Annotated in this window: 54 protein-coding genes (1 of these 54 running past the window's edge); 18 read left to right on the forward strand and 36 right to left on the reverse strand. The window is 73.2% G+C overall.

Going from position 1 to position 56,072, the window contains the following annotated elements; all coding sequences use genetic code 11:
- Nucleotides 1-430 (forward strand): amidohydrolase family protein (locus PUR61_RS36960; RefSeq protein WP_329883946.1); only part of this gene is annotated, 430 nt, incomplete at its 5' end.
- A gap of 104 nt (nt 431-534) precedes the next feature.
- Here the strand turns inward: PUR61_RS36960 and PUR61_RS36965 are convergent.
- Nucleotides 535-1,545, reverse strand: coding sequence for a carbohydrate-binding protein (locus tag PUR61_RS36965; protein ID WP_329883947.1), 1,011 nt, complete (start codon nt 1,543-1,545; stop codon nt 535-537).
- Nucleotides 1,546-1,781: 236 nt separating this feature from the next.
- Nucleotides 1,782-3,611, reverse strand: coding sequence for a GGDEF domain-containing protein (locus PUR61_RS36970; protein WP_329883948.1), 1,830 nt, complete (start codon nt 3,609-3,611; stop codon nt 1,782-1,784).
- 426 nt (nt 3,612-4,037) lie between these two features.
- Between PUR61_RS36970 and PUR61_RS36975 the strand changes: the two genes are divergently transcribed.
- Nucleotides 4,038-4,574, forward strand: coding sequence for a flavin reductase family protein (locus tag PUR61_RS36975; RefSeq protein WP_443035303.1), 537 nt, complete (start codon nt 4,038-4,040; stop codon nt 4,572-4,574).
- Nucleotides 4,575-4,694: 120 nt separating this feature from the next.
- Here the strand turns inward: PUR61_RS36975 and arfB are convergent, their stop codons facing one another.
- Nucleotides 4,695-5,126, reverse strand: coding sequence for an alternative ribosome rescue aminoacyl-tRNA hydrolase ArfB (gene arfB / locus PUR61_RS36980; RefSeq protein ID WP_329883951.1), 432 nt, complete (start codon nt 5,124-5,126; stop codon nt 4,695-4,697).
- Between the two features lie 68 nt (nt 5,127-5,194).
- On the opposite strand from arfB, the gene PUR61_RS36985 reads away from it, so the two are divergent.
- The gene (locus PUR61_RS36985; protein WP_380364216.1) at nt 5,195-5,692 is read left to right on the forward strand and encodes a hypothetical protein; all 498 of its coding nucleotides are present in this window, start codon (nt 5,195-5,197) and stop codon (nt 5,690-5,692) included.
- Between the two features lie 112 nt (nt 5,693-5,804).
- On the forward strand, nt 5,805-6,380 hold the full coding sequence (locus PUR61_RS36990) for a TerD family protein (RefSeq protein ID WP_329883953.1): 576 nt from the start codon (nt 5,805-5,807) through the stop codon (nt 6,378-6,380).
- Between the two features lie 144 nt (nt 6,381-6,524).
- On the opposite strand, the gene PUR61_RS36995 is transcribed toward PUR61_RS36990, so the two are convergent.
- From PUR61_RS36995 to PUR61_RS37025, 7 genes are all read right to left on the reverse strand, one after another.
- On the reverse strand, nt 6,525-7,817 hold the full coding sequence (locus tag PUR61_RS36995; protein WP_329883954.1) for a hypothetical protein: 1,293 nt from the start codon (nt 7,815-7,817) through the stop codon (nt 6,525-6,527).
- 122 nt (nt 7,818-7,939) lie between these two features.
- Nucleotides 7,940-8,434 carry a DUF3180 domain-containing protein gene (locus tag PUR61_RS37000; protein ID WP_329883956.1) on the reverse strand — a complete coding sequence of 165 codons (495 nt, stop codon included), beginning with the start codon at nt 8,432-8,434 and terminating at the stop codon, nt 7,940-7,942.
- Nucleotides 8,435-8,654: 220 nt separating this feature from the next.
- Nucleotides 8,655-9,254 (reverse strand): 2-amino-4-hydroxy-6-hydroxymethyldihydropteridine diphosphokinase, encoded by a 600-nt coding sequence (gene folK / locus PUR61_RS37005; RefSeq protein WP_329883958.1) that lies wholly within the window; start codon nt 9,252-9,254, stop codon nt 8,655-8,657.
- A gap of 136 nt (nt 9,255-9,390) precedes the next feature.
- On the reverse strand, nt 9,391-9,750 hold the full coding sequence (gene folB, locus PUR61_RS37010; protein ID WP_329884021.1) for a dihydroneopterin aldolase: 360 nt from the start codon (nt 9,748-9,750) through the stop codon (nt 9,391-9,393).
- Nucleotides 9,751-9,997: 247 nt separating this feature from the next.
- Nucleotides 9,998-10,498 (reverse strand): nuclear transport factor 2 family protein, encoded by a 501-nt coding sequence (locus PUR61_RS37015; protein ID WP_329883960.1) that lies wholly within the window; start codon nt 10,496-10,498, stop codon nt 9,998-10,000.
- Between the two features lie 23 nt (nt 10,499-10,521).
- Nucleotides 10,522-11,394 (reverse strand): dihydropteroate synthase, encoded by an 873-nt coding sequence (folP, locus tag PUR61_RS37020; RefSeq protein ID WP_329883961.1) that lies wholly within the window; start codon nt 11,392-11,394, stop codon nt 10,522-10,524.
- 135 nt (nt 11,395-11,529) lie between these two features.
- Nucleotides 11,530-13,368 (reverse strand): phosphatidylglycerol lysyltransferase domain-containing protein, encoded by a 1,839-nt coding sequence (locus PUR61_RS37025; RefSeq protein WP_329883962.1) that lies wholly within the window; start codon nt 13,366-13,368, stop codon nt 11,530-11,532.
- Nucleotides 13,369-13,743: 375 nt separating this feature from the next.
- Between PUR61_RS37025 and PUR61_RS37030 the strand changes: the two genes are divergently transcribed.
- Together PUR61_RS37030 and PUR61_RS37035 are read left to right on the forward strand one after the other, a co-directional pair.
- Nucleotides 13,744-14,895, forward strand: coding sequence for an alpha/beta hydrolase (locus PUR61_RS37030; RefSeq protein WP_329883964.1), 1,152 nt, complete (start codon nt 13,744-13,746; stop codon nt 14,893-14,895).
- Between the two features lie 113 nt (nt 14,896-15,008).
- Nucleotides 15,009-15,815, forward strand: coding sequence for a ferritin-like domain-containing protein (locus PUR61_RS37035; protein WP_329883965.1), 807 nt, complete (start codon nt 15,009-15,011; stop codon nt 15,813-15,815).
- Nucleotides 15,816-15,840: 25 nt separating this feature from the next.
- On the opposite strand, the gene folE is transcribed toward PUR61_RS37035, so the two are convergent.
- From folE to dacB, 6 genes are all read right to left on the reverse strand, one after another.
- Entirely contained in the window at nt 15,841-16,446 is a 606-nt protein-coding gene (folE, locus tag PUR61_RS37040; RefSeq protein ID WP_329883966.1) for a GTP cyclohydrolase I FolE, read from the reverse strand.
- A 112-nt stretch (nt 16,447-16,558) separates the two neighbouring features.
- Nucleotides 16,559-18,610 carry an ATP-dependent zinc metalloprotease FtsH gene (ftsH, locus tag PUR61_RS37045; RefSeq protein ID WP_329883968.1) on the reverse strand — a complete coding sequence of 684 codons (2,052 nt, stop codon included), beginning with the start codon at nt 18,608-18,610 and terminating at the stop codon, nt 16,559-16,561.
- A gap of 229 nt (nt 18,611-18,839) precedes the next feature.
- Nucleotides 18,840-19,394: a hypoxanthine phosphoribosyltransferase gene (gene hpt / locus PUR61_RS37050; RefSeq protein WP_030059589.1), complete on the reverse strand. Its 555-nt coding sequence runs from the start codon at nt 19,392-19,394 to the stop codon at nt 18,840-18,842.
- Between the two features lie 71 nt (nt 19,395-19,465).
- Nucleotides 19,466-20,593 (reverse strand): tRNA lysidine(34) synthetase TilS, encoded by a 1,128-nt coding sequence (tilS, locus tag PUR61_RS37055; protein WP_329883970.1) that lies wholly within the window; start codon nt 20,591-20,593, stop codon nt 19,466-19,468.
- A gap of 390 nt (nt 20,594-20,983) precedes the next feature.
- Nucleotides 20,984-22,162 (reverse strand): zinc-dependent metalloprotease, encoded by a 1,179-nt coding sequence (locus PUR61_RS37060; protein WP_329883971.1) that lies wholly within the window; start codon nt 22,160-22,162, stop codon nt 20,984-20,986.
- Nucleotides 22,163-22,211: 49 nt separating this feature from the next.
- On the reverse strand, nt 22,212-23,753 hold the full coding sequence (gene dacB / locus PUR61_RS37065) for a D-alanyl-D-alanine carboxypeptidase/D-alanyl-D-alanine endopeptidase (RefSeq protein ID WP_329883972.1): 1,542 nt from the start codon (nt 23,751-23,753) through the stop codon (nt 22,212-22,214).
- Between the two features lie 76 nt (nt 23,754-23,829).
- Between dacB and PUR61_RS37070 the strand changes: the two genes are divergently transcribed.
- The gene (locus tag PUR61_RS37070; RefSeq protein ID WP_148643392.1) at nt 23,830-24,321 is read left to right on the forward strand and encodes an inorganic diphosphatase; all 492 of its coding nucleotides are present in this window, start codon (nt 23,830-23,832) and stop codon (nt 24,319-24,321) included.
- A gap of 229 nt (nt 24,322-24,550) precedes the next feature.
- Nucleotides 24,551-25,222, forward strand: coding sequence for a biliverdin-producing heme oxygenase (locus PUR61_RS37075; protein WP_329883973.1), 672 nt, complete (start codon nt 24,551-24,553; stop codon nt 25,220-25,222).
- Between the two features lie 96 nt (nt 25,223-25,318).
- On the opposite strand, the gene PUR61_RS37080 is transcribed toward PUR61_RS37075, so the two are convergent.
- Nucleotides 25,319-27,040, reverse strand: a complete 1,722-nt coding sequence (locus tag PUR61_RS37080) for an HtaA domain-containing protein (RefSeq protein WP_329883974.1) — start codon at nt 27,038-27,040, stop codon at nt 25,319-25,321.
- Nucleotides 27,041-27,082: 42 nt separating this feature from the next.
- Complete coding sequence (locus tag PUR61_RS37085) at nt 27,083-28,663, reverse strand: HtaA domain-containing protein (protein WP_329883976.1); 1,581 nt, start codon at nt 28,661-28,663, stop codon at nt 27,083-27,085.
- 158 nt (nt 28,664-28,821) lie between these two features.
- Between PUR61_RS37085 and PUR61_RS37090 the strand changes: the two genes are divergently transcribed.
- From PUR61_RS37090 to PUR61_RS37100, 3 genes are read left to right on the forward strand one after another with little or no spacing between them, the layout of a single operon-like run.
- Nucleotides 28,822-29,853 carry a heme/hemin ABC transporter substrate-binding protein gene (locus tag PUR61_RS37090; protein ID WP_329883977.1) on the forward strand — a complete coding sequence of 344 codons (1,032 nt, stop codon included), beginning with the start codon at nt 28,822-28,824 and terminating at the stop codon, nt 29,851-29,853.
- Nucleotides 29,850-30,920: a FecCD family ABC transporter permease gene (locus PUR61_RS37095; RefSeq protein ID WP_380521060.1), complete on the forward strand. Its 1,071-nt coding sequence runs from the start codon at nt 29,850-29,852 to the stop codon at nt 30,918-30,920. The genes PUR61_RS37090 and PUR61_RS37095 overlap by 4 nt, the downstream gene beginning before the upstream one ends.
- Nucleotides 30,917-31,735, forward strand: coding sequence for a heme ABC transporter ATP-binding protein (locus PUR61_RS37100; protein ID WP_329883978.1), 819 nt, complete (start codon nt 30,917-30,919; stop codon nt 31,733-31,735). The genes PUR61_RS37095 and PUR61_RS37100 overlap by 4 nt, the downstream gene beginning before the upstream one ends.
- A 140-nt stretch (nt 31,736-31,875) precedes the next feature.
- Here the strand turns inward: PUR61_RS37100 and PUR61_RS37105 are convergent, their stop codons facing one another.
- The 3 genes from PUR61_RS37105 to PUR61_RS37115 form a co-directional block, all read right to left on the reverse strand.
- Nucleotides 31,876-32,091, reverse strand: coding sequence for a dodecin (locus tag PUR61_RS37105; RefSeq protein WP_329883979.1), 216 nt, complete (start codon nt 32,089-32,091; stop codon nt 31,876-31,878).
- Between the two features lie 167 nt (nt 32,092-32,258).
- Nucleotides 32,259-33,218 carry an asparaginase gene (locus PUR61_RS37110; RefSeq protein WP_329883980.1) on the reverse strand — a complete coding sequence of 320 codons (960 nt, stop codon included), beginning with the start codon at nt 33,216-33,218 and terminating at the stop codon, nt 32,259-32,261.
- A 74-nt stretch (nt 33,219-33,292) separates the two neighbouring features.
- A complete protein-coding gene (locus PUR61_RS37115; RefSeq protein WP_329883981.1) occupies nt 33,293-33,895 on the reverse strand; it encodes an RsiG family protein in 603 nt (200 codons plus the stop codon).
- Nucleotides 33,896-34,365: 470 nt separating this feature from the next.
- Here PUR61_RS37115 and dtd point away from each other — a divergent pair, with 470 nt between their 5' ends.
- Entirely contained in the window at nt 34,366-34,806 is a 441-nt protein-coding gene (gene dtd, locus PUR61_RS37120; RefSeq protein WP_329883982.1) for a D-aminoacyl-tRNA deacylase, read from the forward strand.
- Nucleotides 34,807-34,874: 68 nt separating this feature from the next.
- Here the strand turns inward: dtd and ygfZ are convergent, their stop codons facing one another.
- The 3 genes from ygfZ to PUR61_RS37135 all read right to left on the reverse strand — a co-directional run bounded on the left by ygfZ (nt 34,875) and on the right by PUR61_RS37135 (nt 37,003).
- Nucleotides 34,875-35,837, reverse strand: a complete 963-nt coding sequence (ygfZ, locus tag PUR61_RS37125; RefSeq protein ID WP_329883983.1) for a CAF17-like 4Fe-4S cluster assembly/insertion protein YgfZ — start codon at nt 35,835-35,837, stop codon at nt 34,875-34,877.
- A gap of 10 nt (nt 35,838-35,847) precedes the next feature.
- Nucleotides 35,848-36,312 carry a Fur family transcriptional regulator gene (locus PUR61_RS37130; RefSeq protein WP_329883984.1) on the reverse strand — a complete coding sequence of 155 codons (465 nt, stop codon included), beginning with the start codon at nt 36,310-36,312 and terminating at the stop codon, nt 35,848-35,850.
- 106 nt (nt 36,313-36,418) lie between these two features.
- The gene (locus tag PUR61_RS37135) at nt 36,419-37,003 is read right to left on the reverse strand and encodes an FABP family protein (RefSeq protein ID WP_329883986.1); all 585 of its coding nucleotides are present in this window, start codon (nt 37,001-37,003) and stop codon (nt 36,419-36,421) included.
- Between the two features lie 273 nt (nt 37,004-37,276).
- On the opposite strand from PUR61_RS37135, the gene PUR61_RS37140 reads away from it, so the two are divergent.
- A complete protein-coding gene (locus tag PUR61_RS37140; RefSeq protein ID WP_329883987.1) occupies nt 37,277-37,657 on the forward strand; it encodes a DsrE family protein in 381 nt (126 codons plus the stop codon).
- A gap of 42 nt (nt 37,658-37,699) precedes the next feature.
- Here the strand turns inward: PUR61_RS37140 and PUR61_RS37145 are convergent, their stop codons facing one another.
- From PUR61_RS37145 to PUR61_RS37170, 7 genes are all read right to left on the reverse strand, one after another.
- Nucleotides 37,700-37,972 (reverse strand): DUF3099 domain-containing protein, encoded by a 273-nt coding sequence (locus PUR61_RS37145; protein WP_329883988.1) that lies wholly within the window; start codon nt 37,970-37,972, stop codon nt 37,700-37,702.
- Nucleotides 37,973-38,040: 68 nt separating this feature from the next.
- Nucleotides 38,041-38,331 carry a DUF1416 domain-containing protein gene (locus PUR61_RS37150; RefSeq protein ID WP_030397542.1) on the reverse strand — a complete coding sequence of 97 codons (291 nt, stop codon included), beginning with the start codon at nt 38,329-38,331 and terminating at the stop codon, nt 38,041-38,043.
- Between the two features lie 40 nt (nt 38,332-38,371).
- Entirely contained in the window at nt 38,372-39,205 is an 834-nt protein-coding gene (locus tag PUR61_RS37155; protein WP_329883989.1) for a sulfurtransferase, read from the reverse strand.
- A 259-nt stretch (nt 39,206-39,464) separates the two neighbouring features.
- Nucleotides 39,465-39,545 carry an Ms5788A family Cys-rich leader peptide gene (locus PUR61_RS45650; protein ID WP_350517234.1) on the reverse strand — a complete coding sequence of 27 codons (81 nt, stop codon included), beginning with the start codon at nt 39,543-39,545 and terminating at the stop codon, nt 39,465-39,467.
- 248 nt (nt 39,546-39,793) lie between these two features.
- Nucleotides 39,794-40,510, reverse strand: coding sequence for an LmeA family phospholipid-binding protein (locus PUR61_RS37160; protein ID WP_329883990.1), 717 nt, complete (start codon nt 40,508-40,510; stop codon nt 39,794-39,796).
- A gap of 184 nt (nt 40,511-40,694) precedes the next feature.
- Nucleotides 40,695-42,230: a hypothetical protein gene (locus tag PUR61_RS37165; RefSeq protein ID WP_329883991.1), complete on the reverse strand. Its 1,536-nt coding sequence runs from the start codon at nt 42,228-42,230 to the stop codon at nt 40,695-40,697.
- A 4-nt stretch (nt 42,231-42,234) separates the two neighbouring features.
- A complete protein-coding gene (locus PUR61_RS37170) occupies nt 42,235-42,537 on the reverse strand; it encodes a MoaD/ThiS family protein (protein ID WP_329883992.1) in 303 nt (100 codons plus the stop codon).
- 728 nt (nt 42,538-43,265) lie between these two features.
- Here PUR61_RS37170 and PUR61_RS37175 point away from each other — a divergent pair.
- The 5 genes from PUR61_RS37175 to PUR61_RS37195 all read left to right on the forward strand — a co-directional run bounded on the left by PUR61_RS37175 (nt 43,266) and on the right by PUR61_RS37195 (nt 48,895).
- A complete protein-coding gene (locus PUR61_RS37175; protein WP_329883994.1) occupies nt 43,266-44,000 on the forward strand; it encodes a response regulator transcription factor in 735 nt (244 codons plus the stop codon).
- A 124-nt stretch (nt 44,001-44,124) separates the two neighbouring features.
- Complete coding sequence (locus PUR61_RS37180) at nt 44,125-45,171, forward strand: LacI family DNA-binding transcriptional regulator (RefSeq protein ID WP_329883996.1); 1,047 nt, start codon at nt 44,125-44,127, stop codon at nt 45,169-45,171.
- A 94-nt stretch (nt 45,172-45,265) separates the two neighbouring features.
- Entirely contained in the window at nt 45,266-46,465 is a 1,200-nt protein-coding gene (locus tag PUR61_RS37185) for a S1C family serine protease (RefSeq protein ID WP_329883998.1), read from the forward strand.
- A gap of 100 nt (nt 46,466-46,565) precedes the next feature.
- Nucleotides 46,566-47,342, forward strand: a complete 777-nt coding sequence (locus PUR61_RS37190) for a response regulator transcription factor (protein WP_329884000.1) — start codon at nt 46,566-46,568, stop codon at nt 47,340-47,342.
- Nucleotides 47,339-48,895, forward strand: a complete 1,557-nt coding sequence (locus PUR61_RS37195; RefSeq protein ID WP_443035304.1) for a sensor histidine kinase — start codon at nt 47,339-47,341, stop codon at nt 48,893-48,895. Before PUR61_RS37190 ends, PUR61_RS37195 begins: the two co-directional genes overlap by 4 nt.
- 116 nt (nt 48,896-49,011) lie before the next feature.
- Here the strand turns inward: PUR61_RS37195 and PUR61_RS37200 are convergent, their stop codons facing one another.
- The 5 genes from PUR61_RS37200 to PUR61_RS37220 form a co-directional block, all read right to left on the reverse strand.
- On the reverse strand, nt 49,012-50,805 hold the full coding sequence (locus tag PUR61_RS37200) for a bifunctional metallophosphatase/5'-nucleotidase (protein WP_329884001.1): 1,794 nt from the start codon (nt 50,803-50,805) through the stop codon (nt 49,012-49,014).
- Between the two features lie 247 nt (nt 50,806-51,052).
- On the reverse strand, nt 51,053-52,402 hold the full coding sequence (locus tag PUR61_RS37205) for an ATP-binding protein (RefSeq protein ID WP_329884002.1): 1,350 nt from the start codon (nt 52,400-52,402) through the stop codon (nt 51,053-51,055).
- An 18-nt stretch (nt 52,403-52,420) separates the two neighbouring features.
- On the reverse strand, nt 52,421-53,995 hold the full coding sequence (locus PUR61_RS37210) for an SCO6880 family protein (RefSeq protein WP_329884003.1): 1,575 nt from the start codon (nt 53,993-53,995) through the stop codon (nt 52,421-52,423).
- Between the two features lie 7 nt (nt 53,996-54,002).
- Nucleotides 54,003-55,307, reverse strand: coding sequence for a hypothetical protein (locus tag PUR61_RS37215; RefSeq protein ID WP_443035305.1), 1,305 nt, complete (start codon nt 55,305-55,307; stop codon nt 54,003-54,005).
- Nucleotides 55,297-56,072, reverse strand: the 3' portion of a protein-coding gene (locus PUR61_RS37220; RefSeq protein ID WP_329884005.1) for a hypothetical protein. Its footprint extends 46 nt past the window's final position; only the last 776 of its 822 coding nucleotides appear in the window; its start codon lies beyond the right edge, outside the window; it ends in the stop codon at nt 55,297-55,299. Before PUR61_RS37220 ends, PUR61_RS37215 begins: the two co-directional genes overlap by 11 nt.

The following is a 56,072-nucleotide window of genomic DNA, read 5'->3' on the forward strand; positions in this document are numbered from 1 at the left end:
GCACCCCTCCGTCCTCGACCTCGCCTACGGCACCGCCGGCTCCTCCCGCGTCGCGCTGATCACCGACGCCATGGGCGCAGCCGGCATGGGCGACGGCCTCTACCCCCTCGGCCCCCTCCAGGTCGAGGTCAAGGACGGCGTGGCCCGGCTGGTCGAGGGCGGCGCGATCGCCGGCTCCACCCTCACCCTGGACGTGGCGTTCAAGCGCTCCGTCGCCGTCAACGGGCTGACCCTCAACCAGGCCGTCGAGTCGCTCTCCACCGTCCCCGCCCGCCTGCTCGGCCTCGCCGACTCGGTCGGCACGCTGGAGCCCGGCAAGAACGCCGACCTCGTGGTGCTCGACTCCGCCACCCACGACCTGGTCGCCGTCATGCGCCGCGGCGAGTGGATCACCGGGGCCGACCGCTTCGCCCCGCTCGGGTCCGCCTGACCCGCCCGGACCCGCCGGTGTCCGCCTGCGCCCGCCGGCAACGGAACGGCCGCCCGCTCCCCTCGGGGAACGGGCGGCCGTTTCGCGTGGACGGGCCGGCCGGATCAGCCGGCGGCCTCCAGCACCACCTGGTCGACCAGGATCGCTCCGCTGCCCGCCGGCACGGTGAGCGTGATCGTGTTCGCCCCCGCCTGGAGCGGCGGGGTTATGTACGTCGTGTACCAGGAGGCCGCCGGCTCCTTCCCCGGCGAGTAGTTCTTGAAGGACAGCCCACCGGGCCAGTCCTTGCCGTTCACCGAAGCCACGGCCTTCACGTCGGTACCCGGGTTGTTGAAGTGCACCGTGAACTTGTACGTCCCGGCCGCCGCCAGCTCGCCGTTCCAGCTGACCGAACCGCCCGGCTGCAGCGTCAGGTAGGCGCCGTCCGCCGACTTGGTGCCCTTGACGGAGTTCCCGGACGGCGCGTTCTGCCCCTGCAGCCCGCTCGCGTCGACGGTGGCGGGGCCGGTCACCGGGGTCGCCGAGGCCGTCGCCGAGGCGGGGGCCGTCGGGCTCGTGCTGCCGGTGCCGCCCGGCGTGGCCGGGGCACCGGTCGAGCTGGTGGCACCCTTCGCGTCCTTGTCCTTGTCCTTGTCGGGGTCCCCGCCCGAGAGGGCTATCCCGGCGCCGATCGCGACGGCCGCGACCACCGCCACGGCGCCGATCACCGCACCCTTGCCCCGGCCGCCGCCCGGCCGCTCCTCCCCCGGCTGCGGCCGGGAGTGCTCGGCGTAACGGGCCTGCTGGGTCGGGGCGCCGCCGCCGTACTCGGGGTGCTGCGCGGGCACTCCGCCGTACTCGCCCTGCGGCGGGTACGGCTGCCCGGGCTGCGGCGCCTGCGGGTAGCCCGGCTGGGCCGGGTAGGGCTGCTGGGGCCGGGCCTGCTGCCCGTACTGGGCGCGGCCGACCTCCATCGGGCGGCTGTACGGCGTGCGCGGCACGCCCTGCTGCGGCTCGGACGGCTGGGCCGCCGCCGCACCGTCGGCAGGACGGTACAGATAGCCGAACGGGTCGTCGTCCTGAGGGGTGCCGCCCTCCGGGCCCTGGGGCACTCCGCTGTTTCCGGCGGTCGTCACGGTGGTCAACTCCCCCATCGCGGTCGCGCCGCCGGGCTGCCGTGCCCCCGGCGCTGGTCGTGGTCGCTTGTACCCGGGAACACTACCTGTCCTCGGCGACGCCCCGAAAAGACCCCTTGACGACCAGCGGGTAGCTTTCGCCCGGAACGACCCGCTCACGCGGCCCGGAACCTCCGGTCACCGCCCCGGCCGGCCTCCCCGCAGGGTTCCACCACCGGGTTCCCCGCCGGGCTTCCTCAGCCGGCCCGCCGGTGCGAGCGCTCGCCCCTGGCCCCGCGCACCGAGCCGCCCCTGGCCCGCTTCTCGTCGTACATCCGCTCGTCCGCGGTGTGCAGCACCTCTTCGATGCTCATCCCGCAGCCCGCCCAGCCGACGCCTAGGCTGACGCCGACCCGCATCGCCCGGCCGTCGATCCGCATCGGCGGGATGATCGCGTTGCGCAGCCGGTGGGCGAGGTCCTTGGCCTCGTCGCGCCCGATACCGTCGGCCAGCACCACGAACTCGTCGCCGCCGAGCCGGGCCACCGTGTCGCCGTCCCGCACGGCCCCGCTGAGCCGGCGGGCGACCTCGACCAGCACGGCGTCGCCGGCGTTGTGACCGAACCGGTCGTTGATCGACTTGAAGCCGTCGAGGTCACAGAAGAGCACCGCGAGCCCCTTCTCCACGACGACCGGGCCGCCCGAGCGGAACGGTCCCGACCAGACCTCGCCGCCGGACCCGTGATCGGCGGGCACGACCGCGTGCACGTGCTCGCCGTAGCCGGCCAGCCCCGGGTTCGCACCGGCGGCCGCCGACGGGTACCCCTCCGGAAGGCCGTAGCCGTGCGAGGGCCCGGACCGCACGTCGGTCCCCTCCAGGCCCTCGTAGGCGGCGTGCGCGCTGTAGGAGTCGGCCACCGCGTACCCGGCGCCCTGGTAGCCGCCGCTCCCGTAGGGGACGTCGGCGGGGCCCGGCTGGTGCCCGGCGGCGCCGACCGTCTGCGGCTGGCCGCAGAGCCGGCGCCCGAGCCGGGCCTTGAGCTCGGCGCTGTTCGGCAGACCGGTGAGCGCGTCGTGGCTGGCCCGGTGGGCGAGCTGGAGCTCGTGCCGCTTCCGGTCCTCGATGTCCTCGACGTGCGTGAGCAGGAAGCTCGGCCCCTCCGCGGCGTCGGCGACGATCGAGTTGCGCAGGCAGACCCACTGGTAGCCGCCGTCCCGCCGGGAGAGGCGCAGTTCAGCCCGGCCGCTCTCGGCGCTGGTGCGCTCCAGCAGCGCCCGGTCGTCCGGGTGGACGAGGTCGGCGAAGCTCTGCTGGCGGAGCACCGCGCGAGGGCGGCCGAGCAGACGACAGAGCGCGTCGTTGACCCTGGTCAGCTGACCGCGCCCGGCCCCGTGCAGCTCGGTGATGGCCATCCCGCTGGGCGCGTACTCGAACGCCTGGCGGAAGCTCTCCTCGCTGGCCCGCAGGGCCTGCTGCTCCTTCTCCAGGCGGGCCAGCGCGCGTTGCATCTCGGCCCGCAGCCGGGCGTTGCCGATCGCGATGGAGGCCTGCAACGAGAACATCTCCAGCGCCTCGCGGGTCCAGGCCCCGGGCCGCTTGCCGCTGCGCGGGCGGTCGACCGAGAGGACGCCGAGCAGGTCGCCGCCGGCGCTGTACATCGGGGCGAGCAGACCGTCGGCCGGGTGCCAGTCGTTGGCGTAGACGGGCATCGGGCCGTCCCCGATCCAGCGCGGGATGTCGCTGGCGACGGCCCAGCCCCGGTCATAGGGGAGGAAGCGCAGGGTGCCCCAGTGGTCGCTGACGCCGAGCAGCCGGTCCCAGGACTCGCGGGAGCCCACCTGGCCGAGGAGGACGGAGGGGCCGCCCATGGCGCTCTCCTCCAGCTCCCAGACGGCCGCCACCACGAGGTCGCCGTCCGGCCGGACCAGGCTGACCGCGGCGGCGTCGAAGCCGAGTCCGTGCACCGCGCCCTCGACCACGGCCTGCAGCGTGCCCGCCAGGCTGCGGGCAGCGTTGAGGTCCGCCACGACCCGGTGCAAGGTGCGGAGGGTCGCGAGACGGACGTACGGCTCCGACTCGGCTTCCATGCGGGGGCTCCCCGGCTGCTTCGGATAGGTCTTGATTGGTTATCGTCCGATTGCCAGAAGAACTGAATCACAGGGAGCACAGCGTTCGGCACGCTCGGTCAGCAATAGGTCGCCACTTGTGACTTAAATCACACGACCTTAATGCGCCCTTCATCAGCCCATCTGTCCCATATCTGGACATAAGCCCTTATCGGAACATTTATCCTGGTCGGCCGGATCGGCCGCGCACTGAAGTCGGCTGCCCGCCGGGCAGGCCCTCCACTTCACTCCTGGGGGTGAGAGCAGCCGCGAACCGTAACCTCGGCCCCACCTCGAAGGCCCGCAGCGAGGGCTGTACCGCGGGACTGCGCCACGGACTGCGCCGCGGACTGCGCCGCTGGTCCTACGACCAGGGCCCGATGCCGTTCCGCCCGGTCGCGGGCTACCGTGCGCTACGTGTACTCGTCCCCGCAGCCCGAGGCTGCCTCCCAAGCAACGCCCGACGAGTTCCGGGCGGCGCTCTCCCAGCTCGCCGCCGGAGTGAGCCTGGTGACCGTCCACGACCCGGAGGACGGCGAGGACGTCGGGATGACCGCCACGTCCTTCCTCTCCGTGTCGCTGGAGCCGCCACTGGTCCTGATCTCCGTCCGCGAGGACTCCCGGATGGACGAGGTACTCTCCCGGGCCGACACCTGGGCGGTCTCGATGCTCACCGAAGGACACAAGGCGCTCGGCTCGCGGTTCGCCATGAAGGGCCGGCTCAGTGACCGGCTGCTGTTCGCCGAGGCCCCGCACCGCCGCGGGGCGTTCAGCGACGCCCCGCTGATCGACGGCGCGCTCGCCACCGTGGAGTGCCGCACCGAGCAGCGGATAGCCGCCGGAGACCACACCCTGCTGCTCGGCCGCGTCCTGGAGGCACTGGTGCCCGACCCGGGCGGCCGTCCGCTGCTCTACTTCCGCGGCGGCTACCGCACCCTGGGCTGACCCCGGCGGGGGCTCCGGTCTCCCCGGCCCCTGCCGCCCGGCGCCCGGCGGGCCGCCGTCCTTCCCGACCGACGGCCACCGGCCTGCCGGGCCCGCGTACGGCCCGCCCTGCCCCGCGGGCTACTCGCCCTGCGGGGACCGCCGCCCCTGCTTCAACTCCGAGCGGTGCCGCTTGTTGGTCAGCCGCCGCTCGACCATGCCCTTGCTGGGCCTGGTCGCCCGGCGGGCCTTCGGCGGCGGCGCCGTCGCCTCACCGAGCAGGGAGGCCAGCCTGGCCGCGGCGACCTCGCGGTTGCGCCACTGCGAGCGGTGCTCGGAGGCGCGGACCACCAGCACCCGCCCGTCCACCAGCCTGCCCGCCAGCCGCTCCAGCGCGCGCTGCTTCCAGACGTCGGGCAGCGCGGCCGAGGCCGCCAGGTCGTAGCGAAGCTCGACCTGGGTGTCGGACGTGTTGACGTGCTGGCCACCGGGGCCGGAGGAACGTGAGAAGCGCCAGACGAGCTCGGCGTCGGGGACGACCACCGATCCCCGGACGCGAATGGGCTCGGGCATGCGCCCATCATCCCGCGCCGGGCCCCCGCCGGTCACCCGGTTATCCGACCCGGCGCGCAGCCCCGACAATGGCCTGTGTGATCGAGCTCGGCTACTCCCTCTCCAACCGCTTCCCCGACCCCCCGCAGACCGACTACCGGACCGCGACCACCCACGCGCTGCGGTACGACCTGTTCTGCGGCGACGTCTACCTCGACGCCGAGGGAGCGGAGCTGTCCACGGCCTGGGGATGGGTCCCGGTGCTGGACTTCGCCTGGGCGCTCTGCGACATCGCCGAGGAGCTGGACCGCGACCCGGCCGGCGGTCGCGCCGCCCGGGTGCAGACCGCCGACCTCGACTTCACCCAGAACACCGAACTGCTGCGTTTCGCCCGCCGGTTCAACTGGGTCGAGGTCACCGCCACCTGGCTGCCCGACGAGCCGCCGGCTGTGATCCGTCACGGCGACCTGAGGCGCGAAGCCCGCGACTTTCTCCAGGACACACTCGCCGACCTCTTCGACATGCACCCCGATCTCGCCGACAATCCGGCCATCTGGTCACTTCAGGGCCGGTTCCGTCGAATCTGACGGGGAATACCCGAACCCGTGCCGGCGACGGAAATCCGTCGACCCGCGTGGAACCATCTCCGCCGGTTCCCGCGTTATCCCGGCAAAAGCAATCGAAGGGACAGCACACACCATGCCAGTGAGCCTCTCCAAGGGTGGCAACGTCTCGCTGACCAAGGAGGCCCCCGGCCTGACCGCGGTCACCGTCGGCCTCGGCTGGGACGTCCGCACCACCACCGGCGCAGAGTTCGACCTCGACGCCAGCGCGATCGTGCTGAACGCGGACGGAAAGGTGCTGTCCAACGGCCACTTCGTCTTCTTCAACAACACGAGCAGCCCGGACAACACCGTCGTCCACACCGGTGACAACCGCACCGGCGAGGGCGCCGGCGACGACGAGGCGATCAACGTCAACCTCGCCACGCTGCCGGCCGAGGCCACCCGGATCACCTTCCCGGTCTCGATCTACGACGCCGTCGCCCGGTCGCAGAACTTCGGCCAGGTCCGCAACGCCTACATCCGTGTGATCAACGCCGCCGGTGGCGCCGAGATCGCCCGCTACGACCTCTCCGAGGACGCCGCCACCGAGACCGCCATGATCTTCGGCGAGCTCTACCGCAACGGTGCCGAGTGGAAGTTCCGCGCCGTCGGCCAGGGGTACGCCTCCGGCCTGGCCGGCATCGCCCAGGACTTCGGCGTCCAGCTCTGACGTCGCCCCACGCGGTCCCCGGAGCGCCCGTCCCGCCACCCGGCGGACGGGCGCTCCGCCCGTTCCCGGGCCGCCCGTGACAACGGCGGCGCGGGAGGACGGTGTCCCGTCCTCCCGCGCCGCCGTTCGTTCCCGGAGCCGGGTTCAGCGCGTGGCGCGCAGCTCCGGGAGCTGGATCAGCTCGGTCTCGTCGTGGGGGGTCAGGTCGACCACCTCCGGCCCGGCCGTCTCCTCGGGGTCCGCCCCGACGCCGACCTGCGGCAGCACCTGGGTCTCCGCCTCGGACCGCTCCCGCCCGGCCGTCGCCCGCGCCTGTTCCTGGGCCTGGGCCTGCTCCTGGGCCGCCCGGGCTTCCTGGGCCTGCTGCCGGGCCTGGGCCTCGATCGCCTCGTCCCCCACCACGTCCGCCAGGTCGGTCCGCTCGCCGAGCTCCGCGACACTGCCGACGGCCTGCGCCGGAGCGGCCGGTCGGGCCGGCGCACCGGAGCCGCGGCCGAAGAAGCTGAACCCCTGGCCGCGCACCGCCGAGGACTGCACCGGTCGGGGGCGCTGCCGCTCGACCGGCACGGCGGGCGGGGCAGCGGGCGCCCCGCCGAGCTGCCCGACGGTCGCCGTCAGCACCGGTCGGACCGGCGCCGCGGGAGCCACCCGCGCCGCCGGAGCCGCGGGCGCCGCCGGGACGGCCGCCGCGGAGGGCCCCGCCTCCCCGGGAGCGGGCACCGCGGGCACCACCGGAGCCGGAACCGTCGGCGTCACCCGTGCGGGGGCCGCGGCGGGCACCGGCACCCCGGGCGCCTTCGCGGGCGTCGTCGCAGGCGTCGTCCGGGGCCGCAAGGTGACCTCCGCACCCGCCACGCGCTCGGCCTCCCGCTGCGCCTCCCGTTCCCGCTGCGCCTGCAGCTGCGCCGCGCGCCGCTCCAGCTGCCGCAGCACGGCCCCGGCACGGACGAACGCGGCCGGACTGGCGGGGTACCTGGGCCGGCTCGCGGCGAGCGCCCGCTGGGCCGCCTCGGCCTCCTTGAGCGCCTGCTCGGCGACCGACACGGCGCGTTCCTTGAGCAGCCGGGCGATCTCCGTCTCGGCCTTCGCGAGCCGGGACTTCTCCGCGGTCAGCCGGCGGCCGAACCGGGTCGCCCGCTCCTCGGCCACCTCGGCGGCGTACTCGGCCTCGGCGAGCTGTTCCTCGAACCGCTCCTCGGCCCGCAGGCGCTGCGCGACGGAGAGTTCGGCAGCCGCCCGGGCGGCCCGGTCGCGCTGCCGCAGCAGCACCGCGATCCCGAGCGTCGCGAGCACCGCCGCGACACCCACCGAACGGACCAGGACGGTGTCCTGACTGACAAGCAGCGCGGCCAGCGCGGCGACGATGAGCACGCCGGCGGCGGTGGGGGGAAAGACCCGGCCGAGGACGGAGGAATGACGGTGGCGTCCGCGAGACATGCCAAGAAACTAGCGTGCGAATTGGGGCCGTGTCAGCCCAGGGTCCGCTTTGGCCCTTGACACCGCGCCGGCTCTACCGGACGCACCCGGGGGATCACCAGGGACCGGCGGGGAACGCCTGGTCAGCGGTGGGTGGCCGCAGGCCCGCGCCCGCCCGGGTCGTCGTGGTTCTCCGGCAGCTTGCAGACGTGCTGCAACCAGAGCGCCGCCGCGATCACCGCCACGCCGGCCAGCACCGCGAAGCCGGCGGTGATCGCCTGGTCCTTCCGGGCCGGCACGTCCAGCTCGCCGAGCAGGTGGATCCCGGCTCCCGCGTAGATGCCGGTGACCACCGCAGAGACCAGCGCGCTCGCCTGGCCCAGCACCACCGCGCGGGCCGCGCCCAGCGGGTCGACCCGCTTCGCCCCGGGCTGCCGGTCGCGGGCCGCCTTCAGCCGCGAACGCAGCGACAGCGCGGTGGCGAGCAGGATCACCGCCACCGCGGCCAGCACCACCGGTGCCGCACCGGGCACGGCGGGCAGCGTGTCCAGGGAGGACCAGAGCTTGGCACCGGCCCAGGACAGCGCCGTGGTCGCGGCGGTGATGCCGACCAACAGGCGGAGGCGAAGCAGCTTCACGCGGACAGGGTCCTTTCCCGGGGCAGCGGTGACGGGAGGCCGCCCCCGGGCACGGGCACGGCGGCGCCAGGCCACCGTACCGGGCTCGGCCCGAAGGACACCCCCCGTACCAGGACGCCCACCTGTTCGGCGCCCACCTGTTCGTACGGCCGGGACCCCCGCCGGAGTTCCCCGGCCGGCGACGGCGACGCCGCAGGACCCGGGGCGGGCGGGGCGGACACTACTCCGGCAGGGTCAGCCCGATGTCCTCGCGCCGCCGGACGCCCTGGGCGTCCGGGCCGCCGAGCGCCGCCAGCAGGTCGGCCACCGGCCCGTGGCCGGGCACCTCGGCCTCCGGCTGGGCATCCAGCCACGGGGCGAGCACGAAGGCCCGCTCGTGCGAGCGCGGGTGCGGCAGCAGCAGCTGCGGGTCCTCGCTGGTGACGCCCTCGTAGGCGAGGATGTCGACGTCCAGGGTGCGCGGGCCCCAGTGGACGGTGCGGACCCGGCCGAAGGCGTCCTCGATCGCGTTGCCGCGCTCCAGCAGGTCCCGCGGGGGCAGCGAGGTGCGGAGCACCACCACCGCGTTGTAGTAGGCGGGCTGGTCCTCGGGGCCGCCGACGGCCGCCGTCTCGTACACGGCGGAGACGGCCTTGATCCGGAGCCCGGGGGTGTCGGCGAGGGCGTCCACGGCCCCCTGGAGGGTGTCCAGGCGGTTGCCGAGGTTGGAGCCGAGGGCGATCACGGCGCAGCGCTGGCCGTGCAGGGTGGTGTCGACCGAGTCCACCCGGCTCTCCAGGTCGAACGCGCTCGGCGCGGCGGTCGGATCGATCGTGCTCATGCGCCCGCCCCGTTCCGCCCGGTCCGGACGGTCACCCGTACGGGCCTTTCGGTGAGTCGCTCGCTTCGGTCGCTCATCGGGACTTCCTCTACAGCTGGAACGGGCTCGGCGGCTGCCGCGGGGCGCGCGGTGGTGGTCACGCGCGGGCCCGGTGGATGGTCACGGTCACGTCGTCGAACGGCACGGTGATCGGGGCGTCCGGCTTGTGCACGGTCACCTCGACCTCCTCGACCGCCTGGTGCTTCAGGCACTGGTCGGCGATCCGCTGGGCCAGGGTCTCGATCAGGTCGACCGGCTCGCCGGCGATGATCGCGGTGACCTCCTCGGCCACGACGCCGTAGTGCGCCGTGCGGGTGAGGTCGTCGCCGGACGCGGCGGGGCGGGTGTCCAGGTACAGCACCAGGTCCACCACGAAGGTCTGGCCGTCGACGCGCTCGCGCTCGAAGACGCCGTGGTGACCCCGGGCGCGCAGGCCCCGCAGGGTGACGCGGTCCAGCAAACGAATCACTGCTCCCAGTCGGACTGGCCCCACCCCGGAAGGATGTGGGCAGGCAGGGCGGAGACGGGCGTCGCGCCCGACACTCCGATTTCGAATCTACCCGCGCGCGCCGACAACACCTGACCGTCCTACCCGGCACGAACCGTCGCCACGCGCGCCGGAATGGCGCTTGACGTGAACGTTCGGTGACCGTCCGGGAATTCCCGGACCACCGCCGGGCGACATTTCCCGCCCGTTCCCGGAATCAGTCCTCTTCGTCCTCGTCGGCGCTGGTCAGAACGGGTGAACCGTGATGGGACCAGACTTTCCACCCGGCCGGGGTGCGGCGGAAGAGATTGGTCGAGACGACCTTTCCGCCGACCAGCGGGCCGAGCTCCCCCTCCTCCTCCGCCTCCCCGCCGGAAAGGATGTTCTCGGTGCACGTGACAAGGGCCACATCGCCGTGCACCTCGGCCTCCTCGTCCGTGAGGATGAACTGGATGTACTCGGTGTTCGCCATGATCAACATGTACGAGCGGGTCACCTGGGCCCGTCCGCGCAGCACCGGCCAGCCCGGGTGGACGCAGACCACGCCGCCCTTGTCGTCGGCCTCGTCGGCCCCGAGCCAGGCCTCCTCGACCGCCTCCAGGTCCCCGTTCTCCAGCGCCTCGTAGAGCGCCCGGTTGGCCTCCAGGGCCGCCTCCCGGTCCGCCTCGGCGGCCTGTCGGCCCGCGGTCTCCCCGCTCAACCTGCCGTCACCTGCCATGACCCTCCCGTCCTCCCTGCCGGTCACCCCTGCCGGGCCGCGCGCTGCCAGGCCGCGACCACCCGGACGGCATCCGCCGTGCCGGACACGTCGTGCACCCGCACCGCCCAGGCCCCCGCCCTGGCCGACAGCACCGACACCGCAGCGGTCGCGTCGTCGCGCTCTCGGGCCGGGCGCAGTTCCCCGGTTTCCGGGTCGGCGAGCAGCGTACCCAGGAACCGCTTGCGCGATGCGGCGACCAGGACGGGCCGGCCGAGCGCGGTGAGCGCGTCGAGCCGGCCGAGCAGCTGCCAGTTGTGCTCGGCGGTCTTGGCGAAGCCGAGGCCCGGGTCGAGGATCAGCTGTTCCTCCTTGGCCCCGGCGGCCAGCAGCGCCTCCATCCGGCCGGTGAGCTCGGCGACCACGTCGGTGACGACGTCGTCGTAGACCGCCAGCCGGTCCATGGCCGCGGACTGCCCGCGCCAGTGCATCACCACGAAGGGTGCGCCGGTCTCGGCCACGACCCGGGCCATCGCCGGGTCGGCCAGCCCGCCGGAGACGTCGTTGATGATCACCGCGCCGGCCGCCACGGCCTGCTCGGCGACGGAGGCGCGCATGGTGTCGACGGAGACCGGCACCCCCGCGTCGGCCAGCTCCCGCACCACCGGCAGGACCCGGTTCAGCTCCTCCTCCTCGGGCACCCGCTGCGAGCCGGGGCGGGTGGACTCTCCGCCGACGTCGACCAGGTCCGCGCCGCGGGCGCGGAGCGCGAGCCCGTGGGCGACGGCCCGGGCCGGGTCGTGCCACAGGCCGCCGTCCGAGAAGGAGTCGGGGGTCACGTTGACCACGCCCATGACGGCACAGCGGTCGAGCCGCGGCAGTCCGGCCGGCAGGGAGAAGGGCACCGAATTGCTCATAACCCCATTATCTGGCCGACGTCATCCGGTCACGCGGCAGCCCACCCCGGACGCCGGTCCGGCACCGGCCGGACAAGCCGCCGGCCCCCGCCGAGGACACGCCTCGACGGGGGCCGGCGGACCGGTCGGCGCGGCTCAGGCGGCCTCGCCGACCTCCGGTCGGGCGTCGGCCGGCATCAGCCCCTGGCGCTGCCGCTTGCGGCCGATCCGGGGCATGCCGAGCGTGATGAAGGCCTCCGCCTGCATCGCGGCGAAGCCGATCCGGGGCAGGTCGCGGGTGTTGGGGAAGACCAGGAAGCGGGGCTCCCACTCCGGCTGGAACTTGGCGTTGAACTTGTACAGCGACTCGATCTGGAACCAGCGCGAGAGGAAGACCAGCAGCCCCCGCCAGGCCCGCAGCACCGGTCCGGCGCCGATCCGCTCACCGCGGGCGAGCGCCGAGCGGAACATCGCGAAGTTCAGCGAGACCCGCCGGACCCCCATCGCCGGCACCGCCTGCAGCGCCGCGACGATCAGCAGCTCGTTCAGGCCGGGGTCGGCGGCCCGGTCACGGCGCATCAGCTCCAGCGAGATGCCGTCCGTCCCCCAGGGGACGAAGTGCAGCACGGCCTTGAGGTCGTCGCCGGTCTCGCCCTCCTCCGGGGCCTTGTGGGCGGTGACCACCACGCAGGCGTCGTCACCCGGGTCCCCGAACCGGCCGAGGGCCATCGAGAAGCCGCGCTCGGTGTCGGTGCCGCGCCAGCGGGCCGCGGCGTCGGCGATCCGGTACTTCTCCTCCGGGGTCAGGTCGGAGACCCGGCGCACCTGGCAGGAGTAGCCGTTGCGCTCGATCCGCTTGACCATCTGGCGCACGTTGCGCATCGCCCGCCCGGAGAGCGAGAAGGTGGCCGTGTCGACGATCGCCTCGTCCCCCAGCTCCAGCGCGTCCAGGCCCGCCTCCCGGGTCCAGACCTCGCCGCCGACCTCGCTGCAGCCCATCACGGCCGGCACCCAGGCGTGCTCGCGGGCCTCGGCCATGAAGACCTTGATCGCGCCGGGCCAGGCCTCGACGTCGCCGACCGGGTCGCCGGAGGCGAGCATCACCCCGGAGACCACTCGGTAGGAGATCGCCGCCTTGCCGCTGGGCGAGAACAGCACGCTCTTGTCGCGGCGCAGCGCGAAGTAGCCGAGCGAGTCCCGCTCGCCGTGGCGCTCCAGCAGCCCACGGACCTTCTCCTCGTCCTCGGCCGTCAGCTCCGGCTTGGGCTTCTCCGGGCGCAGCGCCAGGTACGCGGTGGTGAAGGCGGTGATCAGGCCCATCCCGCCGAGCAGGTAGGCGACCAGGTCGGAGACCCGGTCCGAGGTGTAGTGGACCTGTCCCTCGAAGCCGAACAGTCCGTAGACGACGTGCTCCAGCCGCTCGTACAGGCCGGCGTGGCCGAGCTCGTACCTGGTCCGGGTGGAGACGACCAGCAGGCCGAGCAGCACGCTGACGGCGCCCATCACGACCAGGTTGACCACCGCCCGCCAGCGCGTGCGGGGGTCCGCCTTGGCGTAGAACTCGCGCCGGTGGACCAGCACGACCACGAACAGCACCAGCGAGATGACCGCCGGGCCCAGCTGGTGCCAGCGCAGCAGGTGCAGCGCGGCGCCGATCGGCAGCAGGACGCAGACCGCCCGCCAGGCACGCCGCTTGCGCCGGCGCAGCGCGTGCGCGAGCAGCACCAGCAGCAGGCCGACCATCAGGGTGCCGGCGGCGGCCAGGGTGGTGGTGCCGCCGGGCAGCTGCCCGGCGAAGGTGTGCACCTTGGTGTGCCGGAGCTTGGGGAACACCGCGCTCGCGACGTCCACCAGCCCGATCAGCAGACAGGCGTAGCCGACCGCACCGGGCAGCCAGGCCCGCGGTACGGCGGCCGCTTGGGTACGAAGCGTCTGCAGGCCGCGACGGCGGGGCGGCTGCTCGGGGGTCGGCTCAACGGACACGGGAACGCTCATGGAGGTTCAGCGTAGAGGCTTCGGAGCGGTGTCCTGTCACTCCGGGGGAGGAGCCGTGATGGACCTTCATGCGATTTCCTTCATCAGGCAAGACGCACACCAAGGAACCGGAAACGAAGGGTAAGCCGAAGCCCTGGGGGCACTGCGATTGAGCCGAGGGGTGGGTGCCGGAGCCCCTCGCCGCGTGGCGCGACGGGCCCCCGCGTACGCGGTACGTACGGTGGACGCCGCATTCTAGGGCGTCGGTTGCGCACTGCGACCGGCGGCCTCCCGGGCCCTCCCGACGTCCGGACAGCCTAGCCGCGCTGGCCCCGGCTGACGCACCGCCAGACGATGAACCCTGCACCGACAGTGTCCCACCGGAAGGCCCACGGCATGGAACTGACCAGCGACGCGCTGATGAACTCGCTCCTCGCCCTGGGCTCGGCGGCGCTCGTCGCCACCCTCTGGATCTGGCCCAGGCTGGCGCGCCAGCGCCCGCTGCCGGTGCTCGGCCGGGTCGGACTGATGACGGTCACTCAGGTGTCGGTCCTCGCCGTGATGGCGCTCGCCGTCAACAACTCCTTCGGCTTCTACACCACATGGAACGACCTGCTCAGCTCCGGCGGCACCAAGCTCACCCTGACCAGCAACGAGAACCACAAGGGCGGAGCGGCCCCCGACGCACTGCTCCAGCCGACCAACGAGGGCGGCATGGAGACCGTCGGCGACCTGCCGAAGGGGCCGCCCGAGGAGGTCGGCAGGGTCGAGTCGGTCCGGATCACCGGGAAGGAGACCGGCCTGTCCGACCAGATGTTCGTCTACCTGCCGCCCGAGTACTTCGACCCGAAGTTCGCCCTGGTCCGCTTCCCGGTGCTGCTGGCCATCGCCGGCTACCCCGGCACGACGCTCAATCTGATGAAGGACCTGCCGGTCGTCCAGACCGCCGCCGAGCTCCAGCGCACCGGCAGGATGCAGCCGACCATCGTGGTGCTGTCCCGTCCGACCGTCTCCGCGTCGCGCAACACCGAGTGCGTGGACGTCCCCGGCGGGCCGCTCGCCGAGTCCTGGTTCACCAGGGACGTCCCGGAGGCGCTCCGCTCCGCGTACCGGACCAGCCGCTCGCCCGCCGCCTGGGGCACCTTCGGCTACTCGACCGGCGGCAGCTGCGCGTTCCGGCTGGCGATGCGGTTCCCGAACGTCTTCGGCGCGGCCGGCGGACTGCACGGTGACTTCAAGGTCGTGGAGGACCAGTTCACCGGCGGCAGCCTGTTCGGCGGCGACGCGGCGCTGGCCGAGCAGAGCGACCTCGCGTGGCGGCTGCAGAACCTGCCCGTCCCGGCCCTGTCGATGCTGGTCGTCTCCACCCGCAAGGAGGCCGACTACCCGCGGACCGTCCAGTTCGTCGACCTGGCCCAGCAGGTCGCCGCCGCCAACCCCCAGTTCACGGTGGAGTCGCTCTACCTGGACGACGGCGGTCACAACTTCGAGAGCTGGGTGCGCGAGCTGCCCGCCTCGCTGGAGTGGATGGGCCACCACCTCGGCTAGGGCAGCCGGGTGACTACCGGCCGGTCGGGCGGACCGCCCGGCGCCCCGGGGGAACGTATCGAGACCGCCCGGCCGAACGGCCGGCACCGTCCCGGATCCGGGCAGGAGGCCCCATGCTCAGCACCCGATCACTCTTCGACGAGATCTACCGGAACGACGAGGCCTATCAGCTGTTCTGCAGCATCGCAGCCGGCGGCGAGGACCAGGGCGGCTGGGAGAACGAACGGATCACCGTCCTCACCCTCGACCCGGTGCTCGCCCCGAAGATCGCCCGGCACGGCGCCGACGAGCGCAAGCACGGCCGGATCTTCACCCAGCTGCTGAACAAGCGCGGCCTGCCCAGGATCGACGTCCCCGCCGAGGCCGACTACTGCATGCTGCTGGAGCGCCAGGGCGTCGGCCTCGCCCACGAGCGGCTCACCGGCGACGTCCCGCTGACCGAGCGCGAGATCATCACCTACCTGGCGCACAGCCGGGTCACCGAGCAGCGCGCGGCCGAGCAGATGCGCCAGCTGGTGAAGGCCTACGGGGACAACCCCGACGTCGGCCGGGCGATGCGGATGATCTCGGCCGACGAGGACAACCACCTCGCCTACTGCCACGAGGAGCTGCTCCGGCTGGTCTCCGAGGGCCACGGCCCGTACGTCCGGCACGTCCTGGAGACCTGCGCCCGCGGCGAGATCCGCACCCACCGGGACGTCGGGCTCGCGGTGACGTCCCGGATGGCGCGGATCCTGCGCTGGCCGCTCTGGCAGCGGGCCGTGGTCACCGCGGGCGTCCACGCGCTCTACCTGTACGACCGGTCGTACGGCTGGCGGCGGATGGTGCGGCTGCGGATGCCCGCGCGCCGCAACGCGCTGGGCACGCCCGCTCCGCCGCACGCGGTGTCCGACGCCCAGGAGGCGCAGGAGGCGATCTGACCGGCGGCCCGCGGCGCCGACCCGGTCAGCGCCCGATGATGAGGCTCATCGCCTCGGCCCGGGTGGCCGGGTCGCGCAGCTGGCCGCGCACGCAGGACGTGATGGTCTTGGCCCCGGGCTTGCGGATGCCCCGCATCGACATGCACATGTGCTCGCACTCGACCACGACGATCGCGCCGCGCGGCTCCAGGATCCGCATCAGCGCGTCGGCGACCTGGCTGGTGAGACGCTCCTGGACCTGCGGCCGGCGGGCGTAGACGTCGACCAGCCGGGCCAGCTTGGACAGGCCGGTGATCTTGCCGCTCGTGGACGGGATGTACCCGACGTGCGCGACCCCCCGGAACGGGACCAGGTGGTGCTCGCAGACGGACGTCAGCTCGATGTCCTTGACCAGCACCATCTCGTCGTGGCCGAGGTCGAAGGTGGTGGTGAGGACCTCCTCGGGCTCCTGCCAGAGACCCGCGAATATCTCCTTGTACGCCCGTGCCACCCGCGCGGGCGTCTCCAGCAGCCCCTCGCGGTCCGGGTCCTCCCCCACGGCCAGCAGCAGCTCGCGGATCGCGTTCTCGGCCCGCTTCTGGTCGAAGGTGCCGACGGCGGGCGGACCGTCGAGCGTCACCGGGTCGATCATGCGGGCCTCGCTTCTCGTGGGACTGACTTGGCTGAACAGCACGGATGCCGCGCCTCCAGGGTACAAACCCTGGTGACGCGGCATCCATTCCGGCGGGTGCCTGTGCTGCCGGTCAGCCCTCGGCGGGCGGTTCGGGCTGCAGCGGCGGGACCTTCGCCCCGTCGGCCGGGGCGGCCTCGACGGCGGCGGCGCCGTAGGTGAGCGCCAGCTCCTTCGGGGACTGCACCGGCGGGCGGGTCGACGGGGTCCGACGGGCGGACCCCGTCCAGGCCGGACGAGCCGGGCGCTTCACGATGTGCGTGAAGATCTCGGCGATCTGCTCCTTGTTGAGGGTCTCCTTCTCCAGGAGCTCCAGGACCAGGTTGTCGAGCACGTCGCGGTTCTCGACCAGGATCTCCCAGGCCTCGTTGTGCGCGTTCTCGATGAGCTTCTTGACCTCTTCGTCGACCAGCCCGGCGACCTCTTCCGAGTAGTCGCGCTGGTGACCCATCTCACGGCCCAGGAACGGCTCCGAGTTGTCGCTGCCGAACTTGATGGCACCGAGGCGCTCGGTCATGCCGTACTGGGTGACCATGGCCCGCGCGGTGGCGGTGGCCTTCTCGATGTCGTTCGAGGCACCGGTGGTCGGGTCGTGGAAGACCAGCTCCTCCGCCGCACGCCCGCCCAGCATGTACGCCAGCTGGTCGAGCATCTCGTTGCGGGTGGTGGAGTACTTGTCCTCGTCCGGCAGCACCATGGTGTAGCCGAGGGCCCGGCCGCGGGACAGGATGGTGATCTTGTGCACCGGGTCCGCGTTCGGAGAGGCCGCCGCCACCAGGGCGTGGCCGCCCTCGTGGTACGCGGTGATCTTCTTCTCCTTCTCGGACATGATCCGCGTGCGCTTCTGCGGACCCGCCACGACGCGGTCGATCGCCTCGTCCAGGGTGTTGTTGTCGATCAGCTTCTTGTCCGAGCGGGCGGTCAGCAGCGCCGCCTCGTTCAGGACGTTCGACAGATCGGCACCGGTGAAGCCGGGGGTGCGCTTGGCGACGGCCGAGAGGTCGACGTCGGGCGCGATCGGCTTGCCCTTCTGGTGCACCTTGAGGATGTCCAGACGGCCCTGGAGGTCGGGACGCTCGACCGAGATCTGACGGTCGAAGCGGCCCGGGCGCAGCAGCGCCGGGTCCAGGATGTCCGGGCGGTTGGTGGCCGCGATGAGGATCACGCCGCCCTTGACGTCGAAGCCGTCCATCTCGACCAGCAGCTGGTTGAGGGTCTGCTCGCGCTCGTCGTGACCGCCGCCGAGACCCGCACCGCGGTGCCGGCCGACTGCGTCGATCTCGTCGACGAAGACGATCGCCGGGGCGTTCGCCTTGGCCTGCTCGAAGAGGTCGCGGACGCGGCTGGCGCCGACACCCACGAACATCTCGACGAAGTCCGAACCCGAGATCGAGTAGAACGGCACCCCGGCCTCGCCCGCGACGGCACGCGCCAGCAGGGTCTTGCCGGTTCCGGGCGGGCCGTAGAGCAGCACACCCTTGGGGATCTTGGCGCCGACGGCCTGGAACTTGGCCGGCTCCTGCAGGAACTCCTTGATCTCGTGGAGCTCCTCGACCGCCTCGTCCGCGCCTGCGACGTCGGAGAAGGTGGTCTTCGGGGTGTCCTTGGTCAGCAGCTTGGCCTTGGACTTGCCGAACTGCATGACGCGGGAGCCGCCGCCCTGCATCTGGTTCATCAGGAACAGGAAGACCAGAACGATGATCACAATGGGCAGCATCGACAGCAGCAGGCTGACGAGGGTGCTCTGCTTCTCCGGGCTGACGGTGTAGCCCTCGGAGAGCGTGCTCTGGTCGTTGTCGTTGATCTGGGCCTGCAGCTTGTCGGCGATCGCAACGCCCTGGTCCCCGATGTAGGAGGCCTGGAACTTGCTGCCGGACTGCGGCTTGCCGGTGCCCACTGCGGGCAGCTTGGCACCGTCCTTCAGCTGGATCTTGATTGTGCTCGAGTCACCCGTGGTGATCTGCGCCGACTTGACCTGCTTCGCGTCGATCGCTGCGACGACCTGCCCGGTGTCCACCGTCTTGTAGCCGTTCGAATCCGAAACGACCTGCATCAGCACGATGACGGCGAGGACGGCCAGCACGATCCACATGATCGGCGCACGGAAGTATCGCTTGACGTCCATCCATGCGGGGCGTTGCCGCCCCGTCCCTCCTGCCACTCAACGGCGCCGCGGGGCTGTGGGCCGCCGGCGCATCCGGTCTGTGCTCATGTGAAGAGCGGTTTTATTGGACCGTACCGCAGTACGACCCGCTCATGGCGGGAGCACAGCGACACGACAGTGTTTCTCTGTTCCCCCGACCCAACGGGCAGGAACGGCCAACCGTTCCCGCCCGTCGTCCGAACGGGGTCAATCAGCCGCCGTAGACGTGCGGGGCGAGCGTGCCGATGAACGGCAGGTTGCGCAGCTTCTCGGCGTAGTCGAGGCCGTAGCCGACCACGAACTCGTTGGGGATGTCGAACCCGACGTACTTGACGTCGATCTCGACCTTGGCGGCGTCCGGCTTGCGCAGCAGCGTGCAGACCTCCAGCGAGGCCGGGCCGCGCGAACCCAGGTTGCCGAGCAGCCAGGAGAGGGTCAGTCCGGAATCGATGATGTCCTCGACGATCAGCACGTCACGGCCGGCGATGTCGGTGTCGAGGTCCTTGAGGATACGCACCACGCCGGAGGACTTGGTGCCCATCCCGTAGGAGGAGACCGCCATCCAGTCCATCGTGACCTGCGAGTGCAGGGCCCGGGCGAGGTCGGCCATGACCATCACGGCACCCTTGAGGACGCCGACGATCAGCAGGTCCTTGCCTGCGTAGTCGCGGTCGATGCGCTCGGCCAGCTCCAGGAGCTTCGCGTCGATCTCGTCCTTGCTGATGAGCACCTTCGCGAGGTCAGCGCCCATGTCGTTCTGGTCCACCGGGGATACGTCCTCAAACGTGTCGGGGTCTGGATGGCCGGCGGCCGGCTTCCCCGGGGCACACCAGCCCGTCAGTCGCCCTGTCGCCGAAAGACCAGCGTGCCACACCGCCGGGTGGCTTCGACGCCCCCGGGTAGGTGCAGCGGCCCCTGGCCGCGCCATCCGGTGACCAGCAGGTCGATCGTTTCGAGGTGCCGGGCGAAGAGGTCCCCGGCCGGGCAGCCCGCGCGCAGCGCGGCCCGGCGCAGCACCCGGCGGCGCACGGCGGAGGGCAGTTCGGCCAGCTTCACGGCGTCCAGGGTGCCTTCGCCCGTCCGGAGGTCGCGTTCGGCCAGGGAGGCCCACTGGTCCAGCGCGTCGGCGTCGTCGCGGAACAGCCGGGCGGTACGGGCGAGCGCCTCGACCACGCCGCCGCCCAGGTGCTTCTCCAGCACCGGCAGCACCTCGTGGCGGACCCGCGAGCGGGTGAAGGCCGGATCGCAGTTGTGCGGGTCGTCCCAGACCGGGATGGACTGCGCGGAGCAGGCCTGCCGGGTGGCGGCCCGGTCCAGTTCCAGCAGCGGGCGGCGGTAGCGGCCCTTCTGGGCCGGCATCCCGGCCAGCGAGCGGGAGCCGGAGCCGCGGGCCAGGCCCAGCAGGACCGTCTCGGCCTGGTCGTCGCGGGTGTGGCCGAGCAGGACGGCGACCGCGCGGTGGCGCTCGGCGGCCTCGTCCAGGGCGGCGTACCGGGCGTCGCGGGCGGCGGCCTCGGGGCCGCCCTCGCGGCCGACCTGGACCGGGATCGCCTCGACCGGGTCGAGCCCGAGCTCGCGGAGCCGGTCGGCGACCTGGGCGGCCCGGTCGGCGGATCCCGCCTGGAGGCCGTGGTCGACGGTGACGGCGCCGACCCGCAGACCGATCTTGGGGGCCTCGAAGGCGGCCGCGATGGCCAGGGCCATGGAGTCCGCGCCGCCGCTGACGGCGACCAGGACCAGCGGGGAGCCCGGCGCGGCGGGGGTGCGCGGCAGCCCGGACGGGTGGCGGTGGGCGTTGCCGATCAACGTGGTGCCGACGGCGGCGACGGCCAGCGGCACGCCGCCGGTGCGTTCACGCGGCTCGCGGACCGGGGCGGTGAAGGTGGAGCCGGCCTCGGCGGCGAGGTCGGCGAGGGTACGGCGTACGGCCAGGCGTATCGCTGCGACGGCGGGGTGAGGGCCCACGGCGGACGACTCCTCGGCAGAGGGGGACAGGACGGCTGTGGGCGCGGCGGGGACCGCGCATCCATGCGCACCGCGTTACCGGGCGCTCACAGATGGTGGCAGAAAGGAGGCACCCGCTACGCCACCCGCGCCACCGGTACGACCACCGTCCCACGTTCGGGTGAATGGAGAAACGTATCTTCACCCGCCATCTGCACGACTGGACCACTCGTACGAACGGGTTTGACCGCGCGCGACCACCCTTCGGACCGAACGCCCCGCCGAGACGGTCGTCCGCCCCCGCTCCCGGCCCGTCCCCGGCGACCGAAGGTCCGCGCCGGCCCGCCGAGGACGACGCCCTCCGGCCCGACGACGGGCACGGAGGGCGGACGGACGGCGGGACGGAAGGGGTTACCGCGCAACCCGGGCGACCCAGGCGGCCGGGTCGTGGATCTCCTCCTTGGTCGGCAGGGTGTTCGGCGAGGTCCAGACCCGGTTGAAGCCGTCCATCCCGACCTGGTCGACCACGCCCCGGACGAAGACCGCGCCGTCCTGGTACTGGCGGAGCTTGGCGTCCATGCCGAGCAGCCGGCGCAGCACCAGGTCGAGCCGGTTGGCGCCGCGGTCCCGGCGCTGCTGGAACTTCTCCCGGATCTCCGCCACGCTCGGCACCACGGCCGGGCCGACGCCGTCCATCACCACGTCGGCGTGGCCCTCCAGCAGCGACATCACGGCTGTCAGCCGGGCGAGGATCTCGCGCTGCGCCGGCGACTGGACGATCTCCAGCAGTCCGGCGGACGGGGCGCTCTCGGCACGGCCGCCGAGTCCGGGCAGGCCGCCGCCGAGCGTGCCGGCCGCGTCGCGCAGCCGGTCCAGCAGCGCCCCCGGGTCGACGTCGGTCTCGGACAGGAACGACTGCACCTCGGACTGGATGTGGTCGCGCAGCCAGGGCACCGCGGTGAACTGGGTGCGGTGGGTCTCCTCGTGCAGGCAGACCCAGAGCCGGAAGTCGGCCGGGTCGACGTCCAGCTCGCGCTCGACGTGCACGATGTTCGGCGCCACCAGCAGCAGCCGGCCCGGGCCTGCGGTCTCGGGGCCGAGCCGCGGCTTGTCGAACAGGGCCGCCGGGCTGTCCGGCGTCTCCAGCGAGGACTCGGCCGGGGCGAAGGTCTCGTACTGGCCGAGCACCTTGGTGGACAGGAAGGCCAGCAGGGCGCCGACCTCGATCCCGGTGGCCTTCTCCCCCACCGTGCCGAAGACTCCGGGGCCGGAGCCGTTGGCCCGGCGCGCCTGGAGCTTCTCCACCAGCGGCTGGACGATCGTGCGGAACCCCGCCACGTTGGCCCGCACCCAGCCGGGGCGGTCCACGATCAGCACCGGGGTCGCGACCGCCTCGGCCAGGCTGCTGGACCGCATGCCGGTGAACTCCCGGACGTGTTCCTCGGCCTCCAGGGCGTGCCGGCGCAGTTCGGCGACCACTGCGGCCGCCTCGGCCCGGCTCACCTCCGGCCCCGGCCGTACCAGCCTGGTCGCGGTTGCGACCGCGAGATTCCAGTCGACCATGTCAGCACCGCCGCTCGCGCTCGTCATGCCCTCACCGTACGTGCTCTCGTCCGCCGGGGGGAGCCACAGTGGCCGGTCAGTGGCAGCCGCAGGCCGCCAGCCGGGCGACGATGCGGTCCATCGCGGCGCGGGCCGCGTCGACGGGGGCCCCGGTCCGGGTCATCACGGCGAAGGAGAGCAGCCGGCCCTCGGCGTCCACCACGGTGCCCGCCAGGGTGTTGACGCCGCTGAGGCTGCCGGTCTTGGCGCGGACCAGCCCGGCCGCGTCGGCGGCGCCGGATCCGGCGCCGAACCGCTTGCCGAGGGTGCCGGTGAAGCCCGCGATCGGCAGACCGGTCATCACCGGTCGCAGCGCCGGGTGCTGGTCGGCGCCCGCCAGCGCGAGCAGCCTGACCAGGACGACCGGCGGGATCGCGTTGCCGGTGTGGAGGCCGCTGCCGTCGTTGATCACCACCCCGGTCATCGGCACGCCGAGCCGGGCGAGTTCCTGGGTGACCGCGGTGGCGGCACCCTCGAAACCGGCCGGCTGGCGGGCGGCGAGCGCGGCCTGACGGGCGATCGCCTCGGCGAGGGTGTTGTCGGAGGTGGTCAGCATCCGTTCGACCAGCCGGGCCATGGTCGGCGAGTCCACCCGGCCGAGCACCGCGGCGTCGGCCGCGGCCGGGGCGGACGCCTGCTTGGCCTTGCCCTGGACGGTGATGCCCTGGGCCTTCAGCAGGCCGGCGAAAGCCTCGGCGGCCTGGCCGGCCGGGTCGGCGAACCGGGCCGGGGCGTCCTCGCGGCTCTTCGGGTCGACCTTGCCCTCGTCCACCATCAGGGAGGTGACCAGCGCGATGTTCTCCCCGTCGTGGTTCTTGTGCTGCGGGTTGCCCGAGTAGAGCGAGAGGTCGTAGTCCAGCGAGACGGTGGTGGTGCCGGCGGCCTTCAGGGCAGTGGCGGTCTGCCGGGCCAGCGCGTCCAGCGACGCCGGGGCGGTGTCGGGGTCGGCGGGCAGGCCGGCGATCTGCACCTGGTCGGCGGGCAGTGCGGTCAGCGTGGGGTCGCCACCACCCACGAGGGTGATCCCGCCGGGGGCCGCGCCCTTGACGACCCGGGTGGTCAGCCGGGTCTCCGCCGGGATCAGCGAGAGGGCCGCGACCGAGGTGGCCAGCTTGGTGGTGGAGGCGGGCGTGGCCGGGGTGTTCTCCCCGCTGCCGTACAGGAGCCGACCGTCGGCGGCGTCCGCGACGGCGAGGCTGACGGTGCCGAGGTTCCGGTCGCCGAGCACGGGGGCGAGGGCCTGTTGGAGTCCCTGCGCGGTGGGCAGTCCGGCGCCCGGGCCGGCCTCGGCGGCGGCCAGCACCGTGCCGGCGGCGGGTGCGGGGCGGGCGGCGGAGCCGGGGGACGCCGAGGCGGACGCCGCCCCGGGCGTGCCGGTCGCGGGCGTACCCGGCCCGGGCGTGCCGGTGCCGGGCGGTGCGGTGGACCCGCCGGGCGTGGGCGTCGCCCCGGGTGTCGCGGAAGGCTGCGCGTACGCACCACCCGAGGTCAGCACCGTCCCCGCGACCAGTAGTGCCGTCCCGAACAGCCCCGCGGCCGTCCCCCGACGGCGGCCCCCCGCCCCAGCCCCTGCGCGCACGACCCGGCCCCTTTCCTGAGCATCCACTCCCGTAGGAGACACTTGGATTCTGTCAGTCCCTACCTTGGAGGAACCGTTGGAGTTCGACGTCCTGATCGAGATCCCGAAGGGCTCCCGCAACAAGTACGAGGTCGACCATGAGACCGGTCGCCTTCGCCTGGACCGGATGCTCTTCACCTCGACCCGCTACCCGGCCGACTACGGCTACGTCGAGGGCACCCTCGCGGACGACGGCGACCCGCTGGACGCGCTGGTCATCCTGGAGGAGCCGACCTTCCCCGGCTGCCTGATCAAGTGCCGCGTCATCGGCATGTTCAAGATGACGGACGAGGCCGGCGGCGACGACAAGCTGCTGTGCGTCCCGGCGACGGACCCGCGCTGGGAGCACCTCCAGGACATCCACCACGTCTCGGAGTTCGACCGCCTGGAGATCCAGCACTTCTTCGAGGTCTACAAGGACCTGGAGCCGGGCAAGTCGGTCGAGGGTGCCAACTGGGTCGGCCGCGCCGAGGCCGAGGCCGAGGTCACCGCGTCGATCAAGCGTCTGGCGGAGCAGGGCGGCCACTGAGTCGTCGTACCGATCTCGTCCGCCCGGCGGTCCGTCCGCCGGAGCGGCTCGGGGCAGGTCGCGGCAGTCGAAGGCCGGGGTTCGCGGGGTTGTCCCGCGGGTCCCGGCCTTCGCCGTTCTCCGGGACTCCCGGGGGGTACGAATCTTCCCGACACCCTGTCGGCATGACGAAAGATTAGGCTAGGCTAACCAAAGCAATCGGGGGTGTACTCGATACCTGGAGGCCCGCATGCCCATACCCGAGCAGCCCGTCCCGTTCTCCACCGTGCTGCGCACCGCGAGCAGCGCGGAACACGAGGCCGCGGAACAGTCCTCGTTCATGAGCCGGCTCCTCGGCGGGCACCTCGGGGTCGACGCCTACGCCGACCTCACCGGCCAGCTCTGGTACGTCTACCGCGCCCTGGAGGGCCGGGCCGCCGAGCTGGCGGAGCACCCGGTGGCCGGGCCGTTCATCGACCGGGCCCTGATGCGGACCGCCGCCATCGAGCGCGACCTGGCGCACCTGCTCGGGCCCGGATGGCGCGACGCGCTGTCGCCGCTGCCCGCCACCGCCGCGTACGCGGCCCGCGTGGAGGAGCTGGCCGAGCAGTGGCCGGCGGGGTACGTCGCGCACCACTACACCCGCTACCTGGGCGACCTGTCGGGCGGCCAGATCATCCGCGGCATCGCGGAGAAGACCTGGGGCTTCGACCGCAAGGGTGACGGCGTGCGGTTCTACGTCTTCGAGGAGGTCGGCAACCCGGCCGCCTTCAAGCGCGACTACCGGGCCAAGCTGGACGCCGCGGGGCTGGCGCTGGACGAGATCGAGCGCCGCCGGGTGGTCGAGGAGTGCAAGCAGGCCTTCCAGCTCAACGGCGCGATCTTCCGGGACCTCGACACGCGGTACCCGCTGAGCGCCTGAACGACCCCGCACGGCGACGGCCCCGGCGAGCAGCTGCTCGCCGGGGCCGTTCCCGTGGGGCCGCCGGCTCGGGACCGTCGAGCCGGCGGCCGGTCCTCAGGCCCGGGCCGCGCCGCGACGGCGGGCCAGGACGGTGGCGCCGCCACCGGCCAGCAGCAGACCGCCGGCGGTGGCCAGCAGCGGGGCCACCGGGGTGGACGAGCCGGTGGAGGCCAGCACGCCCGAACCGCCCAGCGAGGCGCCGCCGGAGGTGGTGAGCGAGGCACCGCCCACCGAGCCCGCACCGGTGCCCGTACCCGTGCCGGTACCGCCGCCGGTGCCGCCCGCGGCGGTCCCGCCCGTCGTGCCGCCGCCGGCCGGGTTGGTGGGCAGCTGGGCGTTCTTGTCGAAGGCCAGCGAGACGGTGACCGGGTCGAGCACCTCGCCCGCCGGGTAGTTGGCGAAGGCCGGCACGCCCTCGGCGGTCAGCGTGGCCGGAACGCCGGTGAGCGTCACCACGCCGTTGACCGGGGCGAGGGAGGCCTTGGACAGGTCGAGCTTGGCGATCCGGGCACCCGACAGCGTGGACGTCTTGCCGTCCAGGGACTTGGCGTTGACGTCGGCGGTCAGGAACGCGCCGTCCTTGCCGATGCTCAGGCCGAGCTTGGAGAAGGTGGTGTCCAGCTGGTAGCCGCCGGCCGCGGGGTGGCCGAGGAAGCGGACGGAACCGGCGAAGCCCGCCGACAGGGTGTGGTTCCGGGTGTCGTAGCTGCCGGTCGCGCCGCCGAAGCGGTAGTCGGCCGCGCCGCCGCCGAACTCGACCTTGCCGTTGGCCACCGGGCTCTGCAGGTACTTGCGGAAGCTCTCCTTGACCTTCCAGTCCAGGCTGCCGTCGACGACGGCGAGCTGGCCGGCGGCCGGCGGGGTGGTCGACGTGGTCGTGGCCGACGGGGTGCCGGTGGCGGTGGCCGACGGGGACCCGCTCGGGGAGCCGGTGGCCGACGGGCTGCCGGACGCGGAGGGCGAGCCGGTCGCGCTCGGCGACTGGGTGGCCGACGGAGAACCGCTCGGGGAGCCCGTGGCGGTCGGCGACTGGGTCGCGGCCGGGGACTGCGTCGCCGAGGGGGAGCCCGTGGCGGTGGGCGACTGGGTCGCGGAGGGCGTCGCGGTGGCGGTCGGCGTGGCGGTCGGGGACGGGGTGGCCGGGCTCTGCTTGAGCAGCAGCGCCAGCGGGTCCATGTCCGAACCGGCCTGGTAGAAGCCCGCGAACGCCTTGGCGCCCTGCTCGGTGAGCTTGGCCGCCGCCGGCACGCCGTTGGTGGTGTCCCGGGCGACCGTGAAGGTCACCAGCGGCACGTCGTCCCGACGGGTGACCTCGGTGGCGCCCATCGACTCCTTGGACGCGGTGTCGGCGGTCAGCGTGCCGGCCGTCCCGGCCGTGGTGATCCTCAGGTCGCTGAGGGCGACGTCGAGCGCGCCGTGGTGGGCGGTGAAGCGGACCCCGCCGGTGAACGAGGAGCTGAGCGCGTGGGTGGACATGTCGTAGGCGGCGCTCACCAGACCGAAGTGGAAGGTCCCGTCGGCGTTGGTGGTGGCGCCGCCGGTCAGCTCCACGGCGCCCTGGCCGACCGGGCCGGTCACGTAGTTCCGGAAGCTGGCCTTCACACCCCAGTCCAGCGAACCGGTGTCGTACGTGACGGTGGTCGGGGCACCGGCACCGAAGGCCAGCGCGGGGACGCCTGCGGCGGCCAGGCCGAGACCGGCGGTGACGGCGGCCAGGGCCGCCAGCCGGGTGCGGTTGCGGCGGCCGGCCGAAGGCAGGGCGGTGCTGCGGGACATGGGGGTACTCCGATCGGTGAGCGGGGGAAGGTGGAGCGGCGGTCAGGCCGCGTCGGCCGGGGCGGTGGCCGGGGGGTCCGTCGGCGCGGCCCGGCGCCGGCGGAGGGTGTACACGCCGCCGGCCGCGGCAATCGCCGCCACCAGCACGACGCCGGCCACCACGGCCGCCGTCGGCACTCCGCCGGATCCGCCCGCATCGGCGGCGTCGGCCACCGGGGCGGCGGAGGGCGAGGCGGTCGCCGACGGGGCCGGCGTCGCCGCCGGGGCGCTGCCGATGTCGGGCAGCGGCGGGAGGGCGGCGGCCGGGTCGAGCGCGACGGCGAAGCTCAGCGGGTCCATCACGGTGCCCGCCGGGTAGAGGTTGCCGAAGGCCTTGGCGCCCGCCTCGGTGAGCTTCAGCGGGAGTTCGGCTGCCTTGAGCAGGCCGCCCTCGGGCTTCAGCCCGGCCGGGTCGAAGGCGCCCAGCTCGACGCCGGTGAGCTGCTGGGCGGCGCCGTCCGGCGTCCGGCCGGAGACGTCGGCGAGCAGCCTCCCCTGACCGTCGGCGATCGTCACGCCGAGGTTGGCCAGGGTGAGGTCCAGCCCGTGGGTGTCACCGGTCTTCAGGCCGGTGAAGCGGACGCCACCGGTGAAGGCGGCGGTCAGGGCGCCGGTCGCCGGGTCGTAGGCGCCCTTGGCCGGGGTCCAACGGAAGAAGGCGCCGCCGTCCGCCGCGCCGCCGGTGAGCTCCCAGCGGCCCTGGGCGATCGAGCCGGTGACGTAGTCGCGGAAGGTCCGTCGGACGCCCCAGTCGAGCGCGCCGTTGCCGAACTCCGCCCGGGCGACGGCATCCTGGGTCGCCGCCGGGGCGGCCGGCGTCGTCGGTGCGGCGGTCGGCGCCGGCGTGGTGGGCGTTGCTGCGGTCGGTGCGGCGGTCGGTGCGGACGTCCCGGCCGGGGTCGACGCGGCGGCCGTCGGGGCCGTCGAGGGTGCCGTCGAAGCCGGCTGGGCCACCGGGAGGTTGACCGAGAGGTTGACCGGGTCGAGCGCCGTCCCGGCGGTGTAGAAGCTGCCGAAGGCCCTGGCGCCGGCGTCGGTCAGCGTCGCCGGGACGCCGCTGAGGGTCAGGGTGCCGGCCGCGCCGCGCAGGTCGACGCCGGCCAGCGAGAGGTCGGCCAGCTTGGCCTGGCTCGCACTGCTGACCTGGCCGGTCTCCTTGGACCTGCTGCTGATGTCCGCGTACAGCCCGGCCGCGCCGCCCGGAGCGGCCCGGAAGGTGAGCCGTCCGACACTCAGGTCGAGCACGTTGACACCGTTCTCCTGGTGCCCGGTGAACCGGACCCCGCCGGAGAACGCCGCGGTCAGCGCGCCGCTCGCCGGATCGTACGTGCCGGTGGCGGAGTGGAACCGGAAGCCGCTGCCGGAAACGGTCGCCGCACCTCCGGTCAGCGCCCAACTCCCCTTGGCTATCGGCCCGGTGACGTACGTCAGGAAGGACTGCTTGATCCCCCAGTCGAGCCGCCCGCCGGAGACCTTCCCCTCGGCCGCCACCGCCTGGCCGGGCAGCAGCGCGGCCGTCATCAGGGCAGCCAGGGCGGCCACCAGGACGGCGGCCAGACGACGTAGCCGGCTGGGCAGAGGCACGCGGATCACTCCTCGGCGCGACGGGGGAAAGAGAGTCGGTACACCACCGACCCCCTTGCGGGATTGAGGTAAGGCTAACCTAATATATGAGTCAAGAGCCCCGCCGGTCGCCCCCCACACATGGCGCCCAGCAGGGACAACTCCCACCGAAGGGGCCCATGTTGAGCAGCAGTACCACCCGAAGCCGGGCAGCCCTCGGGCCTGCCCTCCTGCTGCTCGCCCTCGGCCTGCTGCTCACCCTGACCGCCTGCGGCCCGTCCACCGGTTCCACCGGCGCCGCCACCGGAACGGGCGTCACGAAGGCCCCGGACACGGTCGAACCGCTGCCCGGCGAGCCCGCCCCGCAGCTCCCGGCCACCGTCGCCTCCGCCGACGGACGCCAGGTCACCGTCGCCAGCGCCGACCGGATCGTCCCGCTCAACGGCAGCCTGGCCGAGATCGTCTTCAGTCTGGGCCTCGGCCCCAAGGTGATCGCCCGGGACGTCTCCACCACCTTCCAGCAGGCCGCCGCCCTCCCGGTGATCACCCAGGCCCACGACGTCTCGGCCGAGGGCGTGCTCTCGATGCACCCGACCCTCGTCCTCGCCGACCGCTCCACCGGCCCGGCCGAGGCGATCGAACAGATCCGCGCCGCCGGCGTCCCGCTGATCGTGCTGGACGACGCCAAGAAGCTCGGCGACGTCGGCCCGCGCATCGACACCGTCGCCGCCGCACTCGGGGTCCCCGACGCCGGGCGGCAGCTGAAGGAGCGCACCGAGCAGCGGATCGCCCAGGCCAGGGCCGCCCTGCCGGCCGTCGACCGCCACCCCAAGGTCGCCTTCCTCTACCTCCGCGGCAGCGCCTCGGTCTTCCTGCTCGGAGGCCCGGCCTCCGGCGCGGGCTCGCTGATCGAGGCGGTCGGCGGCGAGGACGCCGGAACCGCCGCCGGGCTCTCCGGCGACTTCACCCCGCTCACCAGCGAGGCCCTGGTCAAGGCGGCACCCGACGCGATCCTGGTGATGAGCAAGGGCCTCGACTCCGTCGGCGGCGTCGACGGCCTGCTCAAGCTGCCCGGCGTCGCCCAGACCCCCGCCGGGCTGGACCGCCGGGTCGTCTCCGTCGAGGACGGCCAACTGCTCAGCTACGGCCCGCGCACCCCGCAGGTGATCCGCGAGATCGCCGAACAGCTCTACCCGGCGGCCGCCAAGTGACCACCGCCGTACAGAAGAAGACCGTCCCCCTGGCCCGGCCCCGGAGCCGGACCACCCTGGTCGTCGTCGGCCTGGCCGTCGCGCTGGTGCTCTGCGCCCTGCTCGCGGCCGGGATCGGCGCCTACCGCATCCCGCTCGGCGACATCCTCGCCTCGTTCGCCCACCGGCTCGGCCTCGGCGGACACCCGCTCGACCGCGTCCCCGAGTCGGTGCTCTGGAACGTCCGGCTCCCCCGCGTGGTGCTGGCCCTGCTGGTCGGCGGCTCGCTCGGCTGCGCGGGCGCACTGATGCAGGGCGTCTTCGGCAACCCGCTCGCCGAACCCGCCGTGATCGGCGTCTCCTCCGGCGGCGCGGTCGGCGCGGTCGCCTGCATCGTGCTCGGCCTGGACGCGTTCGGCAACTGGACCATCACCGCCTTCGCCTTCGCCACCGGCCTGCTGACGGTCTTCGCGGTGTACGCGATGTCCCGCTCCGGCGGCCGCACCGAGGTGGTCACGCTGATCCTCACCGGCGTCGCGGTCAACGCCTTCTGCGGCGCGCTGATCGGCCTCTTCCTCTTCACCGCCGACACCGCCGCGATCAACCAGGTCACCTTCTGGCAGCTCGGCTCGCTCGCCCAGGCCACCTGGGGCAAGGTGCTGGCCGTCCTGCCGTTCGCGCTCGTCGGACTGGCCCTCGCCCCCCGGTACGCGCGGCCGCTGGACCTGCTCGCGCTCGGCGAGCGGCCGGCCCGCCACCTCGGCGTCGACGTCGAGCGGATGCGCCTGGTGCTGATCACCCTGGTCGCCCTGCTCACCGCCGCCGCCGTCGCGGTCAGCGGCATCATCAGCTTCGTCGGCCTGGTCGTCCCGCACCTGCTGCGGATGGTCGCCGGACCGGGCCACCGGTTCCTGCTGCCCGCCTCCGCCCTCGGCGGCGCCCTCGTCCTGGTCGCCGCCGACCTCGCCGCCCGCACCCTGGCCGAGCCCGCCGAACTCCCGCTCGGCGTGCTCACCGCACTGATCGGCAGCCCGTTCTTCTTCTGGCTGCTGCGCCGCACCCGGACCAAGCAGGGAGGCTGGGCATGAGACTGCGAACCCGTCCCGAGGTGCCCGCACGCCCCGCCCCGGGCACCGAACTGCTCACCGCCGAGGCCGTCCGGCTGACCGTCGGCGGGCGCGAGCTGCTGGCCGGCGCGGACGTCCGGGTGACGGCCGGCGAAGTGGTCGCCCTGCTCGGACCGAACGGCGCCGGGAAGTCCACCCTGCTCTCCGTGCTGGCCGGCGACCTCCCGCCGACCGCCGGCGAGGTCCGCCTGCTCGGCCGGCCGCTGGCCGGCTACCGGCCCCCCGAACTCGCCCGGCACCGCGCGCTGCTGCCGCAGTCGGCCGCCCTCTCCTTCCCGTTCCCGGCGGACGAGGTGGTCCGGATGGGCCGCGCGCCCTGGTCCGGTACGGCCGCCGCCGCCGAGGACGACGCGGTGGTCGCCGAGGCGATGGCCGCGACCGAGTCCACCGCCTTCGCCGGACGACCGTTCACCGCGCTCTCCGGCGGCGAGCGGGCCCGGGTGGCCCTGGCCCGGGTCCTCGCCCAGCGGACCGCGCTGCTGCTCCTCGACGAGCCCACCGCCGCGCTCGACCTGCGCCACCAGGAACTGGTGCTGCGGGTCGCCAGGGCCAGGGCCGCCGCCGGGGACGCCGTGGTCGTCGTCCTGCACGACCTCACGCTGGCGGCGGCCTACGCGGACCGGGTGGTGCTGCTGACCGGCGGTGCGACGGTCGCCGACGGACCGGTGGCCGAGGTGTTGCGCGCACCGCTGCTCAGCGAGGTCTACGGCCACCCGGTCGAGGTGCTGCCGCATCCGCGCACCGGCGTCCCGCTGGTCCTGCCCGAGCGCGACTGACGCGGTCCGGGCCGGGCCGGTTCGGCTGAGGTCCGGCCGGTCCGGTTCGGTCCAGCACGGGTCGGTCCAGCTCGGTTCGGTCCAGCACGGGTCGGTCCAGCTCGGTTCGGTCCAGCTCGGTTCGGTCCGGGTGGGTCGCCTCAGCCCTCGTCGTCCAGCCGGAAGCCGATCTTCAGGCCGACCTGGTAGTGCTTGACCCGGCCCTCCTCAAGGTGGCCCCGGACCTGCGTCACCTCGAACCAGTCGAGGTTGCGCAGCGTCCGGGAGGCCCGCTCGACCCCGTTGCGGATCGCGGCGTCGATACTCTCGGTCGACGACCCGACGATCTCGGTCACCCGGTAGACGTGCTCGCTCATGACGGACTCCCTCAGCTGTGCGACGGCCCCCGGTCCACCGTGCACCGGAGGCCGTCCGTCCGCACTCCGACGACCGCCGGCCGGGGCCGCCGGGGCCCACGGCGAGGGGCCGGCGCCGGGGCCCGCGGCGCCGGGGCCCGCGGCGCCGGGGCCCGCGGCGCCGAGGCTCAGAAGGCCGCCCGGACCCCGCCCACCGGCACGCCACCACCGAACAGCGGGGAGGCGGCTATCCGCTCGACCGTCCCGTCCTCGGCGGAGACGCCCAGCCGGTGCAGCGCGGCCGCCAGCACCGGTCCGCGGGCCCGCTCGGCACCGTCGTCGATCTTGAAGGCGAGCGCCCGGCCGTCCGGCAGCGCCACCACCTGGACCGCCTCGGCGCCCATCTTGGAGAGCGCGCCCGGCACCGCCCGCATCAGCCAGGTGTCGGCCCGGCGGGTGCCGGCGACGTACTCGGGGTGCGCCCGCATCGCGTCGGCCACCCGGCGCTGCGGCGTACCGGCCCCGGCCAGCACCAGCGCCCGATAGCCGCGGGCCAGTCCGGTGAGGCTGACCGCCAGCAGCGGCGCACCGCAGCCGTCCACCCCGGCGTGCCCGGCGGTCTCCCCGGTGGCCTCCTCCAGCGCCTCGCGGGCCAGCAGCTGGACCGGGTGGGCCGGGTCGAGGTAGCTGTCGACGGGCCAGCCGTTGGCGACACAGGCGGCCAGCCAGCCGGCGTGCTTGCCGGAGCAGTCCATCAGGATCGGCGCGCGCTCTCCGCCGGATCGCAGGTACTGCTCGGCCTCGGTCTCGTCGAGCGGGAGGTCGGCCGGCGTCCGCAGGGCGGACTCGTCGAGCCCGGCCTCGGTCAGGATCCGTCGGACCCCGTCGAGGTGAAACGATTCTGCCGAGTGGCTGGAAGCCGCCAGCGCCAACAGTTCACCCTCGATCGCCAGTCCGGCCCGCAGGGTGGCCACCGCCTGGAACGGCTTGGCACAGGAGCGCGGGAACACCGGCGCGTCCGGCGCACCCAGCGCGAACTCGACCGAGCCGTCGGCGGCCAGCAGGACCAGCGAGCCGTGGTGCCGGCCCTCGGTGAACCCCGAGCGGACGACCTCGGCGAGCACGGACAGGGCGGTGGGGTTGGACATGGCGGGAGCCTTCCGGAAATGAGGGTGGGCCGGGGGCGAGCCGGGAACGGCCCCGCCCCTGGCGCCTCACCCGGTCAGAGCGGGCCGCCTGCGAGCAGGTCGTCGACCCGTGCTTCCCCATCACGGTACCTGCGGGTGATCTCCGCGTTGCAGCCGTCCGCCGTCCGCAGCAGCAGCTGCCGCCGCCCGGAGACCTCACGCTCGTGCGCGCGCAGCCGGTCCAGTGCCGCCAGCAGCTCCTCGGCCGGGTGCGCGGCCAGGTCGGCCAGCTGCACGTCGCCCATCAGTGCGTCCGCCTCCAGCTGGGACTGCTGGCCGCGCGGCGGGCCCAGGGTGACGTGCCGGGCGGACCGACGGACGGTGGACGGCGCGTCGGTGAGGATGGCCGGCAACCGTTCCAGCAGGGCGCCGGCCGGCTCTCCCCCGTCCGCCTGGCGGGGGGCCGCGCCGCCGGGCCGGCGGTCCAGCTCCGCCAGCAGGATGTCCATCCGCCCGTGCAGCAGCCGCCGCAGGTAGGAGAGGTCGGCCTCCTGCTCCAGGGTCTCCCTGCGCAGGATCCGCAGCTCCTCCAGGCCCAGCTGTCCCAGGCCCGGCGTTCCCGTCTCCGGTGCCGGACCGGGTTCCGGGTCTTCGGGCACCCGCCCGTACCGGTCCTGCGCCGTACTGCTCGCGTCCATCAGCCAACCACCTGCCGTCGTCCCGATCCCGCCCGCTCGCGGCACCCCGTCGCCTGCCGCCGGCCCGGCCCGTTCCCGTCGCGTGCGCCTGTGGCGCGTACCCCTCCGGGCCACGCCCTGACCACCCGCGAAGGTTCCCGCCCCCGACCGGCACCACCCGCCAGGGCGACACCGCCAGAACACCTGACCCACCGGTTCGGCCTCCTGGCCGAACCGGGCCCGGCGCGGCGGACCTTGGCGCCCCGGACCCCTTGTACGGTCCCCCAGCGTGCCACCCCGCCCGCCGCCGCCGCACCGCCCGTGCACCCGAACGGCCCCCTGGCGAAGAGGGGTGGCTGATATGACGGAAGCTTTTCGCAGGGAGAGCGGCGCCAACCGGCGCGCAGGCGCACGCTACCCAGCGCGCGCCAAGTCTTCGAGCGCCCCCAGGGGCCCGCGGGCGCCCCCACCGGCTCCGGCACAATGGCCGCATGCGAGCAGTGGTGCAGCGAGTGACCGAGGCCAGGGTGACGGTGGCCGGAGAGACCGTCGGCGCGATCGAGGAGCCCGGGCTCTGCGTCCTGATCGGCGTCACCCACGACGACACCCCCGCCAAGGCGGCCCAGCTCGCCCGCAAGCTCTGGACCCTGCGGCTGCTGGCCCCCGACGCGGCAGGCGTGGAACAGTCCTGCTCCGACATCGGCGCCCCGCTGCTCGTCATCAGCCAGTTCACGCTCTACGGGGACGCCCGCAAGGGCCGCCGCCCGACCTGGAACGCCGCCGCCCCCGGCCCGGTCGCCGAGCCGCTGGTGGACGAGGTGGTCGCCCAGCTGCGGGCGCTCGGCGCCAAGGTCGAGACCGGCCGGTTCGGCGCGGACATGCGGGTCGCGCTGGTCAACGACGGCCCGTTCACGGTGCTGGTCGAAGTCTGAGCGACCCCGACCGCCGTGCACGGCGTGTGTGCCGTGCACGGCCGGCGTGCACGGCGTGGGTGCTGCGGCTACTGCGGGACGATCACGTCCTGCGTCCCCGGCACCCGGCCGGCGAGCAGCACCGCGTCCACCGGCACGTTCCGCTTCACGATCGCCAGCGCGACCGGGCCCAGCTCGTGGTGACGCGCCGAGGAGGTGACGAAGCCGAGCGCCCGCCCGTCCGGGTCCGAGGCGAGCCGCACCTCCGTCCCGTGCGGGGGGAGCACCTCCTCGGTGCCGTCCAGGTGCAGGAAGACCAGCCGGCGCGGCGGGCGGCCCAGGTTGTGCACCCGGGCGACCGTCTCCTGCCCGCGGTAGCAGCCCTTCTGCAGGTGGACGGCGGTGGTCAGCCAGTCCACCTCGTGCGGGATCGTGCGGTGGTCGGTCTCGAAGCCCAGCCGCGGCCGGTGCCCCTCGATCCGCAGCGCCTCGTACGCCCAGATCCCGGCCGCCGGGCCGTACTCCCGGGTCAGCTCCGCCAGCTCGGCCCGCGGCAGGAAGAGGTCCCGCCCCCAGGTCAGCTCACGGACCGCCGCCGCGCCCTCGGCGGAGGCGGTGGAGCCGGCCGGCAGGTGGACCACCGCGTAGTCGGCGGTCGCGTCGGCAACCTCGACCCGGTAGAAGAACTTCATGCTCTCCAGGTAGCCGACCAGCGCCTCCTGGGTCCCCGGCTCGACGTGCGCCCAGGTGGTGGTGCCGTCGTCGACCAGGTAGAGCGCGTGCTCGACGTGCCCGTTCGGGGAGAGCACCAGCGCCTCGGTGGCCTGCTGCGGCGGCAGCGCGCTGACGTGCTGGGTGAGCAGCAGGTGCAGCCAGGTGAGCCGGTCGTCACCGGTGACGGTGAGCACGCCGCGGTGCGAGAGGTCCACGAACCCGGAGCCCTGCGCGAGCCTGCGCTGCTCACGGAAGAGGTCGCCGTAGTGGGCGGCCACCCCCTCGTCGGTTCCCTCGGCGGGGACGGCACCGGGCAGCGCAAGCAGCGGGCTCTTCATACCGGAAAGCTTACGGCTGCGCCCCGGCCCGCTTGGCGGTGCAGTCGGCGCAGCGGCCGAAGACGGCGAAGTGTTCGAGGTCGGTGTCGAAGCCGTGCTGCGCGCGCAGCCGGTCGACCAGCGGCTGGGCGATCTCGGTCCCGGTCTCGATGACCTGCTCGCAGTCCCGGCAGACCAGGTGCAGGTGGTGGTGGCGGCCGGCCAGGTGGTACGTCGGGGCGCCGTGGCCGAGGTGGGCGTGCGAGACCAGCCCCAGTTCCTCCAGCAGCTCCAGGGTCCGGTAGACGGTGGAGATGTTGACGCCGCTGGCGGTCCGCCGGACGTGACCGAGGATCTCGTCGGGGGTGGCGTGGTCGAGTGCCTCGACCGCCTCCAGGACGAGTTGGCGCTGGGGAGTGAGCCGGTAGCCGCGTTCGCGCAGGCCGGCCTTCCAGTCGCCGGAGAGCTGCCAGTCGGTGGTGCCGGTGTCCGCCACGGGTCCTGTCCCTGCCGATGTCGGGGGTCCTGAGGCAAGTGTAGGGACCGGCCGCGGGGCCGGTCCCTACCTCACGCGTGATGTGCCCGGCGCGGAACGCCCCGGCTCAGCGGAAGAACGCGATGCCGTCGTCCGGCAGGTCGTTGATGTCCTTGATCAGCTGGGCCGGGCTGAGCACCCGCTTCAGCTGCGCGGACATGTACGGGCGCAGCGGCACGTTCGGGGCGGCCTTCTCGCCGACCCAGAGCAGTTCCTCGTTGACGAAGCCGTAGAGACGCTTGCCGCCCGAGTACTCGGGCGAGCCCTCGATCCGGGCCACCGCGTCCGTGGAGACGTCGATCTGCGGCTTGCCGTCGGCCAGCTCGCCGTACCAGATCTCCACCGTGCCGTCGTCGCGGACGGAGGAGATCTCGATCCCCCGCACACCGCTGGTGCCCTGGTGGTTGCTGGTGATGCGCCAGAACGCGTGCTCGTTCTCCAGCGGACGGATCTTCTCGCCCTCGGCGTCCAGCACCCAGGTCCGGGAGCGGAACTCCAGGAAGGGCCGGCCGTCGTGGCGGATGACGATCTCCTGGCCGAAGTTGCACTTCTCCGAACCGGGGAAGTCGTAGACGCCCGCGCCCTCCCAGGTGCCGAGGAGGAAGGCGAGCGGGACGACGTCCCGGTGGAGGTCAGAGGGAATCTCGATCATGTTCCTGGTCACTGTCGTCGGTGCGGGACTGCTTCAACCGTACGGCAGCCGGTCAGCGCTGGCCCTGGTAGAGCTTCATCACCGCGAAGATGGCGAACCAGGTGATCAGCACGGCCATGAGGGCCAGCAGACCGTCGAAGAAGATTTCCAGACCGGACACGGGGGGCTCCCAGGGCGGCGACAGTGTGAAGGATTTTGCTGGCGCTCACTCTATCCGCCGGGTGCCGACGGTTCTCGGTGAGCCCCACCACGTCGGCGATCTAGGGTGTCGGCATGTCGTCTCAGTCGCAGCAGTCGAAGAAGCTCGTCATCAAGGTCACCGCCGGGGCGGACGCGCCGGAGCGGTGCTCGCAGGCGTTCACGGTGGCGGCGGTGGCCGTCGCCAGCGGGGTCGAGGTCTCGCTCTGGCTGACCGGCGAGTCGTCGTGGTTCGCCCTGCCCGGGAGGGCGGCCGAGTTCGAGCTGCCGCACGCGGCGCCGCTGCCGGACCTGCTGGAGTCGCTCCTGGCGGCCGGCACGGTCACTCTCTGCACCCAGTGCGCGGCGCGGCGCGGGATCGAGCAGAAGGACACCGTCGAGGGTGTCCGGATCGCGGGCGCACAGGTCTTCGTCAGCGAGATCATGGCCGACGGCGTGCAGGCGCTCGTCTACTGACGCGGCCGGCCGGCCGCCGACCGGGGCCGTACGGGTGTCCGTCTACCCGCGGGGTTCGCGGTCGGGGCGGTCCCGGTCGTGGCCGGGGTCGTCCCACTTCGGGTCCTCCCAGCGCGGGTCGTTCCACCAGTCGTCCTCGGGGTCCCGCCGGTTCGCGAACACCGCGGCGGCGGGCGGGATCACCATCGCGACCGCGCACATGCCGATCGCGACCGGGACGGACCAGAACCGCACGACGCCCCAGGCCAGCACGAACAGCCCGAGGCAGACGCCCATCATGGCGAAGTAGTAGCGGTGTCGCCGGCGTGCCTGCACCACTCCACGGTATGCCCGAGGGCCCCTGCACGGCAGGGGCCCTCGGGCACGACGTCCACCGGGGTGGATCAGACCGCGATCGCGACCTCGGTCAGGTTGCCCTGGGAGGCGACCACCTGGCGGTCCACGGTCTGGCCCGGGATGAGCGCCCGCAGGGTCCACTTGCCCGGGCGGGCGAAGAACCGGAACTGGCCGGTCGCCGAGGTGGGCACCTCGGCGGTGAACTCACCGCCCTCGTCGAGCAGTCGGACGTAGCCGTTGACCGGCTCGCCGTCGCGGGTCACGGAACCCTGGATGATCGTCTCGTTCGCCACGTCAACTCCTGCCAGGTCCGGCCCACCGGCCTTCGCACCGCACATGTCTTGTCTTCCCTTCAGCCTTACGGGTGGAGCAGGCGGCTCAGTTGCCGAGCTCGATCGGCACGCCGACCAGGCTGCCGTACTCGGTCCAGGAACCGTCGTAGTTCTTCACGTTCTCCTGGCCGAGCAGCTCGTGCAGCACGAACCAGGTGAGCGCGGAGCGCTCGCCGATGCGGCAGTAGGCGATGGTGTCCTTCGCCAGGTCGATGCCCTCGGCCTCGTAGAGGGCCTTGAGCTCGTCGTCGCTCTTGAAGGTGCCGTCGTCGTTGGCGTTCTTGGCCCACGGGATGTTGCGGGCGCTCGGCACGTGGCCGGGGCGCTGCGACTGCTCCTGCGGGAGGTGGGCCGGGGCGAGCAGCTTGCCGGAGAACTCGTCGGGCGAGCGCACGTCGACCAGGTTGAGGCTGCCGATGGCGTCGATCACGTCGTCGCGGAAGGCGCGGATCGAGGCGTCGGCGGCCTGCGCCGTGTACGAGGTCGCGGCGCGGGCCGGCACCTCGGCGACGAGGTCGCGGGAGTCCAGCTCCCACTTCTTGCGGCCGCCGTCGAGCAGGCGGACGTCACCGTGGCCGTACAGCTTGAAGTACCAGTAGGCGTACGACGCGAACCAGTTGTTGTTGCCGCCGTAGAGCACGACCGTGTCGTCGTTGGCGATGCCCTTGGCGCTGAGCAGCGCCTCGAAGCCGGCCTGGTCGATGAAGTCGCGGCGGACCGGGTCCTGGAGGTCCGTCTTCCAGTCGATCCGGACCGCGTTGCGGATGTGGTTCTTGTCGTAGGCGGAGGTGTCCTCGTCGACCTCGACGATGACGACCTTCGGGTCGTCCAGGTGGGCCTGGACCCAGTCGGCGTCGACCAGGACGTCGCTGCGGCTCATGGTGATGTTCTCCATCCGAGGGCGGTTGGCGGAAGGTGGTGCTGCTCTGGGGTCCCCCGGCCGTGAGCCGGAGAGGGGTGCTGCGGGGTGTCCGACGGTGACCGGTCCGAATTCACGTCCGAATAATGGGACGGAGAAGGCCGGCGGCACGGCCGGGCGGTGATCTGCGGTGCACGGCGGCGACGTTCGGCCCGGGAGGCCGGTCCAGGTCACCGGAGGAATCGGCGGCGGGCGACAACTGCCCAGCCAAGATGCCGAGTTAACGCATTCGACACAGACAGGCGGCCACGCGGCACAGGTCTACCGCCCGCCGCTTCGTGAGATCCGTCTGTCGCTTCATGCCGACGATGCTAGGGACACTCGACGCCCGCTGTCATCAGCGTATCGAATGTTGAGACCAGATGGATCACATACTGGGATTTGGTCGATTCTTGGGCGCCGTGAACCGGCCGGGCACCGTACGTCCCTCGGTCAGGGGGCGGAAACACGACCGCTCCGCGGTCCGCGCTGGACAGCGCGTCTCGCGGAGCGGAACGACGGCGAACGACCACCGACCGGGCGGGGCGGACCCGCCCGGGCCGGTGCCGGTCAGCCGATGAGCTTCACGCCCTTGCCGTCGAAGGTGAGCCGGAGGCCGTCCTCCTGCGGCGTGACCGCAGCCAGGTTCAGCCCCGCCGGGAGCGAGGAGAGGGTGAAGCTCACCGGATCCAGCTTCTGGCTGGTCAGACCGGCCAGCACCGCGGCCATCCCGGTCAGCCGGAAACCCTCCGCCGTCACCGTGTTGCCCTGGTTGCGCACCGTGCCCTCGCCGACCGGGACCGGCCCGAACGCGGCCTTGATCTTGCCCGGGCCGCCGTACGAGAGGCTCAGCCGGGTGTTGCCGCCCAGCGAGAGCCCGGTCGCGTTCGGCACCAGCTGGGAGGCCGGCGGCAGGAGCTGGGAGAGGTCCGCGTAGGAGATCAGGCCGCTCCCCGTCCCGGTGTCCACGGTGGCGCTGCTCATGCTGTCGCTCACCTTGACGCCCGCCAGCTTCGCCTCGAACGAGTGCAGCGCCACCTGGTGGCTGCCGTCGCCCACGGTCAGGCCGTCCGAGGAGATCCGCACGTCGTCCAGCTTCATCGACAGGACCTGGGTGAGGAACGGGAAGCCCCCGATCGACACGTCCGGCCGCTGGTTCACCCGGCCGCTCTTCAGCATCTGTTCGGCGGCCTCGTCCTCGGCCACCCCGACGGCGACCCGGTCCGCGCCCACCAGTGCTCCCGAGAGCACCACCAGGCCGATCGTCACCTTCAGCCAGCCGCGCATCGCTCTCCCCCGTCGTCGCCGGTCGCTGTCGTTCGAAGTCGGATCCGACCGCTCAGGGGCGGCCGCCCTCGCACGACCGTACGACGTCCCGCCCCGGGGCATGGTTCCGGGAACGGGACGCCGTACGGCGCGCGCCGGGCCCGGCCACCGGCCCGTGGTGGGGCGGGCGGCCGGACCGGCCGGGTCAGCCGGCGAGCAGTTCGGTGGCGATCCAGACCAGCGGCGCCGCCACCGCGAGCGGAAGCGCCACCCCCGCCGTCATGTGCACGAACCGGGACGGGAAGTCGTACCCGGCCACCCGGCGCCCGACCAGGGCACCGATCCCGGCCGCCGCACCCAGCGCGGGCGGCGCGCCCACGGCCAGGCCGAGGCCCACCGCCGCCAGCAGGCCGAGCACGGGGCCCAGCAGCTTCGGGCCGGGCAGCGGCGCCGCTGCCAGCAGGGTCGCCAGGGCGACGCCTCCGACCGCCGCCGGCACCCAGTCGGCCAGCAGCAGCGCGGTGCAGAGCACCGTCACCACCGTGGCCGAGCCGAGCACGGTGAGCGCGTAGAACCGCTCCTTCGGATCGGCGGGCCGGAACGTCTGCAGCACCAGGACCAGCAGGAAGAATCCGCCGAGGGTCCCGACCACCGCCCCCGTGCCGCCGTCCGCGTCGGCCAGCAGCACCGCCACGTCGGCGACCAGACCGGACAGCGCCGCCAGCGCGATGCCCTGGCGGGCCGGCCACATGCCGTTCAGCCGGAACCATCCGGCGGCCGTCAGCACCTGGAGCAGCGCCACCACCAGGGCCAGCGGCACCTGGCCGAGGGCCGCACCGGCGGCCAGCAGCGCGGCCGCACCGGCGGTGATCACGGCCGGCAGGAGGCCCGGGTCGATGATCGGCGAACCGGTCCGGGCGGACCCGGCCGGGACGGCCGACGGCGCGGGGGCCGGGAACGGCTGCGCCGGCAGCCCCGGAACGGGCGCGGCCGGGGCCGCGTACGCGGCGGGCGGCGCCTGCCGTGCGGGCGGAGCCTGCCGTCCCGCCCGTGCCGCACGCGCCGCGCGAGCGGCCCGGGCGGTGGCCGGATCGGTCGGGGTGGGGGCCGGCGGACGCTTCAGCGTCATGGTCGGCGAGTCGAAGGGCTGGGCCTGGGCTTCAGCCTGGGCCTGGGCCTGGGCGTGTGCCTGGGCCTGGGCCTGTGCCTGGGCGTGCGCCTGCGTCCTGGGCGTCGTATCCGATGCCGGGACCGGCGGCAGGAGTGTGGTGGCCGCCGGGTCCTCCAACGGGGGCACCGGCGGAAGCAGGGCGGTCGCGGCGTCGTCCGCCGCACCCGGCCCGGCACCGTACGGCGGCCGGCCGTACGGAGTCTGCCCGCCACCGTGGCCGATCCGGGGCTGCTCGCCGTACGGCTGCGGCGCGGACGGCTGCTCGCCGTACGGCTGCGGCGCGGACGGCTGCTGGCCGTAGGACGGTGCGGGGGGCTGCTGACCGGGATGGCCACCGTACGGCGCATGCCCTGCATCGGGGGCGTACGGCTGAGCCGCAAGCCCCTGCTGCGCATACGGATCCGGCGCGTACGCCTGCTGCGGGGCGTACGGATAGGGCGGTTGCTGCGGCGGCGCCTGCTGCTGCGGCGGCCCCTGCGGGTACTGCGGCTGCGGCTGCGGCTGCGGCGGTCCGTACGGATACTGCCGCTGCGGCCTGCTGTCCGGGGTGGGGTTGTTCGGCTCGGTCACGCCCTCACCCGCCCGCGAACGGGGGGAGTACCTCGACCGTGCCGCCCTCGGTGAGGGCCACGGCCGCGTGGTCACGGCCGCCCACCGGCGAACCGTCCACCAGGTAGGAGCAGTGTCCGAGCAGCCCGACGAGCTTCGGCCGGTCCGCGTGCTGCTGCCGGACGGCCGCCAGCGCCTCGGCCAGGGTCGCCGCCCGGTACGGCTCCTCGGCCAGCCCGGCCTCCGACTTCGCCGCCGCCCAGTAGCGGATCGTCCCGCTCACCCGCGTGGCGCCGGCCGGGTCGTGATGCCCGGTGGTCGCGCCCATGGCAACCCCTTCTCGTCGTCCTCGCCCGGGCCCGGTACCCCGGCCGGGTCCACCACCGGAGCGCCCGCGCCCCACCCGAAAGGGGTACGCGCACGGTGCCGCCGATGTGCGTCCCATGATGGCCTGTTCGCCCGCACCACCGGCAACCGCCCTGGCCCGGCGCCTGCCGTCGGCCGAGCGAAGCTGTGGCCAGGCTCACCCGGGGCGCGCCCGAAAAGGCCGAACCGCCGGTTTCGAGCCCTCCCCCGGGCGGGGACCCGTCGGCTATCCTCGACCCCTGAGGGTCCGGGCAGAGTCGCCCCCGGATCCTTTTGTGCTTTCAGGACGCCAGTACGGATGTCCGTGCGAATCGTCGGCCCACCCCCGGCGTGCCGCAGGGACCGCCCCGCCACCAGCGGCACAACGACGTGCCGGGGTCAGGCCGGGGTGTCGGAACCCCGGCTCCGGGCCGCCACCCGGAACCGGACAGGACCGGAAGGTTCACGGATGAGCAAGGCAGAAACGGTGCATCGCGGGTTGCGGGACCCTCGACGCGCGCCCCGTTCCGCCGTGCGCGCCGTCGACTGCTCCGGCTCCCCACCGGTGTCCGCCGCTTCCCCCACCCTCCCGCCGACCGCCGCCGCCCCTCGCGGGACGCGCTGCGCTCGGCACCTCCCCGAACGTGCGCCATCCGGCTGTGGCGGCAGCCGTAACGCGACCGCGACGACCCGGAAAGGGGACTACCGGGTATGAGTTCTCTGCTCCTCCTCACCAACGCGCTGCAGCCCTCCGCGGAGGTACTGCCCGCCCTCGGCCTGCTGCTGCACAACGTCCGGGTGGCTCCGGCCGAAGGGTCCGCCCTGGTCGACACCCCCAGTGCAGACGTCATCCTGGTCGACGGCCGGCGGGACCTGCCGCAGATCCGCAGCCTCTGCCAGCTGCTCCGCTCCACCGGCATCGGCTGCCCGCTGATCCTGGTGGTCACCGAGGGCGGCCTGGCCGCGGTCACCGCCGAGTGGGGCATCGACGACGTCCTGCTCGACACCGCCGGCCCCGCCGAGGTCGAGGCCCGGCTGCGCCTGGCCATGGGCCGCCTCCAGGTGGTCACCGACGACAGCCCGATGGAGATCCGCAACGGCGACCTGTCGGTCGACGAGGCCACCTACTCCGCCAAGCTCAAGGGCAGGGTGCTCGACCTCACCTTCAAGGAGTTCGAGCTGATCAAGTACCTCGCCCAGCACCCCGGCCGGGTCTTCACCCGGGCGCAGCTGCTGCAGGAGGTCTGGGGCTACGACTACTTCGGCGGCACCCGGACGGTCGACGTGCACGTCCGGCGGCTGCGCGCCAAGCTCGGCGTGGAACACGAAGGGCTGATCGGCACCGTGCGCAACGTCGGCTACCGCTTCGTCGTCCCCGAGAAGCCGGACAAGGGGGAGCGGCCCGAGACCGCTTCGCTGCGCTCCTCGGCTCCGTTGGAGGCCTGACCGGCAGGCCGGGCGGGAACACCCGCCCGGCCTGTCCGCATTCGCCCCGCGCTGTCCTCCGGGTACCGCCCGGTAGCCGCGGTCCCCTCTGCCCCGCGGCACGCCACACGCGTAGACTCCCCCCGTGGCCAAAGTGACGCGCGACGATGTAGCCCGACTGGCTGGTACCTCGACCGCGGTCGTCAGCTACGTCATCAACAACGGGCCGCGACCGGTCGCGCCCGCCACCCGGGAGAAGGTCCTCGCGGCGATCGAGCAGCTCGGCTACCGGCCGAACAGCGTCGCCCAGGCGATGGCCTCCCGCCGCACCAACCTGATCGGCATGGTCGTCCCGGACGCCCGTCAGCCGTTCTTCGCCGAGATGGCGCACGCCGTCGAACGCGCCGCCTCCGAACGCGGCAAGCTGGTGCTGATCGGCAACTCGGACTACGTCGACGACCGAGAGGTCCACTACGTCCGGGCCTTCCTCGGTATGCGGGTCTCCGGCCTGATCCTGGTCAGCCAGGGGCCGTCCCAGCGGGCCGCCGAGGAGTTCGCCGCGATGGAGGGCGCGAAGGTCGTCCTGCTGCACCGCCGGCCCGAGGCCATCGACGACGTCGCGGTGGTCACCGACGACGTGGGCGGCGCCGAGGCCGTCGTCCGCCACCTCCTGGAGGTGCACGGACACTCGTACGTGGCCTGCTTCGGCGGCCCGGTGGAGTCCCCCGCCCCCGGCGACCCGGTCATCGACCACGTCGAGGGCTGGCAGCGCGCCATGGACGCGCACGGCCTGCCCACCGAGTCGCGTCTGATCGACGCGCCGTTCCACCGGTACGGCGCCTACGACGTCGCGCTCGGCCTGCTGGGCAGCCCGGACCGCCCGCCGGCGATCTTCTGCTCCACCGACGACCAGGCGATCGGCGTGCTGCGCGCCGCCCGCGAACTCGGCCTGCGGGTGCCCGAGGACCTCGCGGTGGCCGGCTTCGACGACGTGCCGGAGGCCGCGCTGGCCGACCCGCCGCTGACCACCGTCGCCTCCGACCGGGACGCGATGGCCCGGGCCGCGGTCGACCTGGTGCTGGACGACTCGCTGATGGTGCCCGGCTCGGACACCGAACGGGTCCGCAAGTTCCCGTCGCGCCTGGTCGTCCGGCGTTCCTGCGGCTGCTCGCCGACCGGCCCCGCGAACTAGCCTGACCAGGCTTTATGAGAAGTCAACAGGCTTCTCGGGGCGTTCTGAGCGCACTCTCACCGGATTCTCATCCGGCGGGCGGACGTTGGTCGGCATGAGCGATCACGAGCAGTACCGCGGCGGCACGCAGGACGACGGCCCGTACGGGACCGCGTACGGACGGCAGGACCCGTACGGCGACGGGCTGCCGTACGGCCAGGGGGATCCGCAGGTCATCCCGGGCACCGTGCTCGGCAGCAGCACCCACCAGGACCCCGGGTACCCGGCCGCGGGCAGCCCGTCGGTCGGCACTCCGCCCCCTCCCCCGCCCGCAGGCCCTCCCGTACCGCCGGTCCCGCCGGTGCCGCCGGTGCCGTCCGGGCACGGCGACGGCGCCCCGGCCTCCCACGGCGGCCGGGCCCGCCGCGGCCTGCTGCGCGGCAGGCTCACCCTGGTCACCGCCGTCGCCGCGGTCGCCGCCGTGCTCGGCGGGGTCACCGGCGGCGTGGTCGCCGCCCAGGAGCACGGCTCCGGCAGCCGCACCGGCACCGTCGCCAGCCCGGTCGCCGCCCGCTCCGACGGCGGCGCCGACGTCGCCGCCATCGCCGCGGCCGTCTCGCCCAGCGTCGTCCAGATCAGCGTCCAGGGCACCAACGGCACCGCCACCGGCACCGGCGTCGTGCTCACCGCAGGCGGCCAGATCCTCACCAACTACCACGTGGTCGCCGCCGCGGCCGCCGGCGGGCAGATCACCGTCGCCTTCCACGACGGCTCCACCGCCCGCGCCACCCTCACCGGCACCGACAAGAGCCTCGACGCCGCCGTGATCACCGCGAGCGGCGCCAAGAAGCTCACCCCGGCCGTCCTCGGCGACTCCTCCGCCGTCTCGGTCGGCGACCCGGTCGTCGCCATCGGCAACCCCGAGGGCCTCACCGGCACCGTCACCTCCGGCATCATCAGCGCCCAGCACCGCGAGGTCACCGTCCAGCTCGACGAGGGCACCACCAGCGGCAACGGCGGGTTCGGCTTCCCCGACCTGCCCGGACTGCGCGGCACCGACCGGCCCACCGGCGGCGACACCACCACCTACCGGGCCTTCCAGACCGACGCCGCCCTCAACCCCGGCAACTCCGGCGGCCCCCTGATCAACGCGGGCGGGCAGGTCATCGGCATCAACTCGGCCATGTACTCGCCCAGCGGCGCCGGCGCCACGGCCGGCGGCAGCGGCGCCGGCAGCGTCGGTCTCGGCTTCGCCATCCCGATCGACGACATCAAGCAGGTGCTGCCCAAGCTGCAGTCCGGCCAGAACGTCTGACGACGCCCGACAATTGACCCGAGCAGGTCCTCCGAGCAGGTCCTCCGAGCACGGCCCTGCGACCACCGCGCCCTCAGGCCCAGAGAAAGGGCAACCGCCCATGACCCCGTCCGTTGACGACCGCACCTCCGCCGAGCCCGGGCAGCAGCCCGCCGCCCGGCTCCTCGTGGTCGACGACGAACCCGCCCTCCGGGACGCACTGGAGAGCAGCCTCGCCTTCGAGGGCTACGAGGTCTCCACCGCCACCGACGGGTACGAGGCGCTGGAGTCCGTCGAACGCGACCGGCCGGACCTCGTCCTGCTCGACATCATGATGCCCCGGATGGACGGCCTCACCGCCGTCCGCCGGATGCGCTCGCGCGGCGACACCGTCCCGGTGCTGATGCTCACCGCCCGGGACGCCGTCGGCGACCGGGTCACCGGCCTCGACGTCGGCGCCGACGACTACCTCGCCAAGCCCTTCGAACTGGACGAACTCCTCGCCCGGGTCCGCGCGCTGCTCCGCCGCAACGCCCTCGCCGGCGAGGCCGCCGCCCGGGCCGCCGCGGTCGAGGAGGAGGGCGACGTCCTGGCCTTCGCCGACCTCCGGATGAACACCGCTACCCGCGAGGTCACCCGGGCCGGCCGGCCGGTCGAACTGACCCGCACCGAGTTCATGCTGCTGGAGATGTTCCTCGCCCACCCCCGGCAGGTGCTCACCCGCGAACAGATCCTCAAGGCGGTCTGGGGCTTCGACTTCGAGCCCTCCTCCAACTCGCTGGACGTGTACGTGATGTACCTGCGCCGCAAGACCGAGCAGGGCGGCCTGCCCCGGCTCGTCCAGACCGTCCGCGGAGTCGGATACGCGCTCCGCCCGGCCGCCGGCACGCTCACGTGACCCCCGCCGTCCCACCACCCCCCCTCGCCCCGCCGCGCGTCCCGCACCGTACCCGGCAACACCTCCACACCTGGTACCGGGCCCGCTCACTGCGCAGCCGCCTCACCTTCCTGACAGCGGCGGCGGTCGCGGTGGCCATCGCCGCCTCGGCACTGGCCTGCTGGTTCATCGTGGAGCAGAAGCTCTACGGCCAGGTCAGGGAGAACCTCTCCCGCGCCATGGACGTACCCCCGCCGGAACCGCCCGACCCGACGCTCCAGCGCAGCTGGCTCGGGTACTGCGCCGCGTCGCCCCCGGACGCCCAGGCCAAGGCGGAGGCCGCGGCGAAGATCCGCGACAGGCTCTCGACCCACCTCGTCGGCAACAACCCGCCCCGGGGAGCCGGCCAGTTCACGACCGAGCTCTACGGGAAGAACGGCACCGTCTGCCTCACCTCCGGTTCGGTGCCGAAGGCGGTCGAGGTCAAGGCCGGCGACCTCGTCGGCACCCTGTCCAAGGAATTCGTCTACCGGGACGGCCGCTACCTCGACGGGACCCCGGCCATGGTCCGCGTCAACCTGCTCGCCGACCCGTCGACCGGGGACCGCTACGCCTACCTCACCGCCGCCCCCGTCGACGGGATCGAGCGCGATCTCCGCCAACTCGCCGTCGTCCTCGGCGGAGTGGCCGTCGGCGGCGTCATCCTGGCCGGACTCGCCGGCCGGCTCGTGGCCCGCTCCGCGCTCAAGCCGGTCGACCGGCTCAGCGACGCCGTGGAGCACATCGCCCGCACCGAGGAGGTCGGCACCACCATCCCGGTGCACGGGGAGGACGAGATCGCCCGGCTCTCCACCTCCTTCAACTCGATGAGCACCGCGCTGGCCAACTCCCGCGAGCGGCAGACCCGTCTGATCGCCGACGCCGGGCACGAGCTCCGCACCCCGCTCACCTCGCTGCGCACCAACGTCGACCTGCTCATCCGCAGCGACGACACCGGCCGCCCGCTGCCGCCCGCCACGAAGACCAAGCTGCTGGGCAACATGAAGGCCCAGATGCAGGAACTCACCGCCCTGATCGGCGACCTGCTCCAGCTGTCCCGTCCGGACTCCCCCAAGCCCGGCGGGAACCTCGCCGTGGTCGCGCTGCACGAGATCGCCGAACGCGCCGTCGCCCGCGCCAGGTTGCGCGGCCCCGGGCTGGTCTTCGAGACCGACGTCGCGCCCTGGTTCGTGCACGCCGACGCCGCGGCCCTCGAACGTGCCGTGATCAATCTGCTGGACAACGCGGTCAAGTACAGCCCGCCCGGCGGAGCCGTCGACGTCCGCCTCCAGCAGGGCGTGCTGACCGTCCGCGACCACGGTCCCGGCATCCCGCCGGACGAACTGCCCTACGTCTTCGACCGGTTCTGGCGCTCGCCGTCCTCGCGCCAGCTCCCGGGCTCCGGGCTGGGGCTGTCGATCGTGGCGCAGAGCGTCCGGGAGGCCGGCGGCGAGGTGTCGCTCGGCCCGGCCCCGGACGGCGGCCCGGGCACGCTCGCCACCGTCCGGATGCCCGGCGGGCCGACCCGGGCCTGAGGCCGGGGTGCCGCCCCGGAAGACGCGCGCGACAGGCGGCGGGCGTCGGGCAACAGGCCCGGAAAACACAGAGGGGCGGGGCGCCCCGACGGCGCCCCGCCCCGACCGGCTCACGGTCAGCCGATGCTGCTGCCCGGGCCGATGACCTTGATGCGGTCCTGCGCCGGCGCCTGCAGCGGCGCGGCGGCCGAGCTGTTGGCACCGAGGTATGCGGCGAAGACGTCCAGGTCGGAGGCGCCGACGAGCTTGTCGGTGCCGGCCGCGAAGGCCGGGAAGCCGTCGCCGCCGCCGGCCAGGAACTCGTTGGCCGCGGCCCGGTACTTGGCGGCCGGGTCGATCGGCGCGCCGTTCAGCCGGACCGAGTCGACGACGAGCCGCTCGGCACCCTTGTTGCGCATGTCCAGGGTGTAGGTGAGGCCCTTGGAGGACTGCAGGATCTTCGGCGAGGCCTCGTTGGGACCGCTCACCTGCTGCTGGAGCAGCTGGATCAGCTGGGCGCCGGTCAGCGTCTTGACCTGCATCATGTTGGTGAACGGCTGGACGGTGAACGCCTCGCCGTAGGTCACCACCCCGTCGCCCTCGGCGCCACTGGCCTTGAAGACCAGGTCGGAGCGGATACCGCCCGGGTTCATGAAGGCGATCTGCGCGCCGCCCTTGTCGGCGGGCGCGAGACCGGCCAGCTGGGCATCGGCGATCACGTCACCGAGCGGCTTCTCCGGGTCGCTGTTGCCGCGGCCGTTGATGTCCGAGGCGATGTAACCGATCGGGCGGTTGGCGATCGGCGCGGCCAGCTTGGAGTAGTGCGCGATCAGCTCCGTCATGTCCGGGGCCTTCGCGACCGTGCGGCGCACGATGTGGTTCTCGGCCTTGACCGACGGACGGACGATCGTGCCGGTGGTCTTGTCGAGCTTCAGGTCGATCTCGGTGTAGAGCCGGCCGAAGGAGGCCGCGCTGGTCACCGAACGCGGCACACCCTGCGGGTCCGGGATGGTGCAGGCGTACGCGTTGTGGGTGTGACCGGTGACGATGGCGCCGACCGCCGGGTCGATGTTCTTGGCGATGTCGACGATCGGGCCGGAGATGCCCTGACCGGCCGGGCCGCAGTCGTAGTTGTACGTGCTGCTGGCCGGGAGGCCGCCCTCGTGGATCAGCGCGACGATCGAGTTGACGGCCTTGGCCTTCAGCTCCGCGGCGTACTTGTTGATCGTGGCGACCTCGTTGCCGAACTTCAGGCCCTTGACGCCCTCGGCGGTGACGATGTTCGGCGTGCCCTCCAGGGTGACGCCGATGAAGCCGACCTTCACGCCCTGCGACTTGGTCACCCAGTACGGGGCCAGCAGCGGCTTGCCGGTCTTCTCGTCGGTGACGTTGGCCGACAGGTAGTTGAAGTTGGCGCCCTTGAACTTGCGCCCCTCCTCGTAGCAGCCGTCGACCGGGTGGCAGCCGCCGTCCTGGAGGCGGCGCAGCTCGGCGGCGCCCTCGTCGAACTCGTGGTTGCCGACCGAGGTGACGTCCAGGCCGAGCTTGTCCAGCGCCTCGATGGTGGGCTCGTCGTGGAAGAGCGCCGAGGTCAGCGGGGAGGCGCCGACCAGGTCGCCGGCGGCGACGGTGATCGAGTCGTCGGCCGGTATGCGCGCGTCGCGCAGCGCGGTGGCCAGGTACTCGACGCCGCCGGCCGGGGTGTTGACGGGCTGGCCGGTGGCCGGGTCGATCTCGCGGATGGTGCCGGACGAGCCGGCCGGGGCCTCCAGGTTGCCGTGCAGGTCGTTGATGGCCAGCAACTGGAGGTTGACGGTCTTGGGACGCTTGGCGTCCGCGGCCTGGGCCGCGGTGGGCACGGCCACCGTGCCCACCAGGCCGGCGGCGGCGATGACGGCCAGCGCCGCACGTCGGGATCTGACGGAGAGCATGAAGGGGTCCCCTGCACCTGAGAGAGAGCGCCCGGCTGTGGACGGGTCCGTAGGGGCGCTGAGTGTCGTTGCGCGAGTGCAGCCTAGAGTCAACGCGCGTAGCTGTCAGGACCCTGGACGTAACGACAGGGTTACCTACTGACGAATCGTCGCCGGACTTTCCCCGCCGGCACGCCCCCGGCGCACCCCGGCCGCCGCTCGCGGGGAGCGCGGCCGGGCGCCCGTCGGGGCCGCCGGCGAACCGGGCTCAGACGCCCGGTTCGGACGCCAACTGGCGCTCTGCACGCACCCGTTCGGCGACGGCGTCCTCGGTCATCGCGCGGTCGGTGTAGACCAGTGGCCGCTCGGCCTCGGTGATGATGTGCTTCACCACCTGGACGTTCCCGTTGACGTCCCAGACCGCGATGCCCGGCGAAAGTGTGGGGATGATCTCCACCGCCCAGCGCGGCAGACCCAGCACCCGGCCGGTGGCCCGCGCCTCCTCCGCCTTCTGCATGTAGATCGTCCGGGTCGAGGCCATCTTCAGGATCGCCGAAGCCTCCTTGGCCGCCGCGCCGTCCACCACGTCCGACAGGTGGTGGACCACGGCGACGAACGACAGGCCCAACCGGCGGCCGAACTTCAGCAGCCGCTGGAACAGTTGGGCCACGAACGGACTGTTGATGATGTGCCAGGCCTCCTCGACCAGGAAGATCCGCTTCTTCCGGTCCGGCCTGATCCAGGTGTGCTCCAGCCAGACCCCGACGATCGCCATCAGGATCGGCATCGCGATCGAGTTCCGGTCGATGTGCGAGAGGTCGAAGACGATCAGCGGCGCGTCCAGGTCGATGCCGTCGGTGGTCGACCCGTCGAACATGCCCCTCAGGTCACCGTCGACCAGCCGGTCCAGCACCAGCGCCACGTCCAGACCCCACGACTGCACCTCGTCCACCGCCACGCCCAGCGACTCCACCGAGGCCAGTGCCGGATTGCGCAGGGTGTCGATGATGTCGTCCAGCACCGGCTGCCGGTCCAGGACGTTGGCCGCCACGTGCGCGTGCGCGGCCTTCAGCGCGAAGCCGGCCCGCTCCTCCAGACCCCGCCCCATCGCCACCTCGACGATGGTGCGCAGCAGCGACAGCTGCCCGGTCTGGGTGATCGCCGGGTCCAGCGGGTTGAGCTTCACCCCGCCGTCCCGGGCCGCCATCGGGTCCAGCCGGATCGACTTTATGCCGAGCGCGTTGGCGATCAGGTTCCACTCGCCGACCCCGTCCTCGCCCTGCGCGTCCAGCACCACCACCTGCCGGTCCCGGAAGCGCAGCTGGCGCAGCACGTAGGTCTTCTCCAGCGCCGACTTGCCGTTCCCGGACTCGCCGAGCACCAGCCAGTGCGGCGCCGGCAGCTGCTGCCCGTACAGCTGGAACGGGTCGTAGACGTACCCCTTGCCGCTGTACACCTCGCGCCCGATGATCACGCCCGAGTCGCCGAGTCCGGGCGCGGCGGTCGGCAGGTAGACCGCCTGCGCCTGCCCGGTGGAGGTGCGCACGGGCAGGCGCGTGGTCTCCACCTTGCCGTACATCAGGCTGGTGAACGCGTCGGTGAGGTTACCGATCGCCATGCGGGGCCTCCAGGTGGATCAGCGGCGGATGCCGGTGGCGAACGGCAGGGTGTTGACGAACGCGCGGTGGTGCTCGCGGTCGCACCACTCCAGCTTGAGGTAGCTCTTGCCGGCCGAGGCGCGGATGGTCCGCTTGTCCCGGGCCAGCGCCTCCGGATTGCGCGAGGAGACCGTGATGTAGCCGACCAGGTTCACCCCGGCCGCACCGGACGCGAGGTCGTCGCCGCGCTGGTCCACCCGGCCCGTGTGGGCGAGGTCGCGCGGGTCGACCGTGCGGTTCATCTTGGCGGCGCGGCTGGCCTCCGCCTCGTCGTTGGTCTTCTCGGTGAGCATCCGCTCGATCGCGACGTCGGTGGGCTCCAGGTCCATCGTCACCGCGACCGTCCGGATCACGTCCGGGGTGTGCACCAGCAGCGGCGCCAGGAAGTTGACGCCCACCGGGGTCAGCGGCCACTCCTTGACCCACGCCGTCGCGTGGCACCAGGGCTCCCGGGTCACCGACTCGCGGGTCTTCGCCTGCAGGTACTGCTGGTGCGTGGCGTCCAGCTCGGCCGGCCAGGCGTTCCGCTTCGACATCGCCTGGATGTGGTCGATCGGGTGGTCCGGGTCGTACATCGAGTGCAGCAGCGAGGAGAGCCGCGCCTGGCCCAGCGGCTGCCGCACCCGGATGTCCGCCTCCGCCAGCCGCGCACAGATGTCGGTCAGCTCGCGGGCCATCACCGCCGCCAGCCCCTCGTCGTCCCGGGTCCGCCGCCCGTTCGCGGTCCGGCCCATCGCGTGCGCCTCGGCCGCCAGGTCACGGGTGTAATGCATGCAGGCCACCAGGTACGCCCGGTGCTGCTCGGAGGAGGTCGACACCATCGACTGCAACTGGTCGTACGACTCCATCAGCCAGCGCGGCGAGTCCGGGTCCCCGCGCCGCTCCACGTCCTTGGCGTGCGCGTCCGGGTCGGCCGGCAGCGTCCGGGCGAGGATCTGCAGCCGGGTCACGAATCCGTCCCCGTTGGCGACGTGCTTCAGCAGCGTCCCGAACCGGTCGACCAGCGCCTCCTGGTCCTCCGAGTCCCGCAGGCCGACGCCCGGGCCCTCGATCTCGATCGCCGCCGTCACCGTGCGCCGCTCCAGGTGCATCAGCACCCCGACCTCGTCCGGCCCGAACGGCGCCGCCAGCCAGCGCAGCCGTCCGACTCCCGGCGGCGGGCCGATCTCCACCTCGCGGCCGTCCAGCCGCGTCCCGGCGTCCATCGCGTCCGACTTCCACACACCCCGCCCGCTGCGGACCGTCCGGCGGTAGGTGCGGTTGATCTCCACCCACTTGTAGAACGTCCGGCGCCGGTACGGCACGTACACCGCCGCGATCGCCAGCAGGGGCAGGCCGACCAGGCCCCCGATCCGCAGCGGCAGGATCGGCATCATCAGGCCCCAGACCATGCCGAGGAAGGCGCCGAAGATGATCAGCACGATCTCGCCGGACTCCCTGTTCCGGCCGATCGGCGCGTTGGGGCGGGCCTTGCCGATCAGATAGGTACGACGCTGGTGCACGTACGACTGGGCGTACTGGGCCCCGTACTGGCCGAGCGGTTCGCTGCTCACTTACCCGTCACCCTCCCTTCGCTGGATTGCTGTCGCGGAACGGACCCGAGGCCTGGGCCGGCGGCCCGGCCTGTTGCGGTGGCGCGGGCGTCCGCGACGCGTGGGCGGCGATGCCCGGTGCGACCGAACCGCCGCCGGCACCCCCGCCCCCGCCGCCAGGCTGCCCGCCGCGGTCGCCGTGGGTGGTGATGCCCTGCTTCATCAGGTTCGCGGTCCCGTTGATCATCGCCGACCCGGCCGACACCGCACTGGCCCGGGCCTGGCGCATGTTCACCATCTCGTCCCCGAAGCCCGGTACGAACCGGTACACGGCGGCGCTCGCGAAGATCGACAGGAAGAGGATCGCCAGGCCCGACAGCACCCGGGCGAAGTCGTCGTCCGCACCCGCCCCGGCCGCCACCGCACCGGCCAGCCCGAGGATGATCACGATGATCGGCTTCGCCAGGTCCACCGCCACCATCAGCCCCGCCCAGCGGCGCACGTGCTTCCACAGCTGCTTGTCCACCAGGCCCGCGTACACCGCCGTCCCCAGCAGCGCGCCCACGTACAGCATCGCCGCCCGGATCAGCAGCTCGATCCAGAGCACCGCCGCCGCCAGCACGGCCACCAGCGAGACGATGATCAGGATCAGCGGCCCGCCGCCCATGTCACCCTTCTCCAGGGTGTCCGCGAACCCGCCCAGGTACGTCCCGGTGTCCGACTTCGTCCCCACCGCGACCGCCTTGGTCAACCCGTCGGTCGCACTCACCACGGTGTACAGGATCAGCGGCGTGAACGCCGAGGCCACCACCGTCAGCCAGAGGAACCCGATCGCCTCCGACACCGCCGTCGCCAGCGGCGCCCCACGCACCGCCCGCTTGGTCACCGCCAGCAGCCACAGCACCAACGTGATGATCGTCGACGCGGCGAACACCACCGCGTACTGCTGCAGGAACGACGCGTTGGTGAAATCCACCTCCGTCGTCCCGTCGATCGCCCCCGACAGCTTCCGCACCACCCACGCCGCCGCCTGCGCACACCCCTTCGCCAACGACCCCAGCGGATCCGTCACACTCCCCACCGTCCCACTCCCGGGGACGGAGCCACCGCCTGGCTTGGAGGCGCAGTAGACACCGCTTCCCGGCAGGGGAAGCACGTCGCAATCGCTACCGCTCGGCGACGCCGTAGGGCTAGGGGTTGGAGTGGCGCTTGGGCTGGGTTCTGCGAATGCATGGGCTGCCAGAAGAAGAGCAGCGGTCTGCAGGACCACCAGAGCTCCGAGCACTCCTCCGGTGCGAGGCAGGAACCGGGTGGTGCTGTGGTCAACGGGCATAGCGGAAACCCCCGAACTGCTGGACGGCGCCGGTGATCTCCTCGGCGGTGGCGGCCTGCTGGTCGCCGGGCATGGGGGCGGGGCCCTGCCGGCTGGCGTAGTCCGTGAGCTTCCAGTCGCTGCCCGTCCAGCGGAGGGTGAAAGTGAGCGTGAACCAGTTCGCCACGACCGGCAGGACGGATCGTTCGCCGGCCAGGCCGGTGAGGCCGGTGCACCAGACCTCGACCTTGGTCTCCGTGTCGCTGTAGCCGACCGACTTGGTACCGACCGGTACGGTACGGCTGACGAAGGTGAGCCCCTTGGGTGCGCGGCCCTGGGCGTCCAGTCCGTAGCGGGTCACGGTGTCACCGCCGAACCCCTGGTCCAGGCGGGCCTGGAGGGTCGGGGTGGCGGTGGGGTCGGCGATGGTGGCGACGATGGTGTGGCGGCTGTCGGTGCGGAACATGTCGGCGGAGCCGATGGCCACCGCGTAGTTGGCCGCGGCCGACTGGGCGCCCTGGTCGGTGCGCGGGAAGCCTGCGGCGATGCCGTTGGCGGTGGTGGCGACGGGCTGGTCGCCGCTGGGCGCGGGGCCCGCGCCGGTGGTGGCGGTCGAGGTGGCCCGGTCGGCGGAGCCGCCCGCGGGGGTGCCGGACGGGTCGGGTTTGCCCCGGTTGGCGATGGAGATCGCGACCACCAGGAGCGTGACGACCACCAGGACCGTCAGCAGCGTGCGTAGCGGCCTGGGTTGACGGGCGGCCGCCAGGGAGGAGGGCTGTTCACCGA

The organism is Streptomyces sp. BE20 (assembly GCF_036322525.1).
Taxonomy (GTDB): Bacteria; Actinomycetota; Actinomycetes; order Streptomycetales; family Streptomycetaceae; genus Kitasatospora.

Bases quoted from the DNA above. Each gene is read 5' to 3' on its own strand.
- PUR61_RS36970 (WP_329883948.1), bottom strand. From the start codon at position 3,611: ATGGAAGCCGAGTCGGAGCCGTACGTCCGTCTCGCGACCCTCCGCACC.
- arfB (WP_329883951.1), bottom strand. From the start codon at position 5,126: ATGCCCGAGCCCATTCGCGTCCGGGGATCGGTGGTCGTCCCCGACGCC.
- PUR61_RS36985 (WP_380364216.1), top strand. From the start codon at position 5,195: ATGGCCTGTGTGATCGAGCTCGGCTACTCCCTCTCCAACCGCTTCCCC.
- PUR61_RS36990 (WP_329883953.1), top strand. From the start codon at position 5,805: ATGCCAGTGAGCCTCTCCAAGGGTGGCAACGTCTCGCTGACCAAGGAG.
- PUR61_RS36995 (WP_329883954.1), bottom strand. From the start codon at position 7,817: ATGTCTCGCGGACGCCACCGTCATTCCTCCGTCCTCGGCCGGGTCTTT.
- folK (WP_329883958.1), bottom strand. From the start codon at position 9,254: ATGAGCACGATCGATCCGACCGCCGCGCCGAGCGCGTTCGACCTGGAG.
- PUR61_RS37015 (WP_329883960.1), bottom strand. From the start codon at position 10,498: ATGGCAGGTGACGGCAGGTTGAGCGGGGAGACCGCGGGCCGACAGGCC.
- folP (WP_329883961.1), bottom strand. From the start codon at position 11,394: ATGAGCAATTCGGTGCCCTTCTCCCTGCCGGCCGGACTGCCGCGGCTC.
- PUR61_RS37025 (WP_329883962.1), bottom strand. From the start codon at position 13,368: ATGAGCGTTCCCGTGTCCGTTGAGCCGACCCCCGAGCAGCCGCCCCGC.
- PUR61_RS37030 (WP_329883964.1), top strand. From the start codon at position 13,744: ATGGAACTGACCAGCGACGCGCTGATGAACTCGCTCCTCGCCCTGGGC.
- PUR61_RS37035 (WP_329883965.1), top strand. From the start codon at position 15,009: ATGCTCAGCACCCGATCACTCTTCGACGAGATCTACCGGAACGACGAG.
- folE (WP_329883966.1), bottom strand. From the start codon at position 16,446: ATGATCGACCCGGTGACGCTCGACGGTCCGCCCGCCGTCGGCACCTTC.
- ftsH (WP_329883968.1), bottom strand. From the start codon at position 18,610: ATGGACGTCAAGCGATACTTCCGTGCGCCGATCATGTGGATCGTGCTG.
- PUR61_RS37060 (WP_329883971.1), bottom strand. From the start codon at position 22,162: ATGACGAGCGCGAGCGGCGGTGCTGACATGGTCGACTGGAATCTCGCG.
- PUR61_RS37075 (WP_329883973.1), top strand. From the start codon at position 24,551: ATGCCCATACCCGAGCAGCCCGTCCCGTTCTCCACCGTGCTGCGCACC.
- PUR61_RS37080 (WP_329883974.1), bottom strand. From the start codon at position 27,040: ATGTCCCGCAGCACCGCCCTGCCTTCGGCCGGCCGCCGCAACCGCACC.
- PUR61_RS37090 (WP_329883977.1), top strand. From the start codon at position 28,822: ATGTTGAGCAGCAGTACCACCCGAAGCCGGGCAGCCCTCGGGCCTGCC.
- PUR61_RS37100 (WP_329883978.1), top strand. From the start codon at position 30,917: ATGAGACTGCGAACCCGTCCCGAGGTGCCCGCACGCCCCGCCCCGGGC.
- PUR61_RS37105 (WP_329883979.1), bottom strand. From the start codon at position 32,091: ATGAGCGAGCACGTCTACCGGGTGACCGAGATCGTCGGGTCGTCGACC.
- PUR61_RS37110 (WP_329883980.1), bottom strand. From the start codon at position 33,218: ATGTCCAACCCCACCGCCCTGTCCGTGCTCGCCGAGGTCGTCCGCTCG.
- PUR61_RS37115 (WP_329883981.1), bottom strand. From the start codon at position 33,895: ATGGACGCGAGCAGTACGGCGCAGGACCGGTACGGGCGGGTGCCCGAA.
- dtd (WP_329883982.1), top strand. From the start codon at position 34,366: ATGCGAGCAGTGGTGCAGCGAGTGACCGAGGCCAGGGTGACGGTGGCC.
- ygfZ (WP_329883983.1), bottom strand. From the start codon at position 35,837: ATGAAGAGCCCGCTGCTTGCGCTGCCCGGTGCCGTCCCCGCCGAGGGA.
- PUR61_RS37135 (WP_329883986.1), bottom strand. From the start codon at position 37,003: ATGATCGAGATTCCCTCTGACCTCCACCGGGACGTCGTCCCGCTCGCC.
- PUR61_RS37140 (WP_329883987.1), top strand. From the start codon at position 37,277: ATGTCGTCTCAGTCGCAGCAGTCGAAGAAGCTCGTCATCAAGGTCACC.
- PUR61_RS37150 (WP_030397542.1), bottom strand. From the start codon at position 38,331: ATGTGCGGTGCGAAGGCCGGTGGGCCGGACCTGGCAGGAGTTGACGTG.
- PUR61_RS37155 (WP_329883989.1), bottom strand. From the start codon at position 39,205: ATGAGCCGCAGCGACGTCCTGGTCGACGCCGACTGGGTCCAGGCCCAC.
- PUR61_RS45650 (WP_350517234.1), bottom strand. From the start codon at position 39,545: ATGAAGCGACAGACGGATCTCACGAAGCGGCGGGCGGTAGACCTGTGC.
- PUR61_RS37160 (WP_329883990.1), bottom strand. From the start codon at position 40,510: ATGCGCGGCTGGCTGAAGGTGACGATCGGCCTGGTGGTGCTCTCGGGA.
- PUR61_RS37170 (WP_329883992.1), bottom strand. From the start codon at position 42,537: ATGGGCGCGACCACCGGGCATCACGACCCGGCCGGCGCCACGCGGGTG.
- PUR61_RS37175 (WP_329883994.1), top strand. From the start codon at position 43,266: ATGAGTTCTCTGCTCCTCCTCACCAACGCGCTGCAGCCCTCCGCGGAG.
- PUR61_RS37185 (WP_329883998.1), top strand. From the start codon at position 45,266: ATGAGCGATCACGAGCAGTACCGCGGCGGCACGCAGGACGACGGCCCG.
- PUR61_RS37190 (WP_329884000.1), top strand. From the start codon at position 46,566: ATGACCCCGTCCGTTGACGACCGCACCTCCGCCGAGCCCGGGCAGCAG.
- PUR61_RS37200 (WP_329884001.1), bottom strand. From the start codon at position 50,805: ATGCTCTCCGTCAGATCCCGACGTGCGGCGCTGGCCGTCATCGCCGCC.
- PUR61_RS37205 (WP_329884002.1), bottom strand. From the start codon at position 52,402: ATGGCGATCGGTAACCTCACCGACGCGTTCACCAGCCTGATGTACGGC.
- PUR61_RS37215 (WP_443035305.1), bottom strand. From the start codon at position 55,307: ATGCCCGTTGACCACAGCACCACCCGGTTCCTGCCTCGCACCGGAGGA.